General features: G+C 59.8%; 45 protein-coding genes and 2 rRNA genes (2 of these 47 cut by a window edge). 36 read left to right on the plus strand and 11 right to left on the minus strand.

Going from position 1 to position 57,671, the window contains the following annotated elements; all coding sequences use genetic code 11:
- From ACA071_RS03685 to yfiB, 8 genes are all read left to right on the plus strand, one after another.
- Nucleotides 1-2,373 (plus strand): 23S ribosomal RNA (locus ACA071_RS03685); it begins 519 nt to the left of the window's first position.
- 157 nt (nt 2,374-2,530) lie between these two features.
- Nucleotides 2,531-2,646, plus strand: a 5S ribosomal RNA gene (gene rrf, locus ACA071_RS03690).
- 156 nt (nt 2,647-2,802) lie between these two features.
- On the plus strand, nt 2,803-6,255 hold the full coding sequence (gene recC, locus ACA071_RS03695) for an exodeoxyribonuclease V subunit gamma (protein WP_497643178.1): 3,453 nt from the start codon (nt 2,803-2,805) through the stop codon (nt 6,253-6,255).
- Nucleotides 6,252-9,941: an exodeoxyribonuclease V subunit beta gene (recB, locus tag ACA071_RS03700; protein WP_497643179.1), complete on the plus strand. Its 3,690-nt coding sequence runs from the start codon at nt 6,252-6,254 to the stop codon at nt 9,939-9,941. The genes recC and recB overlap by 4 nt, the downstream gene beginning before the upstream one ends.
- On the plus strand, nt 9,938-12,046 hold the full coding sequence (gene recD, locus ACA071_RS03705; RefSeq protein WP_497643180.1) for an exodeoxyribonuclease V subunit alpha: 2,109 nt from the start codon (nt 9,938-9,940) through the stop codon (nt 12,044-12,046). Before recB ends, recD begins: the two co-directional genes overlap by 4 nt.
- A 120-nt stretch (nt 12,047-12,166) precedes the next feature.
- On the plus strand, nt 12,167-12,742 hold the full coding sequence (gene yfiR / locus ACA071_RS03710) for a regulatory sequestration protein YfiR (RefSeq protein ID WP_497643181.1): 576 nt from the start codon (nt 12,167-12,169) through the stop codon (nt 12,740-12,742).
- Nucleotides 12,739-14,007: a diguanylate cyclase DgcN/YfiN gene (dgcN, locus tag ACA071_RS03715; protein ID WP_497643182.1), complete on the plus strand. Its 1,269-nt coding sequence runs from the start codon at nt 12,739-12,741 to the stop codon at nt 14,005-14,007. The genes yfiR and dgcN overlap by 4 nt, the downstream gene beginning before the upstream one ends.
- A 5-nt stretch (nt 14,008-14,012) precedes the next feature.
- Nucleotides 14,013-14,516: an outer membrane lipoprotein YfiB gene (gene yfiB / locus ACA071_RS03720; RefSeq protein WP_497643183.1), complete on the plus strand. Its 504-nt coding sequence runs from the start codon at nt 14,013-14,015 to the stop codon at nt 14,514-14,516.
- Here the strand turns inward: yfiB and ACA071_RS03725 are convergent.
- Nucleotides 14,513-15,460 (minus strand): LysR family transcriptional regulator, encoded by a 948-nt coding sequence (locus tag ACA071_RS03725; RefSeq protein WP_497643184.1) that lies wholly within the window; start codon nt 15,458-15,460, stop codon nt 14,513-14,515. The two genes, yfiB and ACA071_RS03725, sit on opposite strands and share 4 nt — an antisense overlap.
- Nucleotides 15,461-15,609: 149 nt before the next feature.
- Between ACA071_RS03725 and ACA071_RS03730 the strand changes: the two genes are divergently transcribed.
- A complete protein-coding gene (locus ACA071_RS03730; protein ID WP_133838423.1) occupies nt 15,610-17,136 on the plus strand; it encodes a CoA-acylating methylmalonate-semialdehyde dehydrogenase in 1,527 nt (508 codons plus the stop codon).
- Between the two features lie 10 nt (nt 17,137-17,146).
- Nucleotides 17,147-18,034 (plus strand): 3-hydroxyisobutyrate dehydrogenase, encoded by an 888-nt coding sequence (gene mmsB / locus ACA071_RS03735; RefSeq protein ID WP_497643186.1) that lies wholly within the window; start codon nt 17,147-17,149, stop codon nt 18,032-18,034.
- Nucleotides 18,035-18,173: 139 nt separating this feature from the next.
- Here the strand turns inward: mmsB and ACA071_RS03740 are convergent, their stop codons facing one another.
- Nucleotides 18,174-18,518, minus strand: coding sequence for a cupin domain-containing protein (locus tag ACA071_RS03740; protein ID WP_497643187.1), 345 nt, complete (start codon nt 18,516-18,518; stop codon nt 18,174-18,176).
- Nucleotides 18,519-19,087: 569 nt separating this feature from the next.
- Here ACA071_RS03740 and ACA071_RS03745 point away from each other — a divergent pair.
- From ACA071_RS03745 to rfbA, 5 genes are read left to right on the plus strand one after another with little or no spacing between them, the layout of a single operon-like run.
- Complete coding sequence (locus tag ACA071_RS03745) at nt 19,088-20,059, plus strand: acyltransferase (protein ID WP_497643189.1); 972 nt, start codon at nt 19,088-19,090, stop codon at nt 20,057-20,059.
- On the plus strand, nt 20,056-21,303 hold the full coding sequence (locus tag ACA071_RS03750) for a glycosyltransferase family protein (RefSeq protein WP_497643190.1): 1,248 nt from the start codon (nt 20,056-20,058) through the stop codon (nt 21,301-21,303). The genes ACA071_RS03745 and ACA071_RS03750 overlap by 4 nt, the downstream gene beginning before the upstream one ends.
- A gap of 22 nt (nt 21,304-21,325) precedes the next feature.
- Nucleotides 21,326-23,503 (plus strand): prenyltransferase/squalene oxidase repeat-containing protein, encoded by a 2,178-nt coding sequence (locus ACA071_RS03755; RefSeq protein ID WP_497643191.1) that lies wholly within the window; start codon nt 21,326-21,328, stop codon nt 23,501-23,503.
- Between the two features lie 49 nt (nt 23,504-23,552).
- The gene (gene rfbB / locus ACA071_RS03760) at nt 23,553-24,635 is read left to right on the plus strand and encodes a dTDP-glucose 4,6-dehydratase (protein ID WP_497643192.1); all 1,083 of its coding nucleotides are present in this window, start codon (nt 23,553-23,555) and stop codon (nt 24,633-24,635) included.
- Between the two features lie 43 nt (nt 24,636-24,678).
- Complete coding sequence (gene rfbA / locus ACA071_RS03765) at nt 24,679-25,602, plus strand: glucose-1-phosphate thymidylyltransferase RfbA (RefSeq protein ID WP_497643193.1); 924 nt, start codon at nt 24,679-24,681, stop codon at nt 25,600-25,602.
- A gap of 47 nt (nt 25,603-25,649) precedes the next feature.
- On the opposite strand, the gene ACA071_RS03770 is transcribed toward rfbA, so the two are convergent.
- On the minus strand, nt 25,650-26,795 hold the full coding sequence (locus ACA071_RS03770) for an LLM class flavin-dependent oxidoreductase (RefSeq protein WP_497643194.1): 1,146 nt from the start codon (nt 26,793-26,795) through the stop codon (nt 25,650-25,652).
- 157 nt (nt 26,796-26,952) lie between these two features.
- On the opposite strand from ACA071_RS03770, the gene ACA071_RS03775 reads away from it, so the two are divergent.
- The 7 genes from ACA071_RS03775 (at nt 26,953) to ACA071_RS03805 (ending at nt 36,079) form a co-directional block, all read left to right on the plus strand.
- Nucleotides 26,953-27,828: an NAD(P)-dependent oxidoreductase gene (locus ACA071_RS03775; RefSeq protein ID WP_497643195.1), complete on the plus strand. Its 876-nt coding sequence runs from the start codon at nt 26,953-26,955 to the stop codon at nt 27,826-27,828.
- A 219-nt stretch (nt 27,829-28,047) separates the two neighbouring features.
- Entirely contained in the window at nt 28,048-29,205 is a 1,158-nt protein-coding gene (locus tag ACA071_RS03780; RefSeq protein WP_497643196.1) for an acyl-CoA dehydrogenase family protein, read from the plus strand.
- A gap of 133 nt (nt 29,206-29,338) precedes the next feature.
- Entirely contained in the window at nt 29,339-30,439 is a 1,101-nt protein-coding gene (locus ACA071_RS03785; RefSeq protein ID WP_497643197.1) for an efflux RND transporter periplasmic adaptor subunit, read from the plus strand.
- On the plus strand, nt 30,439-33,513 hold the full coding sequence (locus tag ACA071_RS03790; RefSeq protein ID WP_497643198.1) for a MexW/MexI family multidrug efflux RND transporter permease subunit: 3,075 nt from the start codon (nt 30,439-30,441) through the stop codon (nt 33,511-33,513). The genes ACA071_RS03785 and ACA071_RS03790 overlap by 1 nt, the downstream gene beginning before the upstream one ends.
- 9 nt (nt 33,514-33,522) lie before the next feature.
- On the plus strand, nt 33,523-34,974 hold the full coding sequence (locus tag ACA071_RS03795) for an efflux transporter outer membrane subunit (RefSeq protein WP_497643199.1): 1,452 nt from the start codon (nt 33,523-33,525) through the stop codon (nt 34,972-34,974).
- Between the two features lie 129 nt (nt 34,975-35,103).
- The gene (locus tag ACA071_RS03800; RefSeq protein ID WP_133838436.1) at nt 35,104-35,466 is read left to right on the plus strand and encodes an ArsR/SmtB family transcription factor; all 363 of its coding nucleotides are present in this window, start codon (nt 35,104-35,106) and stop codon (nt 35,464-35,466) included.
- Nucleotides 35,467-35,548: 82 nt separating this feature from the next.
- Nucleotides 35,549-36,079, plus strand: a complete 531-nt coding sequence (locus ACA071_RS03805; protein WP_497643200.1) for a chorismate--pyruvate lyase family protein — start codon at nt 35,549-35,551, stop codon at nt 36,077-36,079.
- A 136-nt stretch (nt 36,080-36,215) separates the two neighbouring features.
- Here the strand turns inward: ACA071_RS03805 and ACA071_RS03810 are convergent, their stop codons facing one another.
- The 5 genes from ACA071_RS03810 to ACA071_RS03830 all read right to left on the minus strand — a co-directional run bounded on the left by ACA071_RS03810 (nt 36,216) and on the right by ACA071_RS03830 (nt 39,186).
- Entirely contained in the window at nt 36,216-36,491 is a 276-nt protein-coding gene (locus ACA071_RS03810) for a LysR family transcriptional regulator (RefSeq protein WP_429513626.1), read from the minus strand.
- A gap of 83 nt (nt 36,492-36,574) precedes the next feature.
- Complete coding sequence (locus ACA071_RS03815) at nt 36,575-37,081, minus strand: flavin reductase (RefSeq protein ID WP_497643201.1); 507 nt, start codon at nt 37,079-37,081, stop codon at nt 36,575-36,577.
- Nucleotides 37,082-37,261: 180 nt separating this feature from the next.
- Nucleotides 37,262-37,633, minus strand: coding sequence for a MerR family transcriptional regulator (locus tag ACA071_RS03820; RefSeq protein ID WP_497643202.1), 372 nt, complete (start codon nt 37,631-37,633; stop codon nt 37,262-37,264).
- Nucleotides 37,634-37,680: 47 nt separating this feature from the next.
- Nucleotides 37,681-38,256 (minus strand): NAD(P)H-dependent oxidoreductase, encoded by a 576-nt coding sequence (locus ACA071_RS03825; RefSeq protein ID WP_497643203.1) that lies wholly within the window; start codon nt 38,254-38,256, stop codon nt 37,681-37,683.
- Between the two features lie 45 nt (nt 38,257-38,301).
- Nucleotides 38,302-39,186 (minus strand): LysR family transcriptional regulator, encoded by an 885-nt coding sequence (locus ACA071_RS03830; protein ID WP_497643204.1) that lies wholly within the window; start codon nt 39,184-39,186, stop codon nt 38,302-38,304.
- Nucleotides 39,187-39,387: 201 nt separating this feature from the next.
- Between ACA071_RS03830 and ACA071_RS03835 the strand changes: the two genes are divergently transcribed.
- Complete coding sequence (locus tag ACA071_RS03835; protein WP_497643205.1) at nt 39,388-40,152, plus strand: sulfite exporter TauE/SafE family protein; 765 nt, start codon at nt 39,388-39,390, stop codon at nt 40,150-40,152.
- Here ACA071_RS03835 and ACA071_RS03840 read toward each other — a convergent pair.
- Nucleotides 40,142-40,456 (minus strand): putative quinol monooxygenase, encoded by a 315-nt coding sequence (locus ACA071_RS03840; protein ID WP_497643206.1) that lies wholly within the window; start codon nt 40,454-40,456, stop codon nt 40,142-40,144. The genes ACA071_RS03835 and ACA071_RS03840 overlap by 11 nt on opposite strands.
- 161 nt (nt 40,457-40,617) lie before the next feature.
- On the opposite strand from ACA071_RS03840, the gene mdaB reads away from it, so the two are divergent.
- The 3 genes from mdaB to ACA071_RS03855 all read left to right on the plus strand — a co-directional run bounded on the left by mdaB (nt 40,618) and on the right by ACA071_RS03855 (nt 43,271).
- On the plus strand, nt 40,618-41,208 hold the full coding sequence (gene mdaB, locus ACA071_RS03845; protein ID WP_497643207.1) for an NADPH:quinone oxidoreductase MdaB: 591 nt from the start codon (nt 40,618-40,620) through the stop codon (nt 41,206-41,208).
- Nucleotides 41,209-41,362: 154 nt separating this feature from the next.
- On the plus strand, nt 41,363-42,274 hold the full coding sequence (locus ACA071_RS03850; protein WP_497643208.1) for a LysR substrate-binding domain-containing protein: 912 nt from the start codon (nt 41,363-41,365) through the stop codon (nt 42,272-42,274).
- A gap of 103 nt (nt 42,275-42,377) precedes the next feature.
- Nucleotides 42,378-43,271 (plus strand): NAD-dependent epimerase/dehydratase family protein, encoded by an 894-nt coding sequence (locus tag ACA071_RS03855; protein WP_497643210.1) that lies wholly within the window; start codon nt 42,378-42,380, stop codon nt 43,269-43,271.
- A gap of 343 nt (nt 43,272-43,614) precedes the next feature.
- Here ACA071_RS03855 and ACA071_RS03860 read toward each other — a convergent pair whose 3' ends face one another.
- Nucleotides 43,615-43,854, minus strand: coding sequence for a hypothetical protein (locus tag ACA071_RS03860; RefSeq protein WP_497643211.1), 240 nt, complete (start codon nt 43,852-43,854; stop codon nt 43,615-43,617).
- A gap of 71 nt (nt 43,855-43,925) precedes the next feature.
- Here ACA071_RS03860 and ACA071_RS03865 point away from each other — a divergent pair, with 71 nt between their 5' ends.
- The 4 genes from ACA071_RS03865 (at nt 43,926) to ACA071_RS03880 (ending at nt 46,783) form a co-directional block, all read left to right on the plus strand.
- Nucleotides 43,926-44,189, plus strand: a complete 264-nt coding sequence (locus ACA071_RS03865) for a hypothetical protein (protein ID WP_497643212.1) — start codon at nt 43,926-43,928, stop codon at nt 44,187-44,189.
- Nucleotides 44,186-44,824 carry a YdcF family protein gene (locus ACA071_RS03870; protein ID WP_497643213.1) on the plus strand — a complete coding sequence of 213 codons (639 nt, stop codon included), beginning with the start codon at nt 44,186-44,188 and terminating at the stop codon, nt 44,822-44,824. The genes ACA071_RS03865 and ACA071_RS03870 overlap by 4 nt, the downstream gene beginning before the upstream one ends.
- Before the next feature lie 15 nt (nt 44,825-44,839).
- Nucleotides 44,840-46,297, plus strand: coding sequence for an N-acyl-D-amino-acid deacylase family protein (locus tag ACA071_RS03875; RefSeq protein ID WP_497643214.1), 1,458 nt, complete (start codon nt 44,840-44,842; stop codon nt 46,295-46,297).
- Between the two features lie 117 nt (nt 46,298-46,414).
- A complete protein-coding gene (locus ACA071_RS03880) occupies nt 46,415-46,783 on the plus strand; it encodes a glyoxalase superfamily protein (RefSeq protein ID WP_497643215.1) in 369 nt (122 codons plus the stop codon).
- Nucleotides 46,784-46,786: 3 nt separating this feature from the next.
- Here the strand turns inward: ACA071_RS03880 and gliR are convergent, their stop codons facing one another.
- Nucleotides 46,787-47,815, minus strand: a complete 1,029-nt coding sequence (gene gliR, locus ACA071_RS03885; protein WP_497643216.1) for an AraC family transcriptional regulator GliR — start codon at nt 47,813-47,815, stop codon at nt 46,787-46,789.
- A 210-nt stretch (nt 47,816-48,025) separates the two neighbouring features.
- Between gliR and ACA071_RS03890 the strand changes: the two genes are divergently transcribed.
- From ACA071_RS03890 to ACA071_RS03915, 6 genes are all read left to right on the plus strand, one after another.
- Nucleotides 48,026-49,621, plus strand: coding sequence for an FAD-binding oxidoreductase (locus ACA071_RS03890; protein ID WP_497643217.1), 1,596 nt, complete (start codon nt 48,026-48,028; stop codon nt 49,619-49,621).
- A 5-nt stretch (nt 49,622-49,626) separates the two neighbouring features.
- Nucleotides 49,627-51,210 carry a glycerol-3-phosphate dehydrogenase/oxidase gene (locus tag ACA071_RS03895; RefSeq protein ID WP_497643218.1) on the plus strand — a complete coding sequence of 528 codons (1,584 nt, stop codon included), beginning with the start codon at nt 49,627-49,629 and terminating at the stop codon, nt 51,208-51,210.
- Between the two features lie 206 nt (nt 51,211-51,416).
- Nucleotides 51,417-52,985, plus strand: a complete 1,569-nt coding sequence (locus ACA071_RS03900) for an FGGY-family carbohydrate kinase (RefSeq protein ID WP_497643219.1) — start codon at nt 51,417-51,419, stop codon at nt 52,983-52,985.
- A gap of 256 nt (nt 52,986-53,241) precedes the next feature.
- A complete protein-coding gene (locus tag ACA071_RS03905) occupies nt 53,242-54,531 on the plus strand; it encodes a phospholipase (protein ID WP_497643220.1) in 1,290 nt (429 codons plus the stop codon).
- A 60-nt stretch (nt 54,532-54,591) separates the two neighbouring features.
- Entirely contained in the window at nt 54,592-56,547 is a 1,956-nt protein-coding gene (locus ACA071_RS03910) for a DUF1302 domain-containing protein (RefSeq protein ID WP_497643221.1), read from the plus strand.
- A 50-nt stretch (nt 56,548-56,597) separates the two neighbouring features.
- On the plus strand, nt 56,598-57,671 hold the 5' portion of the coding sequence (locus ACA071_RS03915) for a DUF1329 domain-containing protein (protein ID WP_497643222.1). It continues 300 nt past the right edge of the window; 1,074 of the gene's 1,374 nt are visible here — the first part of the coding sequence; it begins with the start codon at nt 56,598-56,600; its stop codon lies off the right edge, out of view.

Raw genomic sequence — 57,671 nt, forward strand, 5'->3', positions numbered from 1 at the left:
AGCAGTGGGAGCCCACTTTGTTGGGTGACTGCGTACCTTTTGTATAATGGGTCAGCGACTTATTTTCAGTGGCGAGCTTAACCGAATAGGGGAGGCGTAGCGAAAGCGAGTCTTAATAGGGCGTCTAGTCGCTGGGAATAGACCCGAAACCGGGCGATCTATCCATGGGCAGGTTGAAGGTTGGGTAACACTAACTGGAGGACCGAACCGACTACCGTTGAAAAGTTAGCGGATGACCTGTGGATCGGAGTGAAAGGCTAATCAAGCTCGGAGATAGCTGGTTCTCCTCGAAAGCTATTTAGGTAGCGCCTCATGTATCACTGTAGGGGGTAGAGCACTGTTTCGGCTAGGGGGTCATCCCGACTTACCAAACCGATGCAAACTCCGAATACCTACAAGTGCCGAGCATGGGAGACACACGGCGGGTGCTAACGTCCGTCGTGAAAAGGGAAACAACCCAGACCGTCAGCTAAGGTCCCAAAGTTATGGTTAAGTGGGAAACGATGTGGGAAGGCTTAGACAGCTAGGAGGTTGGCTTAGAAGCAGCCACCCTTTAAAGAAAGCGTAATAGCTCACTAGTCGAGTCGGCCTGCGCGGAAGATGTAACGGGGCTCAAACCATACACCGAAGCTACGGGTATCACTTAGGTGATGCGGTAGAGGAGCGTTCTGTAAGCCTGTGAAGGTGAGTTGAGAAGCTTGCTGGAGGTATCAGAAGTGCGAATGCTGACATGAGTAACGACAATGGGTGTGAAAAACACCCACGCCGAAAGACCAAGGTTTCCTGCGCAACGTTAATCGACGCAGGGTTAGTCGGTCCCTAAGGCGAGGCTGAAAAGCGTAGTCGATGGAAAACAGGTTAATATTCCTGTACTTCTGGTTATTGCGATGGAGGGACGGAGAAGGCTAGGCCAGCTTGGCGTTGGTTGTCCAAGTTTAAGGTGGTAGGCTGGAATCTTAGGTAAATCCGGGATTCTAAGGCCGAGAGCTGATGACGAGTGTTCTTTTAGAACACGAAGTGGTTGATGCCATGCTTCCAAGAAAAGCTTCTAAGCTTCAGGTAACCAGGAACCGTACCCCAAACCGACACAGGTGGTTGGGTAGAGAATACCAAGGCGCTTGAGAGAACTCGGGTGAAGGAACTAGGCAAAATGGCACCGTAACTTCGGGAGAAGGTGCGCCGGTGAGGGTGAAGCATTTACTGCGTAAGCCCATGCCGGTCGAAGATACCAGGCCGCTGCGACTGTTTATTAAAAACACAGCACTCTGCAAACACGAAAGTGGACGTATAGGGTGTGACGCCTGCCCGGTGCCGGAAGGTTAATTGATGGGGTTAGCTAACGCGAAGCTCTTGATCGAAGCCCCGGTAAACGGCGGCCGTAACTATAACGGTCCTAAGGTAGCGAAATTCCTTGTCGGGTAAGTTCCGACCTGCACGAATGGCGTAACGATGGCGGCGCTGTCTCCACCCGAGACTCAGTGAAATTGAAATCGCTGTGAAGATGCAGTGTATCCGCGGCTAGACGGAAAGACCCCGTGAACCTTTACTATAGCTTTGCACTGGACTTTGAATTTGCTTGTGTAGGATAGGTGGGAGGCTTTGAAGCGTGGACGCCAGTTCGCGTGGAGCCAACCTTGAAATACCACCCTGGCAACTTTGAGGTTCTAACTCAGGTCCGTTATCCGGATCGAGGACAGTGTATGGTGGGTAGTTTGACTGGGGCGGTCTCCTCCTAAAGAGTAACGGAGGAGTACGAAGGTGCGCTCAGACCGGTCGGAAATCGGTCGTAGAGTATAAAGGCAAAAGCGCGCTTGACTGCGAGACAGACACGTCGAGCAGGTACGAAAGTAGGTCTTAGTGATCCGGTGGTTCTGTATGGAAGGGCCATCGCTCAACGGATAAAAGGTACTCCGGGGATAACAGGCTGATACCGCCCAAGAGTTCATATCGACGGCGGTGTTTGGCACCTCGATGTCGGCTCATCACATCCTGGGGCTGAAGCCGGTCCCAAGGGTATGGCTGTTCGCCATTTAAAGTGGTACGCGAGCTGGGTTTAGAACGTCGTGAGACAGTTCGGTCCCTATCTGCCGTGGACGTTTGAGATTTGAGAGGGGCTGCTCCTAGTACGAGAGGACCGGAGTGGACGAACCTCTGGTGTTCCGGTTGTCACGCCAGTGGCATTGCCGGGTAGCTATGTTCGGAATAGATAACCGCTGAAAGCATCTAAGCGGGAAACTAGCCTCAAGATGAGATCTCACTGGGACCTTGAGTCCCCTGAAGGGCCGTCGAAGACTACGACGTTGATAGGTTGGGTGTGTAAGCGCTGTGAGGCGTTGAGCTAACCAATACTAATTGCCCGTGAGGCTTGACCATATAACACCCAAGCAATTTGACTACTCGAGAGAGCATCAGATTGCGGTGTGTGAAGACGCAATGAACCGAAAGTTCGCAGCAAAAAAACACACAAATCTGTCACATACCCATTCGCTGGAGCGTGAACCGAAAGGTGAACGACCTGGCTACCGAATTTCTTGACGACCATAGAGCATTGGAACCACCTGATCCCATCCCGAACTCAGCAGTGAAACGATGCATCGCCGATGGTAGTGTGGGGTTTCCCCATGTGAGAGTAGGTCATCGTCAAGATTAAATTCCGAAACCCCTATCTGCGTATGCAGGTAGGGGTTTTGTTTTGCCCGCAGGAAAGTTCGTACAGCATTCTCGGACGGCTCCCGGCTGTCACAGTCTCTCGACAGTGCTAAGGTTCGGCCCTAGCTTTTGTATTTTCCCAAGGAAGCCTTTATGCCGGACGCTGCGTCCCTCAATGCTGGTTTTATGGTGGTTCAAAGCAACAGTTTGGATGAACTGCGTAGCTTGGTGATCAGCGTAATGCGGCACTACCCATTGGCTCCCTTGGAAAATGAAATAGCCTTGGTGCAGAGCAACGGCATTGCACAATGGCTGAAGCTCGCACTGGCCGAAGACCCTGAAGACGACGATATGGGTGGTTGTGGCATCGCGGCTGCAATCGATGTTCAGCTGCCGGGTAGCTTCATGTGGCAGCTCTACCGGATGGTCCTGGGCCGTGATGAAATTCCGGTCAAATCCCTGCTCGATAAAGCACCGTTGACCTGGCGTCTGATGCGCCTGCTGCCGCAGTTAATCGACCAACCACATTTCGAACCCTTGCAACGTTTCCTTACCCACGATACCGACTTACGCAAACGCTATCAGTTGTCTGAACGTCTGGCGGATTTGTTCGACCAATACCAGGTGTACCGTGCCGACTGGCTTGAGGATTGGGCTGAAGGCCGGCACCAACTACGAAATGGTCGAGGCGAAGCCAATGCCCTGGCCCTGGCCAATTGCTGGCAGGCAGAGCTGTGGCGTGCGCTGCTACTGGATGTTGGGGAACAAGGCATGGCGCAAAGCCGCGCCGGTGTCCACCAGCGGTTTATCGAACGCATCAACAGTCTTGACGTGGCGCCTAGTGGGTTACCGTCCCGAGTGATCGTTTTCGGGATTTCTTCACTGCCTGCCCAAGCACTGGAAGCGCTCGCCGGCCTGGCTCGATTCAGCCAGGTGCTGCTTTGTGTTCACAACCCATGTCGTCACCATTGGGCAGACATCGTCGCCGATAAAGATCTTTTGCGGCATCAATACAAACGCCAGGCCCGCAAAAGCGGCATGCCGGTTGTCCTCGACCCGCAAACGCTTCACCAGCATGCACATCCCCTATTGGCCGCATGGGGCAAGCAGGGGCGGGACTACATCAGTCTGCTCGACAGCTACGACGATCCCAGCAGCTATCGCTCGGCATTTCGTGACGGTCGCATCGACCTGTTCAGCGACAGCCAGCCGCAAAATATGCTCAATCAGTTGCAGGACGACATTCTGGAGTTGCGTCCTTTAAACGAGACCCGTGAGCATTGGCCTGCCATCGACCTGCAGAGCGATAAATCGATCCGTTTTCACATTGCCCATAGCGCCCAGCGGGAAGTGGAAATCCTTCACGATCAACTGCTCGAACGCTTCAGTGCTGATCCAGACTTAAGACCCCGCGACGTGATCGTGATGGTCCCGGATATCGACAGTTACGCTCCGCATATTCGTGCGGTATTTGGCCAGCTGGAGCGCAATGACCCGCGCTTTATTCCCTTCACCCTGGCGGATCAGGGCCAGCGCGGCCGTGACCCGCTGCTGATCGCTGTCGAACACCTGCTCAAGCTGCCGGACAGTCGCTTCCCGGTCAGCGAGATCCTTGATCTGCTGGATGTACCCGCACTCCGTGCTCGGTTCGGCGTGGAAGAGCCCGACCTGCCAACCCTGCACCGCTGGATCGAAGGCGCCGGCATCCGTTGGGGAATGAATGCCGAACAACGAGCAGCCCTTGGTCTGCCGCAAGAACTGGAGCAAAACAGTTGGCGTTTCGGCCTGCGCCGGATGCTGCTCGGTTATGCGGTCGGCAGCGCCAGTGCCTGCGAAGGTATCGAGCCCTATGACGAGATCGGCGGGTTGGATGCCGCGCTCATTGGTCCTTTGGTTGCACTGTTGGACGCGCTGGAGATCGCGCACCAAGAGCTCACGCAACCGGCTCCGCCAAAACAGTGGGGAGTACGGTTGCAAGGGCTGGTCCAGCTGTTTTTCAAGGCCAGCAACGAGCACGACGACTATTTGCTGGCTCAACTCGAAGAGCTGCGCGAAACCTGGCTCGATACCTGCGAATCAGTGGGGCTGCAGGATGACTTGCCGCTGACTGTCGTGCGCGAGGCGTGGCTGGCAGGGCTTGATCAGGGCCGCCTGTCCCAGCGTTTTCTGGCCGGCGCAGTCAACTTCTGTACCTTGATGCCGATGCGAGCGATCCCGTTCAAATTGGTTTGCCTGCTGGGGATGAATGACGGGGATTATCCTCGCGCACAACCGCCACTGGACTTCGACTTGATGGGCAGTGACTACCGCCCCGGTGATCGTTCCCGGCGTGAAGATGACCGTTATCTACTGCTGGAAGCGCTCCTGTCCGCCCGCAATCAACTCTATATCAGCTGGGTTGGCCGCAGCATTCGAGATAACAGCGAACGCCCGGCTTCGGTACTGATTGGCCAGTTACGCGATCACCTCGCGAGCGGTTGGCGGCTGCATGATGACGCCGATGAGCTGCTTGAAGCGATGACCCAGGAGCACCCCCTGCAACCGTTCAGTGCCCGCTATTTCCACGAAGGCGATGCGTTGTTCAGCTACGCCAGCGAATGGCAGGTGCTTCATCAAGCTAACGAACAAACCACTGATATCGAGGTTCTCGAACCCTACATTCAGGACGAACCACTGGGTCTGGGACAATTGCAGGACTTCCTGCGAAATCCCGTACGACATTTCTTCAGTCAGCGACTCAAGGTGTTCTTTGAAGCGGCCGAGGTCCCTCTGGCCGATGAAGAACCCTTTGTCCTCGACGCGCTGCAACGTTACAGCCTCAGCGACAGTTTGCTTGAGGCGGCACTGAGTCAACTGGATCACTCCGACCAGGCGCTGGAGGCTCAGGCCATCCGCCTGCAAAATAGCGGCCTGCTGCCCATGGCCGGTTTCGGTGAATGCCTTCAACGCGAGTTGATCGAGCCGCTACCGGATCTGCTGCTACGTTATCAACAGCTCCTGGCGCTGTGGCCGACGCCCCTGACCAGTGCTTTGCCGGTGAATCTGGAGTTGCATGACTTGCGCCTCGAAGGCTGGCTCAGTGGCCTGCATCAACGCGCAGATGGAGGCATGCTGTCGGTCACGACGATTCCCAACAGCATCGGCTCGATCAGGACACGCAAGTGGCATCGCCTGACGCGACCGTGGGTCAATCACCTGGTCGCCTGCGCCAGCGGCCTGGCGATGACCACAGCGCTGGTAGCCAGTGATGACACTCTACTGCTGGAACCGCTGGAGAAGCCGGCTGCGTTGCAGATCCTCGGTAATTTGCTGTTGGCCTGGCAAACGGGCATGCGCCAACCGCTGCCGATTGCGGTGAAAACCGCCTTCGCCTGGCTTGGCCAAACTGACCCTGTCAAAGCTGAAGCCGTAGCGCGCAAAGCCTACGAAGGCGATGGCCAGACCACCGATGGCGAGCGACGCGAAAGCCCGGCACTCGCCCGGCAATTCGCCGACTACGACGACCTGATTGTCGACGAGACCTTCCCCGATTGGTGCGACGCTTTGTACAGGCCACTGCTTGAAGCCCCTTGGCGTTCACTGACCAGCGAGGGCGCGCGCTCATGACCACCAAGACGCCGTTGGCCCTGGCTTTCCCCCTGCGTGGCAGTCAGTTGATCGAAGCCAGTGCGGGGACCGGCAAGACCTTCACCATCTCTGCACTTTATTTGCGTCTGGTGCTGGGTCATGGCGGCGAGTCGACTGGTTTTGGACGCGAACTGTTGCCGCCGCAAATCCTCGTTGTAACCTTCACCGATGCCGCCACCAAAGAGCTGCGCGAACGAATTCGTACACGCCTGGCTGAAGCTGCACGGTTTTTTCGCGATGAGATCCCTGCACCCGATGGCCTGATTGCAGAGTTGCGAGACCAATTCCTTCCGCCGCAATGGTCCGGTTGCGCAAACCGCCTGGACATCGCCGCTCAATGGATGGACGAAGCGGCCGTCTCGACCATCCACAGTTGGTGTCAGCGCATGCTGCGAGAGCATGCTTTCGACAGTGGCAGTCTGTTTACCCAGACCCTGGAAACCGATCACAGCGACCTGCTGGGCGAAGTGCTGCGCGACTACTGGCGGCTGTTCTGCTACCCGATGCAAGGCGATGCGCTGAATTGGGTTCGTGGCAATTGGGGCGGTCCTGCGGCTTTGTTGCCGCGAGTGCGAGGGTTATTCGCCAGCGAGCGCGATAGTGTTGAGGGCAAAGAGCCTGCCGAGCTCATTGCCGAGTGCCTGCTCGAACGACGCACAGCATTGCTCGAACTCAAGATGCCCTGGCGCCAATGGGCAGACGAATTGCTAGCGATCTGTCACCAGGGCGTGGCGAGCAAAACCGTCGACGGGCGAAAGATGCAGGCGCGCTACTTCGAACCGTGGTTCGAGAAGATCAAGGCCTGGGCTGAAGATGAGGCCCTCGAACAACTGGACATAGGCACCGGCTTCACTCGCCTGACCCCCGATGGTATGGCTGAAGCCTGGAAGGGTGAAGCACCCCGTCATCCCGGTTTGGAGGCGATGCCTGGCCTCAAGACCCGTCTCGATGGTTTGCCGACACCTGATGCTGCCGTTCTGCAACACGCGGCTCAATGGGTCGGCGCACGGTTCGAAGAGGAAAAACGTCGCCGCGCGGAAATGGGTTTCGACGACATGTTGCTGCGCCTCGACGCAGCCTTGCAGTCCGATGGCGGCGAGCGCCTGGCGACCCTGATTCGCGAACAGTTCCCGGTGGCGTTGATCGACGAATTCCAAGACACCGACCCGGTGCAGTACCGCATCTTCGAAAGCATTTATCGCATCGAAGACAACAACCCCGAGTGCGGTCTGTTCCTGATCGGTGACCCGAAGCAGGCGATCTACGCCTTCCGCGGCGCCGATATCTACACCTACCTGCGCGCCCGTCAGGCCACTACCGGCCGCTTGCATACGCTGGGCACCAACTTCCGTTCCAGCCATGGCATGGTCAATGCGGTGAACCATGTCTTTGAGCGTGCCGAGTCTCGTGAAACCGGGCGTGGTGCATTCCTTTTTCGCGAAAAAAACGGCGATAACCCGGTACCGTTCCTACCCGTCGAATCCCAGGGGCGCAAAGAGGTCCTGAGCGTTGATGGTCAAAGTGTTCCGGCCCTGAACATCTGGCATCTGTCCGCCGATCAGCCACTGTCCGGCGTGGTGTACCGACAACAACTGGCCGCTGCCTGCGCCAGTGAAATCACCGCGTTGCTCAATGGCGGGCAACAAGGCCGGGCCGGGTTCACACAGGACGACAAGGACTTCAGAGGCCTGCTGCCAGCGGATATCGCAATTCTGGTGCGTGACGGCAAAGAGGCCCAGGCCGTGCGTGGCGAACTCTCCGCTCGCGGTGTACGCAGCGTTTATCTCTCGGACAAGGATTCGGTGTTTGCCGCCCAGGAAGCGCATGACCTGCTGACCTGGCTCAAGGCCTGCGCCGAACCGGATGTCGAGCGTCCGCTGCGTGCCGCACTGGCCTGCATCACGCTGAACCTCTCGCTGGCTGAACTCGAGCAACTGAATCAGGACGAATTGGCCTGGGAAGCTAGGGTCATGCAGTTCCGCAAGTACCGCGAGATCTGGCGCAAACACGGCGTGCTGCCGATGCTCCGGCGATTGCTGCATGACTTCCAATTGCCGCAGGCATTGATCACCCGCAGTGATGGCGAGCGTGTATTGACCAACCTGCTGCACCTGTCCGAGTTGCTGCAACAGGCGGCCGCCGAACTCGACGGCGAGCAAGCCCTGATCCGGCATTTGTCCGAGCACCTGGCATTGTCCGGGCAGGCCGGCGAAGAACAAATCCTGCGTCTGGAAAGCGACGAACAACTGGTCAAGGTCGTGACCATTCACAAGTCCAAAGGGCTTGAGTACCCGTTGGTATTTCTGCCATTCATTTGTTCGGCGAAACCGGTGGATGGCAGTCGTTTACCGCTTCATTACCACGACGCTTCGGGCAAGGCCCAAGTGACCTTGAGGCCGACGCCCGAGTTGATCGCCCAAGCCGACGATGAGCGGCTAGCCGAGGATTTGCGCTTGCTCTACGTGGCGCTGACCCGCGCGCAACATGCCTGCTGGCTCGGTGTCACGGACCTTAAACGCGGCAATAACAACAGCTCGGTGCTGCACTTGTCGGCATTGGGTTATCTGTTGGGCGGCGGTGCGATGTTGGCCGAGTCCGCCGGACTGAAACGTTGGCTTGAAGATCTGCAACAGGATTGTCCGGCGCTGAGCTACGCAGAGATGCCTGAAGCAACCACCGAGCATTACCATCCACCGCGCAACGAAGCGACCTTGCTCGCACCGTTGGTGCCCAAGCGCAAGGCCAGTGAAAACTGGTGGATTGCCTCCTACAGCGCCTTGCGCATCGGCGACAGCATGAGCGTGGGCACAGACGAGGCGCCGGAAAGCCCGCAAGCGCAAAAGCTCTTCGACGATGAACGTCTCGACCCTGAAGCACCACGGGAAGTGGTCACCGGCGGCGCGGATATCCACCGGTTTCCCCGCGGCCCGAACCCAGGCACCTTTCTCCATGGTTTGCTGGAATGGGCCGGTGACGAAGGCTTCAGCGCAACGCCGAAAGCGCTGGAAGACGCCGTCGCCCGTCGCTGCAATCGACGCGGCTGGGAAGGCTGGATTATCACGTTGAGCGACTGGCTGCAGCACCTGCTCAAATCACCGTTGCACATCGGCGGCGGTCAGCCACCGGTGGTCTTCGAGCAACTGACCCAATACCGGGTCGAAATGGAGTTCTGGTTCGCCAGCCATAAGGTCGATGTGCTCAAACTCGATGAACTGGTGCGCCAATACACCCACAACGGCGTGGCCCGAGTGGCCGCCGAACCGGTGATGCTCAATGGTATGTTCAAGGGCTTCATCGACTTGACCTTCGAGCACGACGGCCGCTATTACGTCGCTGACTACAAATCCAACTGGCTCGGGGTCGATGACTTGGCCTACACCGAGCAGGCGATGGAGCAGTCGATCCTCGATAACCGCTACGACCTGCAATACGTGTTGTATCTGTTGGCATTGCATCGCCAGCTCAAGGCGCGATTGCCTGACTACGATTACGACCGGCATGTCGGTGGCGCCCTGTACCTGTTCCTGCGCGGCACGCGAGCGGCTAGCCAAGGCGTGTACTTCGCCCGTCCGCCACGGGAGTTGATCGAGCGCCTGGATCGTCTATTCCAGGGCAAGCCGGAACCCAAGGCCGAGCCCGCCTGGGAACAGGGAGTACTGCTATGAGCCGCACCTTCGCCGATTTGCTGCCCACGCCTCTGGCGGCTGAAAGCCTGACGGACCTGGCGCCGCTGACTCGCGCTGATGATCTTTTGCTGCTGCTCACCCGTTGGGTAGAGCGTGGCTGGCTGCGTGCGCTGGACAAGGCATTCGTCGCCTTTCTTCACGAACTCGCCCCCGATGATGATCCGTTGGTGTTGCTGGCGGCGGCGTTGACCAGTCACCAGCTCGGTCACGGTCATGTGTGCCTGGATCTGTTCGAGACGCTCAAGGCACCGGACTTCGCTTTGTCACTGCCACCAGAAGGTGATGTGCAAAGTGGCGCGATGCTGCTGCCATCGCAGTTACTTGAAGCGCTGGACGGCGCTCACTGGTGCAAAGTGCTGGCCTCCAGCAGTCTGGTAGCGCTGGCGGTCGATGGTCGTGAGGCCGCGCGGCATCGGCCTCTGGTGTTGTCCGGAAAGCGCCTGTACCTGCGCCGCTATTGGGCTTACGAGCGACGCATAGATAATGCTTTGCGCCAACGCCTGTCGGAGCACGAGGTAACACCTGCTGATTTGCTCCAACGCCTGACCGGTTTGTTCGGCCCCGCCAAACCTGACGAAGTGATCGACTGGCAAAAACTTGCCTGCGCCCTGGCCACCCGCAGTGCGTTCAGCATCGTTACCGGCGGCCCGGGTACGGGCAAGACCACCACGGTAGTGCGGTTGTTGGCGCTGCTCCAGGCCCCGGCCGTGGAGGCCGGCAAACCACTGCGTATTCGCCTGGCCGCGCCCACCGGCAAGGCCGCCGCAAGGCTGACAGAGTCCATCAGCCAGCAAGTACAAACCCTGACTGTTGCCGAAGCGGTGCGGGCAAAGATTCCGTCCGACGTCACCACCGTGCACCGTCTGCTGGGCAGCCGCCCCGGCACCCGACATTTTCGCCACCACGCCGGTAACCGTTTGCCTCTGGATGTGTTGGTGGTCGACGAAGCATCGATGATCGACCTGGAAATGATGGCCAATCTGCTCGACGCGTTGCCGGCCCACGCACGTCTAGTGCTACTCGGTGACAAGGATCAGTTGGCCTCCGTGGAAGCGGGCGCCGTGCTCGGTGATCTATGCCGCGACGCCGAGGCCGGTTGGTACAGTCCGCAGACCCGTCAGTGGCTGGAGGCTGTCAGCGGTGAAAGCCTTCAGGCCAGCGGTTTGCACGAGGATACTGAGGGTACTCATCCATTGGCCCAGCAAGTGGTGATGCTGCGTCACTCACGTCGATTCGGCGAGGGCAGCGGTATTGGCCAATTGGCCCGTTGGGTTAATCAACAACACTCCGAAGAAGCTCGCGAGTTGTTGACCGAGCGTAGTTATAAAGACGTGTTTTCCCTGCCCCTCAAAGGTGAGCAGGACAAAGCGCTGGAACGTTTACTGCTCGACGGTCACAACGGCGGCCCACAAGGTTATCGGCATTATCTGAGTCTGCTGCGTAACCAGCGGCCGCCCCTCGATAGTGCCCTCGATGATCCTCGCTGGACCGAGTGGGCGCGACAGGTGCTGAATGCTTTCGACACCTTCCAGTTGTTGTGCGCCGTACGCAAAGGGCCGTGGGGCGTGGAGGGCTTGAATCAGCGAGTAACCGACGCCTTGCTCAAGGCCCGGCTGATAGACAGCGATCAGCTGTGGTACGAAGGCCGGCCGGTGTTGATGACCCGCAACGACTACGGCCTGGGTTTGATGAACGGCGACATCGGTATTGCGCTCAGGCTCCCGGAACGCGATGGCCCCGAGGCCGGCAAGCACGTGTTGCGTGTCGCCTTCCCGCGCAACGACGGTCAGGGCGGCGTGCGTTTTGTTCTGCCGAGCCGGCTCAACGATGTCGAGACGGTCTACGCGATGACCGTGCATAAATCCCAGGGCTCGGAATTTGCCCACACGGCGCTGATCCTGCCGGACGCCCTGAACCCGGTTTTAACCAAGGAATTGATCTACACCGGAATCACCCGGGCCAAGGACTGGTTCACCCTGATCGAGCCCCGTGCCGGCGTGTTCGAAGAGGCGGTGCAACGCAAAGTGAAGCGCTTGAGCGGGTTGATGCTGGAGCTGGAGGAGGGTGTTGAGTTTAGCCCTTAAAATGCCAATCGGTTGACGACGTAAATCTGTCCGAAGTGCCCTGTTCCGCGGCCTCGCTGGGGGTTCGGCGCTGTGCTATCGTTGCGGCATCATTCCGTTAAGATCGAAGAGAATCCCTGCATGAAGTTGGCTGTCCGGGCGACAGAGAGCGTTACTGGCTGCAAGCGAATATTGCTTGTCGGCCTGCTCTGTTTGCTGACCGGCATCGCGTTCGCTCAACCTGAAACCGCCGTTGGCATGGCCGATCAACGGGCCAAAGCGGTTACCCAGGTGGTGCTCGGGATCCTCAGTTATGCCCGCTGGCCAGTGGAGCCTGCGCAGTTGCGCCTGTGTGTGGTCGGACCGACTGAATACACCGACGATTTGGTCAAGGGTTCTACCCAGGCCACCGGCCGTCCTGTCACCGTACGGAGACTGCTGGCTGACAACCCGACGATTGCCGGTGAGTGCGATGCGGTCTACATCGGCAAGTTGACCGCCGATGAGCGCGGCCGCTTGTTTGCCTCGTTGATCGGCCAACCCGTATTGAGCATCAGCGAAGGCAGCGATCAGTGCACCGTTGGCAGCCTTTTCTGCCTGCGGGTCAGCGACGATCAAGTGTCGTTCGAGGTCAATCTCGACTCCGTCGCCCGCAGTGGCGTGCGCATTCACCCCAGCGTGCTGCAACTGTCGCGCCGCAAGCCGGCGGCACCATGAGTCTATTCAAATCGAGTAATCGCCCCACATTGCATTCGGTTATCGGTCGCGGTCATTTGATCGTCGCACTGGTGGGCGTGGCCATGGCCAGCGTGTCGCTGACCTTGCTCGGGGTTCTCGCGTTGCGGGTGTATGCCGACCACAACCTGCACCTGATCGCGCGCTCGATCAACTACACCGTGGAAGCCGCGGTGGTGTTCAACGACAAGGCTGCCGCCACCGAAGCGTTGGCCTTGATCGCATCCACCGAAGAAGTCGCCGATGCCCAGGTCCTCGACGAGCAGGGGGTATTGCTCGCCCGTTGGCAGCGACCGGAAACCGGGTTGTTCTCCGAGCTCGAAATGCAGATCGCCAAGGCCTTCTTGGAAAAACCCATCAGCATGCCAATTCTCCATCAGGGCCAGGAGATCGGCAGCATCCAGCTCACCGGTCATGGTGGCAGCCTGATGCGCTTCCTGCTCAGCGGTCTGATGGGGATCGTGGTGTGTGTGGCCGTCAGTGCTTGGGTCGCGCTCTATTTGGCGCGCCGGCAGCTTCGTGGAATCACCGGTCCATTGCAAAGTCTGGCGTTCGTGGCTCACGCCGCCCGCAGCGAGCGATCCTTCGACCAGCGCGTGCCACCCGCTGATATCGCCGAACTGGACAACCTGGGCAACGACTTCAATGCCTTGCTCGATGAACTCGAATCCTGGCAAACCCACCTGCAAAGCGAGAACGAAACCCTGGCCCACCAGGCGAGCCATGACAGCCTTACCGGGTTGCCGAATCGGGCGTTTTTCGAAGGTCGACTGATTCGCGCGCTGCGCAATGCCCACAAGCTCAACGAGCGAGTGGCGGTGTTGTTTCTCGACAGCGACCGGTTCAAGGAAATCAACGACAACTTCGGTCATGCCGCAGGCGATGCGGTGCTGGTGGCGGTGGCGACACGGGTTCGTGCGCAGTTGCGCGAAGAGGATCTGGTGGCGCGCCTGGGCGGCGATGAGTTTGCTGTCCTGCTGACGCCGCTGCACAAGACCGAAGACGCCGAGCGGATTGCCGACAAAATCATTGCCAGCATGGAAGTGCCGATCACATTGCCGGGCAACACGACGGTATTGACATCACTCAGTATCGGCATCGCCGTCTATCCCGATCATGGCGCCACTCCCGGCGCACTGCTCAACGCCGCCGACGCGGCGATGTACCAAGCCAAGCGCCTGTCCCGAGGCGCACAGCACACGGCCGGGTCGGAGCACCCGGTCGCCCACATTCAAACCAGGAGCTAATTTCTGTGTTCTCAATCCCCCAACGTTCCCTGCGATTTTTCACCGTTACCCTGTTCATGGCTTTATTGGCATTGACCGGGTGCCAGACCGTGCCGCAAAAAGGTCTGACCCCGGCGCAGATCACCGTGCTCAAGCAACAAGGTTTCGAGTTGACCGACGAGGGCTGGGCCTTTGGTTTGTCCGGGAAAGTGTTGTTTGGCAGCGATGTCGAAAGCCTGAATGCGCAAAGCACCGAGATCGTCCAGCGCATCGGCAAGGCCTTGACGGGTGTCGGGATCGAGCGGGTGCGAGTTGATGGTCACACCGATGGTTCGGGTAAGGAGTCCTACAACCAACAACTGTCCCTGCGTCGGGCGAAAAGCGTTGGCAAGGTACTGACCGCGGTCGGGATGAAAGAGGAAAACATAAAGCTTCAGGGCCTCGGCAGCAGCGAGCCGGTGGCTTCCAACGACACACCGGCCGGGCGCACCGAGAATCGCCGGGTGTCGATTGTGGTGATCGCCGACTAATCGGCGAACAACATCTCCCGACTTTCCCCCATCAACAGGCTCTGATTCTGCTCGGTCACTTCGCGGATGTAATCCCACAACAGGGTAATCCGCTTGAGCTTGCGCAGATCCTCCCGGCAGTACATCCAGAACTGCCGGGTGATGTTTATCTCGGCCGGCAACACAGGCAACAAACGCGGATCCTGCGCTGCCAGGAAGCACGGCAGGATCGCCAGCGACCGCCCCTGCTGCGCCGCGACGAACTGCGCGATCACGCTGGTACTGCGCAAATTGGCGCTGGCACCGGGCAATACGTTCGCCAGGTACAGCAGCTCCGAGCTGAACGCCAGGTCATCGACATAACTAATGAATGAATGTTTAGCCAAGTCTGCCGGGCGGCGGATCGGTGGGTGCTTGTCCAGATAGTCCTGGGTCGCGTACAGCTGCAGTTTGTAGTCGCAGAGTTTGCAGCAGACGTACGGCCCGTGTTCCGGGCGTTCCAGGGCGATGACGATATCCGCCTCGCGCTTGGACAGGCTGATGAAGTGCGGCAGCGGCAGGATGTCTACCGAGATTGCCGGGTAGGCATCAACGAAGTGGCTCAGCTGCGGGGTGATGAAAAAACTGCCGAAGCCTTCGGTGCAGCCCATGCGCACATGCCCGGACAGCGCCACGCCGGAGCCGGAAACCTGCTCGCAGGCCATGTGCAGCGTGCTTTCAATCGACTCCGCGTAACCGAGCAAACGCTGGCCTTCGGCGGTCAAGACGAAACCGCTGGTCCGGGATTTCTCGAACAGCAACGTGCCCAATGCCGCTTCCAGCGAACTGATGCGCCGCGACACGGTGGTGTAGTCCACCGCCAGGCGCTTGGCCGCGGTGCTGGCCTTGCGGGTGCGGGCGACTTCGAGGAAAAACTTGAGGTCGTCCCAGTTCAGCGAACCTAAAGACGTGATGTTTTTTTGCATGTTGGACCGGCTTTTATGTGCGTTCTTATTAGAAGTTTGCACATCTATACTCCAAAAACAGTCCGACAACCAATTCGCGACACACGCCTCATCTCAAGGCGACTTATCCGCCTTGGCTCCCTGCATAACAATAAGTACTGGAGACCAGCATGAACGCATCGCTCACGCCCAACGAAACCACCGTCCAGACCGTCAAGCTGTTGATCAACGGCGAGTGGGTCGAGTCCCAGACCACCGAATGGCACGACATCGTCAACCCGGCGACCCAGCAAGTGCTGGCCAAGGTTCCCTTTGCGACCGCGCAAGAAGTCGACGCCGCCATCAGTGCCGCCCATCGCGCCTTCCAGACCTGGAAGCTGACGCCGATCGGCGCGCGGATGCGCATCATGCTCAAGCTCCAGGCGCTGATTCGCGAACACTCTAAACGCATCGCCGTGGTCCTGAGCGCCGAGCAAGGCAAAACCATTGCCGACGCTGAAGGCGATATTTTCCGTGGCCTGGAAGTGGTCGAGCACGCTTGCTCCATCGGCACGCTGCAGATGGGTGAGTTCGCCGAGAACGTCGCTGGCGGTGTGGACACTTACACGCTGCGTCAGCCGATCGGTGTCTGCGCCGGCATCACCCCGTTCAACTTCCCGGCGATGATTCCGCTGTGGATGTTCCCGATGGCCATCGCCTGCGGCAACACCTTCGTGCTCAAGCCGTCCGAACAGGATCCGCTGTCGACCATGCTGCTGGTGGAACTGGCGATTGAGGCCGGCGTTCCGGCGGGCGTGCTTAACGTGGTTCACGGCGGCAAGGACGTGGTTGATGCACTGTGCACGCACAAAGACATCAAGGCAGTTTCCTTCGTCGGTTCGACCGCCGTCGGCACTCACGTCTACGACCTGGCAGGCAAACACGGCAAACGCGTCCAATCGATGATGGGCGCCAAGAACCACGCCGTGGTGCTGCCGGATGCCAATCGTGAGCAAACCCTCAACGCCTTGGTCGGCGCCGGTTTCGGTGCGGCCGGTCAGCGTTGCATGGCGACGTCGGTGGTGGTGTTGGTGGGTGCGTCCAAGCAATGGCTGCCGGACCTCAAGGCCCTGGCGCAGAAACTCAAAGTGAACGCCGGCAGCGAGGCGGGCACTGACGTTGGTCCGGTAATTTCCAAAAAGGCCAAGGCGCGGATTCTCGATCTGATCGAAAGCGGCATCAAGGAAGGCGCCAAGCTGGAACTCGATGGTCGCGAGATCAGCGTTCCGGGTTTCGAGAAGGGCAACTTTGTCGGCCCGACCCTGTTCTCCGGTGTGACCACCGAGATGCAGATCTACACCCAGGAAATCTTCGGCCCGGTGCTGGTGGTGCTGGAAGTCGACACCCTCGATCAGGCGATTGCCCTGGTCAACGCCAACCCGTTCGGCAACGGCACGGGCCTGTTCACCCAGAGCGGTGCGGCGGCGCGTAAATTCCAGAATGAAATCGATGTTGGCCAGGTCGGTATCAACATCCCGATTCCGGTGCCGGTCCCGTTCTTCAGCTTCACCGGTTCCCGTGGCTCGAAACTCGGCGACCTCGGCCCGTATGGCAAGCAAGTGGTGCAGTTCTACACTCAGACCAAGACTGTCACCAGTCGCTGGTTCGATGACGACAGCGTCAACGACGGTGTGAACACCACCATCAACTTGCGTTAAGGAGCCAGGCATGAAAATCGCTTTTATCGGTCTCGGCAACATGGGCGCGCCGATGGCGCGCAACCTGATCAAGGCTGGCCATTCGCTGAACCTGGTCGATCTGAACACAACCGTGCTGGCCGAGCTGGAGCAACTGGGCGGCAGCATTTGCGCTTCGGCTCGGGAAGCGGCGCAAGGTGCAGAGCTGGTGATCACCATGCTGCCAGCGGCGGTGCATGTGCGCAGCGTCTGGCTCGGTGAGGACGGCGTGCTCGCCGGTATCGGCAAAGGCGTGCCTGCGGTGGATTGCAGCACCATTGATCCACAGACTGCGCGTGATGTCGCTGCGGCCGCCGCCAAACAAGGCGTGGCCGTGGCTGATGCACCGGTATCCGGCGGTACAGGCGGTGCGACGGCAGGGACGTTGACCTTTATGGTCGGCGCCACGCCAGAGCTGTTTGCTACCCTGCAACCGGTGTTGGCGCAGATGGGTCGCAACATCGTGCATTGCGGCGAAGTCGGCACCGGGCAAATCGCCAAGATCTGCAACAACCTGTTGTTGGCGATTTCGATGGTTGGCGTCAGCGAAGCCATGGCGTTGGGTGATGCGTTGGGGATCGACACGGGCGTGTTGGCCGGGATCATCAACAGCTCGACCGGGCGTTGCTGGAGTTCGGAAATGTACAACCCATGGCCGGGCATCGTCGAAACGGCGCCGGCCTCGCGCGGCTATACCGGCGGTTTCGGCGCCGAGCTGATGCTCAAGGATCTTGGGCTGGCAACGGAAGCGGCTCGTCAGGCGCACCAACCGGTGGTGCTCGGCGCGGTGGCCCAGCAGTTGTATCAGGCGATGAGCCAGCGTGGGGAAGGCGGCAAGGACTTCTCGGCGATCATCAATAGCTATCGCAAACCTCAATAAGAGGTTTTTCCGGGGGCTGCGTCGGGCAGATCCCCGGTTTTTTATTTGCTGAAAAGAAAAGATCGCAGCCTTCGGCAGCTCCTACATGGGAATGTGAACACCCTGTAGGAGCTGCCGAAGGCTGCGATCTTTTGCTTTATCAGGCAAACACAAAATACTTACGCACTGTCTCCACCACTTCCCACGTGCCTTTCATCCCCGGCTCGATGACGAAGATATCCCCGGCGCGCAGGTGGATCGGCTCCTTCCCCTCAGGGGTGATGATGCAGTAGCCCTCGCGGAAATCGCAGTATTCCCACTTCACGTATTCCACATACCACTTGCCCGGCGTGCAGATCCAGGTGCCCATGATCTTGCTGCCGTCATCGCTGGTGTAGGCGTTGAGGTTGACGGTGTGCGGGTCGCCTTCGAGTTTTTCCCATTTGCAGGCGTCGAGGATTGGCAAAGGGTGGGTATCGCGAAGGACGGTGATAGGTGCAGACATGACAGCTCCAGGCGAATGGCAGGTTTGAACAACCACCCTATCGTTCGGCGGCAGCGGCCGGATGTCTGGCGTCGACATCCAGTTACCTGTTAGCGCTGGGTACATTCAATACCGCAGGAACAGCCAGTTGCACCAGTTTTGTGCATATATGACGGAGTTACTACAGCAATGCACCGTAAAAGTTCAATATTTTTTTAGACTCATACGAGATAACCAGTCGGACACCTATTGCAAAACAAAATCGTCTGTACTATAACATTCGTACTAAAGGACATTCCCCTTCAATGGAGTTACATCGCAGTCACGGACCGACTTAATTCAGCAAGCTCTCGTTAATTTCTGACTTGGCCCCTGGTACAAGCGTGGACATTTATCTGTCGTTTATGGAAAGCGATCAGTGAATGGAACAGTCAGTTAATAAAGCGGCGCAGACGCAACGTCATGCGTGCTTAGAGAAGTTTGATTAATCACTAACTAGTTAACAGTTGCGCATAGGCTGACTCCGTCAGCGGGGTTTTGTGCGCGCCGAATTTACTATGTTCCCGGCATCAATGGAATGAGGCTTTATTGTGGACGATATTAATCTGATCGAAGTTTTAACGACGATTGATTCCGCCAGCGACTTGGGTCGACATGTCTGGATTCGGGCGGCCTGCCGCCTGGAAAGTGCGGAATTGGGCGATGACATTTTTGTCGGGTTCAAGTCGGATTTGCGGCATGTCAGCATCGGCAAGTCGAGCATGCTGGCGACCGGTGTGCAGTGCCTGGGCACCTCGGAGTCCCCGGTTCTGGTCGGCGAAAATGCCTGGCTCGGCGCCAAGGTCACGGTGAGTTCCGGCGTCACCATCGGTGCCGGGGCCGTGATTGCGGCGGGTGCTCTGGTGACCTCGGATATTGCGCCGGACGCCATTGCCGTGGGCCGCCCGGCACGGGTGATCGGCTATCGCAAAGTGATCGAGGACGGCACGCCGAGCCCGGCTCATGTGCTGGCCAAAGTGCGGGATAGAGCCCGTCAGGGCTTGCCCTCGCTGATCGACAAAGCGTCGCTGTCCGTGGCCCGACTCAAGGCGTTGAATCCGGACACCATCACCTGGGACATCAGCGAAGACGCATTGATTGACGCCGAATTGCGTGGCGGTGCGTCGGTGGAAATCGCCCGCGACTGCATCCTTATCGGGCGCAGTCAACGTCAGGGCGGCATGTCCCAACAGGGCGGTATTGAGTTGGGCACCGGTGCCACGCTGGGTGAAGGCGTGGTGATCGAAGCTGCCGGTGGCGTCACGATCGGCGACTTCACCGAGGTCGGTGCCGGGGTGACGATTGTCGCTTCAACTCATGATTATTCGTTTCGTTCACTGCCTTGGGAGGAAGCTCCGGTAAGAATTGGAAGTCGTTGCATTATTGGCGAAGGTGCCATCTTGGTAGGTCCGCTGAATATTGGTGAAGGTGCGGTTATAAAGCCCTATTCAGTGGTTATAAGGGATGTATTGGAAAACACTGTGGTTCATGGCGTTGTTCAACTAATGGAGATTCAAGAATGATTTTATTTGCCCCTAATCCAACCGGTTCCGGCCATAACATGCGTGCACTGTCCATCGCTCAGGCGATAAAAAAGCAAACCCCGGACATGCCGCTGACTGTTGCGCTGGCTTCCTTGCAGCCGACGTTTACACCGTTGTTTGAAAAGGCCGGTGTCGAGGTTGTGGATATTGCCGGCCGGTTGGTCGATTACTCGAAAAAGAGCAACTTGTCGAAAGAACTGGACTGGGCCAATTACATTGGCGGTTATATCGCCAATACGTTCTTGTCCGGCGAGCGAATTCTGTCTTACCTGGCGCTGATCGCCGAGTACAAACCTTCGGTACTGGTATCGGACTACAACATGGCCGCCTGCCTGGCTGCCATTTTCAGCGGCACGCCGCTGGTGTTTGTCACCGAGCGCTATGACTTCACCCTCTGCCAACTGGAAGACCATGACCTGGCCGACGGTGGCTTCGAGGTCAATGCGCTTGAAATGGCCCGGGCTCGCACCGCACTGCACAGCCAGTTCAGCTGGATGATCAATCAAAGCCAATTGGTCTTGACCGATAAACCTTATGTGGCGGCGCTTGATCAGGGCACGCCGGTCGCCGAAGCCCTAAGCAGCGGCAAGGCTCACTTTGTCGGGCCGATGATTCGCGAGTACGTGCAAAGCGGCCTGGATGTACGCGCCGAACTGAACATCGGCGATTCGCCGTTTATCGTCGCGTCCATCAGCGGCACGACGATGTTCTCGCAAAACAAGGATGCGCTGCTCGCCGCCTACCTGGACAGTTTCAAGACCCTGCGCGAACGCAATCCCGAGCTGAAAATGGTGTTGCTGGGACGTCAGGACATCGCGGCCCAGGACAGCGTGATTTGTGTGCCGTACTACCCGGACTGGATGGGTTTGCTGCATGAGGCCAGCCTGCTGATTTCGGCGCCGGGCTGGATCACCGTGACAGAAATTGCCGCGTTAAAGATTCCGACCTTGTTTGTGTTGCCGTCCAAATCGGAATACCACGAACTCGAAGCCTTGCGTCGTCTGGAGATGCTCGGTTTTGCGACGCACCTGGGCCACGACCAGCACCGCATCGTTGAATTGGTCCAGGCCGAGCTCGATAAAGACGCCCAGGCCCTGAACTATTTCGCCCCGCATCAGCAAGTCGCCGCTCCGGATGGTGAAGGCGCCGCGCGCGCCGCCAGCCGTATTATCGAGTTGTGCCAGGGCGTCGTGATGCCGCTGACCGAAAGCCAGGCCGCTTAACCTCAAGGAAGAGGGATACACCATGTCGCTTCATCCGCAGTTCTTTTTTGATCAAGGCCTCGCCGACCTCGAGCACGGTGGTTATTTTGCAATCACCGATGCCAGTGGGCAGGTCGCCATTTCCAGTGACAAGCAGTTGCAGGATCAAGTTGAGGCGACGCTCTACCAGGCCGAGCATGGCGATGAAACGCAATTGCGCTTCGCCCACGACGGGTTGATGGGTTTGTACGATGCCCAGCACGCCGGGTTCCATGAACTGGCCGATCAGTTCTGGACGCCCCACGGCTCGGGGCGCTGCCGAACCCTGGCGCTGCAACTGGATGCGCTGAATGCCTTGATGGCCTATCAGCGCAGGGCGCCACAGAACGCGGCGAACCTGGAAATCATTACCGCGATGCTGGAAAAGATCGAAGCGCTCTACGCCCGGTCCACCGTCGCGGGCGTCTATAGCAGCGATTGGTCGACGCCACTGGAAGTGGCGACCTTCATTGAGCTGGATATCAGCGCGGCCAACCTGCTGACCCGGATCGGCAACGATCCGCTGGGTCAGGGGCTGGTCGGGCACCTGCAGGTGCATACCGAGAACCTGATCGCTCGCATCGCCGGCGGTGACAGCGAATCGTGCGTCGACGTGGACTTGAGCCGCTGCGCTGTGCGTGCCCACATCAGTCTTGCACTGGCGCGACTGGCGAGCGTTCGCGACGACAATGCGCTGTCGAATCTGGCGCGCTCGTTTTTGCTGCAAACCCTGGCGCTGTTCCGCGATCCAGCCTATGGCGGGTATTGGGACAGGGTGTGTATCAACGGCAAAGTGCGGGTCGACTGGCACACCTCATACAAAAAACACGAGTCGCCTTTCCCGATCAAAACCGCCTACGACGTCGCGTTACTGTTGCAGGCAATGCAGGCATTCCCGAACGGTTTCGAAGGGACTGATCGAACATCGGTGACAGCGGCGTTGCTGGAGTTTCATGACCGCAGCAATGGCGGGCTGTTCTTGGGCAAGGGCTACTTCTGGTCTACACCCGATGATCCGACCGTGCCGTTTATCCGGCAGTTCTGGGCGCCACCGCGTCAACCGGGGATCTTCAGCATCGGCAACCTGACCTATCTGCCGTTGCACCTGAAAAGTTTGAAAACCCAGTTGGCCGCGGCCCACGCCCTGCAGAACCTTGCGCCACCGGCCACCGTCCATCATCACGACGATGCGGCTTTGGTTGCGCAGGAACTGATCGCGATCGATGGCAGCGGCGATGTGCAAGACATCCATCCCGCGGCCGTACCCGCCATCAATGTTGATTTGAAGCGCTATCTGGCCTGGCTGTCCAAGGCCCGCGCCTCAAGCGATACGCCTTACGGGCTGACCGCCGAAACCGCGCCGCTGGGCTTTCGGGCGGACAAGACCTGGCAGGTGTTTTCCGGTTTGCACGTGATCTCGGACTTGCACGCGCTGGGCATTCAGATTGAAAACAAGGCGAGCCTGATCGCCTGCATTAAGTCTTCGCAAAACACCGACGGCGGTTTCGCCGAGCAGCCGGGGCACCTGAGCGATGTGTTCGCCAGTTACTGCGCGGTGTTGTCGTTGCGCGTGCTGGGCGCTTTGCCGAACGACATCGAAGGCTGCGTGCGTTACTTGCAAGCGTGCCAGAACCCGGACGGCGGTTTCGGCGATGTGCCGGGTTTTGCGTCCGATATCTGGCACACCAACCTGGCGGTACTGTCGCTGCATGCGCTCGGCGCCAAGGCCCCGGACGAGCAAGCGGTCCTCGCGTTCGCCTTGCGCTGCCGCACCGCCGACGGTGGTTTTGCCAACAAACCGGGCTATCCGCCGGACGCGTTTTCGGTGTACCGCGTGGTGTCGACGCTGTTCATCCTCAACAAGCGCATCGTCGACGCCGGGCAAACCGTGGCCTGGCTGCAAAAGCTGCAATTGGCCAATGGCTCGTTCCATTACCGGCCGGGCAAAGCCGTGAGCCTGGTGGGCACGTACATGGCCATTGCGGCGATGTACCTGCTCGATGCCCAACCGGTTTATCTGCAGGAAGCGAAGGACTGGGTTGCCGCCCATCAAAAACAGGACGGCGGATTCGGCCCGCTCAACTCGACGTCGGCGACCACCGATGAAAGTTTTGTCTGCATCCAGACACTGCTGATTCTGGAGCAGGGCTTGAGCCAGTACTGGGTGGCTTTGCTCAACTAAGCGAACGTTCAAGGATTTTTCAATCATCAATTGGCCAAGGGAGGCGCTGATGAAAATTTTAGTGACGGGAGGCGCGGGTTTTATTGGCTCGGCCGTCGTGCGATATCTGATCAATGAAACCGACTGTGAAGTCATCAACGTGGACAAGTTGACCTACGCCGGCAACCCGGATTCGTTGGCCGACGTCGCCGACTCACCGCGGTACTCGTTTTACCAAGTGGATATCCGCAGCAAGAACGCGCTGGACGAGATCTTTGCACGCCAGCAACCCGATGCCGTGATGCACCTGGCCGCCGAGTCCCACGTGGACCGCTCGATTGAAGGCCCGCAGGCGTTCATCGAAACCAATATCGTCGGCACCTACACCTTGCTCGAAGCGGCACGAAGCTACTGGAACCGACTTGATGCGCCGCGCCAGGCCGCGTTTCGCTTCCACCACATTTCCACCGATGAAGTGTATGGCGACCTTGAACCACAGGACCCGGCCTTCACCGAAACCACAGCTTACGCGCCGAGTTCGCCGTATTCCGCCAGCAAGGCCAGCTCCGATCACCTGGTGCGCGCCTGGCACCGCACCTTCGGTTTGCCGGTGGTGCTGAGCAATTGTTCGAACAATTACGGGCCGTTCCATTTCCCGGAAAAGCTGATTCCCCACGTCATTCTCAACGCGCTGCAAGGCCAACCGTTGCCGGTGTACGGCGATGGCGCGCAGATCCGTGATTGGCTGTTTGTCGAGGATCACGCCCGGGCCTTGTATGCCGTGGTTAGTCGCGGTGAGGTTGGACAGACCTACAACATCGGTGGCCACAACGAGAAAACCAACCTGCAAGTGGTGCATACCTTGTGCGATTTGCTGGAGGAGCGCGGCGCGGTCAAACCGGAGGGCGTCACGCACTTTCGCAACCTGATCACCTTCGTCAAGGACCGCCCCGGCCACGACAAGCGTTATGCCGTCGACGCCGGGAAAATCCATGCCCACCTGGGGTGGACGCCGCAGGAAACTTTCGAGACCGGGATGCGTAAAACCGTCGACTGGTACCTGGAAAACAGTCCTTGGTGGGCGCGGGTCCTGTCGGGCGACTACGCCCTGGAACGCATCGGCGAACACGCCACCGAATCGGTTGAAGCCTGAACATTACCCACTTCAAAAATCTCTGCTTAAAAGGAAAAAAAGCATGGCCAAGTACAAAGGAATTCTGTTGGCGGGCGGCGCCGGTTCGCGTCTTCATCCGATCACCCTGGGCGTGTCCAAACAGTCGCTGCCGGTGTATGACAAACCAATGATCTACTACCCGCTGTCAGTGTTGATGCTGGCGGAAATTCGCGAAATCCTGATCATTTCCACCCCGGAAGATTTGCCTGGTTTCCAGCGCATGCTCGGCGACGGCAGCCAGTTGGGTTTGAGCCTGAGCTACGCCGTGCAGCCAAGCCCGGATGGCCTGGCGCAGGCCTTCATCATCGGCCGTGAATTTGTCGGCGAAGACAATGTGTGCCTGGTCCTGGGCGACAACATTTTCTACGGCGCCGGCTTTGGCGAAACCCTGGTGCAAGCGGCCAGCCGCGACGAGGGCGCGACGGTGTTCGGCTATTACGTGGCCGACCCCGAGCGCTTTGGTGTGGTCGAGTTCGACGCGACCGGCAAGGCCTTGAGCATCTGTGAAAAACCGACCGATCCGAAATCCAATTTCGCCGTCACCGGTCTGTATTTCTACGATAACGAAGTGCTGCAGATCGCGGCTGATATCAAGCCGTCGCCACGGGGCGAGCTGGAGATTACCGACGTCAACAATGTCTACCTGCAACGGGGCAAATTGAATGTCTCGGTGATGGGGCGCGGCATGGCCTGGCTCGACACCGGCACCCACGATGCGTTGCTGGAAGCGGGCAATTTTGTACACGCCATCGAGAAGCGTCAGGGCTTGAAAATCGCCTGCCTGGAAGAGATTGCCTACAACAAGGGCTGGATCGACGATGCGCAGTTGCTGGTGCTGGCCGGCGCCATGAGCAAGACCGGTTACGGTCAATACCTCGCCCGGCTGATTACCGATGATGTGTTGACGGTGATGGGCGCGCATCCACCTCTGCGGGGCGCGGCCTGATCGTCGGCAATGGCCCTCGATTGATCGAGGGCCATTGCCGGGTGGGTTTATCGGCCGGTGACGGTGTCGTGGGACGTGGTTTTCAAACCGGTTCTCGGGTCAAGTTCAAGCATCTGTGTCGAATGCAAATGGGCCAGGCGATTGGCGTGGGTGGGGGCTTCGGCCGCCAGCGGCGAACGGCGTTTGCGGGTTTCTTCGCGCAGCACCGGCAGCACTTCGGCGCCGAACATGTCGAGCTGTTCCAGCACGGTTTTCAATGGAATACCGCCATGGTCGAACAGGAACAATTGGCGCTGGTAGTCGCCGAAATGCTCGCTAAAGGTCAGGGTCTTGTCGATGATTTCCTGGGGGCTGCCCACCGACAACGGGGTCATCTCCATGAACTCTTCGAGGGACGGTCCATGTCCGTAGACCGGGGCGTTGTCGAAGTAGGGACGGAACTCGCGTCGGGCATCCTGGGAGTTGCGGCGCATGAAGATATGCCCGCCCAGGCCGACGATGGCTTGCTCGCGCGTGCCATGGCCGTAAAAGGCAAAGCGTTCCCGGTAAAACTCGACGAGGGCAATGAAGTGTTCGCGGGGCCAGAGAATATGGCTGGCGAAAAAACCGTCGCCGTAATACGCCGCTTGTTCGGCGATTTCCGGGGTGCGGATCGAGCCGTGCCAGACGAAGGGCGGCAAGTCATCCAGCGGCCGGGGAATCGAGGTGAAGTTCTTCAGCGGTGTGCGAAAACGACCGCTCCAGTTAATGTCTTCTTCGCGCCACAGTTGGTGCAGCAGCCGATAGTTTTCCATCGCCAGCGGCAGGCCGTCGGCGATGTTTTTGCCGAACCAGGGGTAGACCGGCGCGGTGTTGCCGCGACCGAGCATCAGGTCCATGCGCCCGCCACAGAGGTTTTGCAGCAGCGAGTACTCTTCGGCCAGGCGCACCGGGTCGTTGGTGCTGATGAGGGTTGTGGAGGTCGAGAGGATGATGCGTTGGGTCTTCGCCGCGATGTACGCCAGCAGCGTGGTCGGGGAAGAGGTGATGAACGGCGGATTGTGGTGCTCGCCGGTCGCGAACACATCAAGACCAATGTCCTCGGCTTTTTGCGCGATTTGCAGTGTGGCCTGAATGCGCTGAGATTCGCTTGGGGTACTGGCGTTGGTCGGGTCTTGCGTGACGTCGCCAACGGTGTAGATCCCGAATTGCATAAAGCCTCCTTGCCTTGCGTATAGGTATGTTTGAAACCGGTGCTCCGAAGGTTAAATAATCGAGGCACTTGAAATGTACGCCTGTACACGTACAATCGCAATTCTGATTCGCCGTGCAACGGACATTCCGGGCACCTGACACAGACAGGAGCAAGACATGGAACTGGGTTTTATTGGTTTGGGCACGATGGGCGCACCGATGGTGCTGAACCTGCTGAAGGCCGGTCATCAGGTCCGCGTGTGGAATCGCTCGCCGGCTCCGCTGGAGGAGTTGGTCCGCGCCGGCGCTCAAGCGGTCGACAGTCCGGCACTGGCGGCGAACGCCGAGGTGTTGATCTCGATGCTCGGCGACGATACCGCCATCCGATCAGTGTTCATCGATGCCAAAGCGCTGGACGGCCTGGCGCCGGGCAGCGTCCATGTGAACATGTCCACGGTGTCTGTGGCGCTGGCTAAAGAAATGGCGGCACTGCACGCCGAGCGCGGGGTAGCTTATGTGTCGGCCCCGGTGCTGGGGCGGGTGGATGTCGCGGCGGCCGGCAATCTGAATATTCTCGTGTCCGGGCCTGCCGATGCGTTGGCACGGGTTCAGCCGTTGTTCGATGTATTGGGGCGCAAGACCTGGCCGTTCGGCGAGTGTGCAGAACTGGCGTGCGTTGCCAAGCTGTCGGCCAACCTGATGATTGCCGCGGCGATCGAGTCCACGGCCGAGGCGTCGACTCTGGCCAGCGGCTACGGCATCAGCCGCGCAGCGTTCATCGAGATGATCACCTCGACGCTGTTTGCGGTGCCGGTCTATCAGGGCTACGGAAAACTGATGGTCGACAAACAGTTCGAGCCGGCAGGGTTCAAATTGTCCCTGGGCTTGAAGGACATCCGCCTGGCGCTGGAGGCGGGTGAAGCGGCGCAGGTGCCGTTGCCGTTTGCCAGTGTGTTGAAGGACAACCTGCTGGACGGAATGGCCCACGGCCAGGGCGATCAGGATTGGGCATCGCTGTCGGAGGTGAGTGCACGACGCGCTGGCGCACGCTAATACCGTAGTGTTTAAAAGCCGTAACTTCTCTGCAAGTTCGGGTGTTTCTTTTCGCCTTTAATAAATATCAGTGCTTTCTAGAAAATATGTATTGCTCCCGATAATAACGCTTGCCAATGTACGACTGTAGACGTACATTTTTCACGGGGTTTAATAACAATAAATAGTTGTCTGTTTTTTCGTCTGCTGAATGTTAATAAATAATAGCTAGGAGCCGTTATGAAAAATCTAATGCAATGGAATAACCTTCCCACCGAATCCAATGAATGGCTTGAGAAGGTACGTGCACTGAACCCTTTGATCCTTAAACACCGGGATTACAGCGAGCAGACGAATGCGACTCACAAGGATGTGATGTCTGAGCTTTTCAAGGAAGGCTTTGCCCGGACCTCCGTGTCCAGGGCGTTTGGCGGTTCCCAGGTTGATATCCAGACCACCTCGGCCATGCTGCTGGAGTTTGCCGGGCATGACGCTTCCGTCTCCTGGCAGTTGGCTGTGCAAGTGGCGATGGGGCGCCTCTCCGACTATTTGCCGGAGCACACCTCCGAAGCCATCTACAGCACCTGCAACGGTTTTGTGATTGGTGCGATTCACTCCGGCGGCGAAGCGTTGCCCGTGGGCGACGACTACCTGTTGAGCGGCAAATGGGCCTTCGCCAGTGGCTCGGCCCACGCCGACTGGCTGGTGTGCACCGCCACCGTCAAAGGCCCGGCCGACGGCTCGGCACCTGAGGTGCGAATGTTTTTCGTCCCGGCCAGCCAGTGCAAGATCAACCACACCTGGGACACCCTGGGCATGCGCGGCACCGGCAGCAACCACTTCGAATGTTCACAGGTGCTGGTCAACAAGGCGTTCTCCCTGGACGTCGAAACACTGAAAAAATCCCCTGAAATCCGCAGCTCCCGCGCTTATGCCACGGGCTACTACGAGTTCGGCACGTTGGCGGCGATGTCCACCGTACTGGGCGTGGCCCGGGCGGCGGTCGATCACTTTCGCAATGACCGCGCGGTGAATACCGACCCGGGCCTGGAAGGGGTGATTTTCGAGAAGACCGGGCGCGCCATCTCGTCGGTGCACACCGCGCAGCTGTTGCTCGAAGACGCCATCTGCCAAGTGATCAACCGCGGTGAAACCATCGGTGAGCCGGTGGGCGCACGCGTCGGCCTGGCCGCTTCGGTCCTCACTGAAAACTCGGTGAATGCGGTCAACCAGATTTACGCACTGGCCGGTTCCAAAGCGGTTTACAAAACCAGCTTTCTGGAACGTTGCTTCCGCGATATTCATACCGGTTCAAAGCACTTCACCTTGTCGCCTTTGAACTTGCACGGTATTGGCAAACTGTACCTGGATAAAACCAACGTACTGATTGCGGCCTAATACGCTATTAAACAAGTTCGGCGGGTTATGAGTGATTGATCACAGGGATTAATAACTCGCCGGGTTTGTGTCGCATCTTTTTTCTTAATTCTTCAACTTTTGTGCTCGCAGTAAAGAGTCAAGGGAGTGCCACATGCTTGCTCGAAATATAGTTAAAACGCTGGTCTTTATTATCTTCGTTGTGATCATTTCCAGCGCGTTGGGCTGGCGTTTCTGGTCACCGGCTCCGGCGGCTGCCGATCAACGAATCCCCAGTACCCGGGTCGGTCTGGCCCAGGTCAAAAAACAACCGTACACCTACTACCTCGAAGCGATCGGCAAGCTCGAAGCGCAGCGTCAGGTATTGGTGTCGGCTGAAGTCAGCGGCAAGGTGGTTGATATCGATTTCGAGTCCGGTGATGAAGTGAAGGCCGGGCAAGTGTTGCTGACCCTTAACGATGCTCCCGAACAGGGTGAGTTGGTGCGCCTGAAGGGCGAGTTCGAATCGGCCCGGGCGCAATTCGCTCGTGTGCAGGAACTGGCCAAGACCGGTGCCGAAAGCCGCCGTGCCTTCGACAGTGCCCGCGCTCAACTGGATGCCGCCAAAGGTGATATGGAACGCATGCAGGCGCAGATTGCCCAGCGTCATATCCGTGCACCGTTCGCCGGCACCCTGGGCATTCGCCAGGCGCATCTGGGGCAATACCTTGAAGCTGGCGGCGCTGTCGCGACGCTGACTGATCCGGGTGTGCTGCGTGTCAACTTCACCCTGGCCGAGCGTGATGGTTCCCGCGTGGAACTGGGCCAGACCGTGCAGGCCAAGGTCGATGCCTGGGCCGATGTGAAGTTTCAGGGAAAGATCGTGGCGGTCGATCCGCAGATCAACCAGTCCCACACCATTAACGTCCAGGCGGTGATTACCGACACCAAAAAACTGCTGCGTCCAGGCATGTACGCCCGGGTTTCGGTGACGCTGCCGCAGACCGCGGAACTGCTCATCCCGGAAACCGCCATCACCTACAACGCCTACGGCGAAAGCGTGTTCTCGGTGTACCTCGACGAGGCCGGCGTGACCAAGGTCAAGCGTGAAAGCATCAAGGTCGGTGAGCGTCGCGATGGCTGGGCGGTCGTCAACAAAGGCTTGAACGAAGGCGTGCAAGTGGTGACCTCCGGGCAGTTGAAACTCCATGACGGCGTGGCGGTGGAAGGTGTTCCGGACACGATTGGTCTTAACCTCGCAACCGGGTCGAAATAATGAAATTTACCGACATCTTTTTACGCCGCCCCGTGCTGGCAGTGGTGGTCAGTACGCTGATCCTGCTGTTCGGTGTGCGTGCGTTGCTGAACTTGCCGATCCGCCAGTACCCGATGCTGGAGACGTCGACTATCACGGTCACCACCCAGTACCCCGGTGCCTCGTCGGAGCTGATGCAAGGCTTTGTCACCCAGCCGATCAGCCAGGCCGTGGCCTCGGTCGAGGGCATTGACTACCTGTCGTCGTCATCGACCCAGGGGCGCAGCCTGGTCACGATCCGCATGGCCCTCAACAGTGACTCCATCTCGGCGTTGACCGAGGTGATGGCCAAGGTCAACCAGATCAAGTATCGCTTGCCCAAGGATGCCTATGACCCGGTGGTGGAACGCACCTCGGGTGGCTTCACCAGCGTGGCCTACGTGGCGTTCGCCAGTTCCAACCTGACCATCCCGGAGATGTCCGATTACATCTCCCGGGTCGTCGAACCGATGTTCGCCGGTATCGAAGGTGTGGCGAAAATCAACATCATGGGCGAGCAAAAACTCTCCATGCGCCTGTGGCTCGATCCGCAACGCCTGGCCGGTTACGGCATGACCGGGCAAGACGTTTCGAAAGCCATCGAAGGCAACAACTTCCAGGCGGCACCCGGTCAGGTCAAAGGCCTGTATGTGGTCAGCAACCTGCGGGTCAACACCGACCTCAACAGCGTCGAAGATTTCCGCGACATGGTGCTGCGCAACGACAACGGTCGGATCATTCGAGTCCGCGATGTGGGCACGGTCGAGCTGAATGCGGCTGCGACCGATACCAGTGGTTCGATGAGCGATGTCCCGGCGCTGTTCCTCGGCCTCGATGCCGCACCGACCGGCAACCCGTTGGTGATCGTCAAGCGTGTGCGGGAACTGATCCCGCAGATTCAGGAAACCCTGCCACCGGGTGTGACCGTACAAATTCCGTTCGAAGTGGCGCACTTCATTCAGTCCTCGATTGACGAAGTGTCTTACACGCTGCTCGAAGCGCTGGTGATTGTGGTGCTGGTGATTTACCTGTGCCTGGGGACGTTCCGCACGGTACTGATTCCGTTGGTGACCATTCCGCTGTCGATGCTCGGCGCGGCGATGTTGATGCAAATGTTCGGCTTCAGTCTCAACCTGCTGACCTTGTTGGCGATGGTGTTGGCCATCGGATTGGTGGTGGACGATGCGATCGTGGTGGTGGAGAACGTCCACCGGCACATCGAGGAAGGCAAGACCCCGTTCGATGCGGCGTTGATCGGTGCCCGTGAAGTGGCGGGGCCGGTGGTGGCGATGACGTTTACCCTGGCGGCGGTGTACGCGCCGATCGGCTTGATGGGCGGCCTGACCGGCACGCTGTTCAAGGAATTTGCGCTGACCCTGGCCGGCGCGGTAGTGATTTCCGGCATCGTCGCGCTGACGTTGTCGCCGATCATGAGTACTCGCCTGCTGGATGCCAAAAGCAGCGAAGGCTTCATGGCCGTCAAAGCCGACCGCTTCTTCCAGTACCTGGCCCGGCGTTACGGCGCGTTGCTCGGCGGTTCGCTGGCTCGACGCTGGATCAGCCTGAGTGTGGCGCTGGTGATCTTTTTCAGCCTGCCGTTCCTGTACCGCTCGGCGCAGACCGAACTGGCACCGCTGGAAGACCAGAACATCCTGCTGACCGCCATCAAGGCGCCGCAACATGCCAACCTCAACTACCTGGAAGCCTACGCCCACAAACTCTACGAGACATTCAACGAAATCCCCGAGGGTTACAGCAACTGGGTGGCCAACGGTTCCGACGGGCTGTCCAACAGCGTCGGCGGGATCAACCTGGTGGACTGGGAAAAACGCGGGCGTGACGCCAACACCATCCAGCCCGACTTGCAGGCGAAGGTGAACCAGATCGAAGGCACCAGCATCTTTGTGTTCCAGATGCCGCCATTGCCAGGTTCCACTGGCGGGTTGCCGGTGCAAATGGTCATTCGCAGCGATCAGGAATACCTGGCGTTGTTCAACGTGATGGATCAACTCAAGCAAGCGGCCCAGGCCAGTGGCTTGTTTGCGGTGGTGGACAGCGACCTGGACTTCAACAACCCGGTGGTGGAAATCCAGATCGACCGCGCCAAGGCCAACGCTTTGGGCATTCGCATGCAGGACATCGGCGAGACCCTCAACAGCCTGATCGGCGAGAAATACGTCAACCGGTTCTCCTTTCACGGGCGTTCCTATGACGTGATTCCGCAGTCGATTTCTGCCGACCGACTGACCCCGGAAACTCTCAAGCTGTATTACGTGAAGGACCAGAAGGGCAATCCGGTGCCGCTGTCGACGCTGGCCACCCTGAGCATGAAAGTCGAGCCTAACCGCCTGACCCAGTTCAACCAGCAGAACTCCGCCACGTTCCAGGCTATTCCGGCACCGGGCGTGACCCTGGGCGATGCCGTGGGCTTCCTGCAAAAACAATCGGAAAACTTCCCGGCCGGGTTCAGTTTCGACTGGCAGTCCGACGCCCGTCAGTACGTGCAGGAAGGCAACAGCCTGGTGTTCACCTTCGGCCTGGCCCTGGTGATCATTTACCTGGTGCTAAGCGTGCAGTACGAAAGCTTCCGCGACCCGTTCATCATTCTGATCAGCGTGCCGTTGTCGATCTGCGGGGCCTTGGTGCCGCTGGCGCTGGGCATGACTTCGCTGAACATCTACACCCAGATCGGCCTGATCACCTTGATCGGATTGATCAGTAAGCACGGGATCCTGATGGTCGCGTTCGCCAATGAATTGCAGCGCAAGCAAGGCATGGACCGTGTGCAAGCGATTCAACATGCCGCGCAAGTGCGTCTGCGGCCGATTCTGATGACCACCGCTGCGATGGTGGTGGGCCTGGCGCCGCTGTTGTTCGCCAGCGGAGCGGGCGCCAACAGCCGCTTCGGCCTGGGTCTGGTGATTGTGGTGGGGATGCTGATCGGGACGCTATTCACGCTGTTCATTCTGCCGTCGGTCTACACCCTGCTGAGCTCGATCAAGCAGCCGGTGCGTGCCGCTGAAATTCACCCGGTCAGTGCGCCGCAACCCATCTGAGGAAGTTGTATGTATCGGATTACACGCTTCATGCTGGCGCCGCTGGCCGCTTCGATCCTGTTGACGGCAGGTTGTGTGAACTACGCCGGGATCGATCATCAGGGCCAGTTGCTGTCGATTGACCAGGCGTCCTCGAACAGCCTGAAAGACACGCTGCCACCCGCCAATTGGCCCCGTGCCGATTGGTGGTCGTCCCTCGGCGATCCACGCCTGGGGGCCCTGATCGAAGAGGCTTACGCGAGCAACCCGGACTTGCAGGAAGTCTCGGCGCGGGTCGCCAAGGCCAACGCTTTCCTGGACTTGCGCGATGCCGAACGCTACCCGGAAATGGACGCCTCGGCGGGTGTCACCCGTGGGCGTCTGTCGAAGTTCGAGGACTACAGTGGCGAAGGCCACAAGTACTTCACGGCCCGCAACCTGGCGGTCAATTTCAACTACACCTTTGACCTGTGGGGCGGGCAACGCGCGGCCTGGGAATCGGCGCTCAACAGCGCCATGGCGGCGGAAGTCGACCTGCAATCGTCGAAGCTGATTCTGACGGTCAACGTGGTCAAGGCCTACAACCAGTTGGCGTATGCCTGGCAGGTGTCGGAACTCAATCGCCGTGATCTGGCGCGCTTGAGCAAACTGGTGGAGTTGTCGGACTCGCGCTACAACTCGGGGCTGGACAACCTGTCGCAGTTGAAACAGGTGCAAAGCCTCAAGGCGCGTTCGGAATCGACTCTGATCGGCGCGCTGGACGATATTGAAATTGCGCGGCTGCAATTGTCCGTCCTGGTGGGCAAGGGCGTTGATCGTGCGCAGGGCATCGAGCGTCCTTCGACCCTGCAAGCCAGTGTGGTGGCGCTGCCCGCGCAACTGCCGGCGCAGTTGCTCGGGCGCCGGCCGGACATCGTCGCGGCGCGCTGGCGCGTGGAGGCCGAGAACAAGAATATCGACGCGGTCAAAACCACGTTTTATCCCAACATCAACCTGGTCGCTGCCGCGGGTACGCATGCCTTGTCCGGTGACGCGATTTTCGCCAGCGTCAGCAAGTTCTGGAACATCGCGCCGACCATATCCTTGCCGATTTTCGATGCCGGGCGCTTGCGCTCCGACCTCAAGGCCGGCAATGCCGAGCTGGATGTTTCCATTGCGCACTACAACCAGGTGCTGACGTCAGCGCTGCACGAAGTCGCGATTTCGGTGACGCAATTGCGCTCCTTCGAACAGCAGATTGTGGTGCAACAGGATGCGTGTGCGATTGCCCAGTCCTCCTATGACCTTTCGCAATCGCGCTACAAGGCCGGGGAAGATACGTTCCTCGACGCGCTAAACATCGAGCAACAATTGATTCAGGACGAGATGCGCCTGGCTTACCTCAACAGCAAGCACGTCGACAGTTCGATTTCATTGATGGCGGCGTTGGGCGGCGGCTTCCAGGAGCGCGAATCGCCCTTGGCGAAAAACACCGAACAGTAGCGTTCAACGGGCTGTAGCGCCCGGGGCGTTTATCGCGGGAAAAGGGATCTTTGTGTATAGTCTTACTGTTCTCGTATAGACGAATTCACGCAGGGCTTTTCCCGCCTATATCATCAAAGGTACCTACCTATGAACGTCCCGAATCACCCCAACCAGGACCAGATCTTGTTAGAGAATGTTCTGTCCGCGCTGGGGAGCCCGTTGCGCCTGACCGTGTTGAAGGTGTTGGCCGATGGCCAGGAACACCCCTGTGGCCGGATTCTCAAGGGCGCATCGAAGTCGACCATGACCCACCACTGGCGGGTTTTGCGCGACAGCGGTCTGATTTGGCAACGGCCGTACGGTCGGGAAAACCTCTTGTCCCTGCGCCGCGAGGACATGGACCTGCGGTTTCCCGGGCTGCTCGATTCGCTGCTCACCGCGGTCAAGTTCGATGAACAGACCGTTGATGTGATCAGCAAGCATGAAGTGACCGAAGACGCCGACGCTTGAATGAAGTTGATCCACCGCACGTGAAGGGCTGGCCCCTTCACGGCAACCAACCGATTCACGATCACCAGGGAGGTGTGTGAGCATGGGAACCAATCATTATTGGTCATCTCGACCGTTGTCGGAGTTGACCGCGCCCGAGCATCATTGGCTGTTTTTGCCCGGCGCGTTAACCCCTCGCTTGAAAGCCATGGGCGACTATTCTATTGAAGTACTCGAGCAGTCGCATACGCTGCTCAACCATGACGAAGCCGAAGCGCTTGATGTACCGCCGGCATCCACCGGCTGGGTGCGCGAAGTGGTGATGAAGATCGACGGCGAGGCTTGCGTCACGGCGCGCAGCCTGACCAGTGTGCCGGCCCTGAGCGCCGATTGGGCCGAGTTGAACGAGTACGGTGGCCGACCGCTGGCCGAGATTCTCTACCGCTCGGAACAGACCCTGCGCGAACCGTTCCAGTGTGCCTTGCTGACCCCCGGCGCCCCGTTGGCGGCGCTGTCCTATCGTTACGCGCCACACGCCAAACGGCTGCTGGCCAGACGCTCGCGCTTTACGCGCAATGGCTCGGCCTTGTTGGTCAGCGAGTGCTTTCTACCGGCGTTCTGGGCGCGGGTCTAGTTCGACATCAGGCTCGGCAATCGAGCTTGAAAAAACACCAAAACATATCCCCAAAAGATCAGTTCTTCGGCCGCTATTCATCGGGCGGCGAACCCTTGGCCGTTTGCCGGCCAAAGGGCTGTCTGCCTGAAGAGTCTTAAAGGCTGATTACCGCTTCAATCTGGCTGATGGCCGGGGTGAGGGCCAGGGCCAGCTTTTCCGCTTTCGAGGTCGGGCGCATCGTGTTGCACGAGCGCAGGAACAGCGGGTCATCAAACTTCTTGCGCAAGCGCGCCAACGAGCCACTGATTGCCGGTTGTTTGACGTGCAGGCGTTCGGCGGTGCGCGAAACACTTCGCTCGCGAAACAACACCAGGAAAATGATGATCAGGTTCAGGTCGAGATCCGCGAAGTTGTCTTCATTGAATAACATGGTTTCTTCCCTGTCATGACCCGGTTGCGGACGAGCTGCCGGTCAGCGAAAACCGGCGGCAGTCACGTAGGTCGGGGCATCGGTTACTGATCGGGGGCCAAGCGCATTTCGTCGTTGAGACGGTAGTAATTGCGATTGAAATAGACCAGGCCTTCCTTGGCTTCGCTGTGTTTGAGTTCGAGGATTTCACAGTAAAAAATGCTGTGGGTACCGACCTCGTCAATCTTGCTGACACGGCAGTCGAGGTTGACCAGCGCTTCTTCGATGGCCGGCGAGCCGGTGATCAGGGTCTGGCAGTTAACGCTGGAGAAGCGTTCCTGCATGGTCAGCTGACGGTTGGCGAAGGCGCCGGAGGTGGATTGGTGGCCCCCGGTCAGCACGTTCACACAGAGCACCCCGTTGGTTTTGAAATGCTCGTGGTTGGCCGAGGCGCGATTGACGCAAACCAGCAGCGTCGGCGGTGAATCCGTCACGCTGCACACGGCAGAAGCGGTGAAGCCGAAACGGCCCGCAGGGCCATCCGTTGTGACGATGGTGACGGCGCTGCCCAGCATCGCCATTGCGTTACGAAACTCCGATGAATCAACCATAGCGTCCCCTCATTCCTTGTAGGTTATTGGAGCTGATCCGTTCTTCCTTGACCGTTGTCACTGTGCGAAAACGGCTATCGGACAACACGTTCGCTCCGGAGCTATAGTACGTATGTAGCCGTACCTTGCAAGTTATTCCTTGTGCTTATTTTGCTTTGATTAATGCGCGGGCAGTGGCGCTCAAACTCGCTCTAAAGGGCAGTGTTTCCAGGCGTTTTGCAGGCTGTCTTCAAACTCGACCAATTGCGCGTGCCGCTGGGTCAGCATCGTGATCTGGTCGTGGACCTCGCGCTTCTTGTCAGTGATCGCCTGCTGCGCGTCGTCCCATGACAGCGGTTGGCCGGTTTGGCCGGCGAAAATCGCCTGCAACTCCTTGAGCTTGAAGCCCAGCTGTTGGGCGCACTTGATGATGCTCAGCAGATCGACGCTCTGTTGGTCATAAACCCGGTAGCTACCCTGACGCCTGGCGGGCGGCAACAGGCCGATGGCCTCGTAGTGACGGATGCTTTTGATGGTGGTTCCCGAACGCTGCGCAGCCTGGCCGATGTACATGGAAAGTCCTTTTTTACCCGTGAGTACTCGGCCCATTATCGGCAGACTTAGTGGCTGGCGATAGCCTGGGCTCGCAGCAGCCAGGCTTCGCGCTGACCGGCGCTGGAGCCCAGGATCGGGCCAAAGGTGAGCGTGCGCCGGGGTTCTATGCCACAAAACGCCAGGGTGGTTTTGCGGATCTGGTGCAGCCCCGGCATGCGATAGACCCAGCGGTAATACCAGGGCGGTGTGTCCATGGTCACCAGCAAGTGCGCGCTGCGACCGTGCAGGAGTTTGTCGGGAAACGCCTTGCCTTCGCGGTACTTGAAGGCAAACCCGGGCAGGAACACCCGGTCGAAAAAGCCCTTGAGCAACGCCGGAATCCCGCCCCACCAGATCGGATACACCAGCGTCAGGTGTTCGGCCCACAGAATGTCGGCCTGAGCCCGGCGCAGATCGGCTTCCAGCGGCTGGACCTGTTGATAGCCTTCACGCAGCACCGGGTCGAAATCCAGTTGGCCGAGAAACAACTGCCGCACCTCGTGTCCGGCGCGTAACGCCGACTGCGCATACCGCTCAGCGAGTGCGCCGCAAAAGCTATTGCTCGAAGGATGACCGAGAATCACCAGAATCTTCTTGCCCATCGTCTGCGTCCTTGAAGATCAAACCTCAAGGGTAAAGTCTGCCCCTCAGGGGAGAGTCAAGGCTTGCAGCAAGGCGTTGGCATAACCGGGCAGCGCGGTGAAATCCCGGGCGCACAGCAGCAGTTTGCGTTGGGCCCAGGGCTCGGTGAGGGCGAGGCTTTTGAACGGCTGATGCGCCGCCCCGCGTTCAACGGCGGCCAAGGGCACGATCGCCAGTCCGGCACCTCGGGCGACCATGCGCATCACGCCATCGAAGCCGTCGGCGCGGATGCGGATTTGCAGGCGTGAACCGGCATGCAACGCCTGTTCTTCCAAGTACACCGCCAACGCGCTGTTGGCACTCAGTCCTACGTAGTCGTGGCGCAAGGTGTCGCTGAAACTGACTTCGCCGACGTCGGCCAAAGGATGATCACGGGGCAGGATCAAGACCAGCGGGTCGTCGCGAAAGGGCCGGGTCTGTAGGTCGCCGGTGTCTATGGCGTCGGAAACGATGCCCAGATCCGCCGCGCCTTGGCGCAAGGCGTGGGTGATGCGCGCGCTGGGCAGTTCTTGCAGGTCGATGTCGAGATTGGGATGGTCGCGCAAGAAGTCCGCGAGCAACTCCGGCAGGTATTCGGTGATCGCCGTTGTGTTGCACAACAACCGCACCTGGCCTTTGACCCCTTTGGCGTAGTCGGCGAGGTCTTGCTGCATGCGCTCGGCCTGTTGCAGCAGTACCCTGGCGTGTTGTGCCAGTGCCTTGCCGGCGGGCGTTGGCGTGACGCCGCGGCGATTCCTTTGTAGAAACTCGATACCCAGCGAGGCTTCCATGGCGCGAATACGCGCGCTGGCGGCGGCCAGGGACAGATGCGTGCGGCCGGCGCCAGCGGTGATGTTGCCGGTGTCGAGGATGTTCAGGTAGAGGCGCAGGTCGGTCAGGTCGAAGTGCATAGGGTTTCCGCAAGATCGTTCCCACGCTCTGCGTGGGAATGCCTCACTGGACGCTCTGCGTCCGCTTTGGCAGGTGACGCGGAGCGTCACGGGCTGCATTCCCACGCAGAGCGTGGGAATGATCGAGCCTCTGTCATATCAAGAGGCACCCTCAGTATATGGCAGATTTCCAAGCCCACTGTTCAGGCGCAGGATTGCCCCATGAATACACTCGTCGCGTTCTACCAAAACCTTGGCTTGGCCTTGACTGTGTTGGTCATCGCCACCTTCCTGCTGGCCGGCATGATCAAGGGTGTGATCGGCCTCGGCCTGCCAACCATCGCCATGGGTCTGCTCGGCCTGGTTATGGCGCCGCCGCAGGCTGCTGCGCTGTTGCTCATTCCGGCGACCCTGACCAACGTCTGGCAACTGGCATTCGGTGGGCATCTGCAAGGGCTGGTCAAACGCTTATGGCCAATGCTGCTGGCGATCTTCATCGGCACCGGCGCCGGCACGTTGTGGATCGGCATGGCGGGTGGGCATTGGGTGGTGCGGGGATTGGGCGCGGCGTTGTTGATGTACGCCTTGAGCGGTCTATTTCTGCCGACCTTAAGAGTGGGCAGTTGCACCGAGCGTTGGCTCGGGCCGCTGTGCGGTCTGGTGACGGGTGTTATCACCTCGGCCACCGGCGTGTTCGTGATTCCGGCGGTTCCTTATCTGCAAGCACTGGGCTTGAACAAGGATGAATTGGTGCAGGCGTTGGGGTTGTCGTTCACCGTCTCGACCCTGGCGCTGGCCGCCGGACTGTTCTGGCGCGGCGCCTTGGGCGGTGGCGAACTAAGCGCCTCGCTGTTGGCGCTGATCCCGGCGGTGCTCGGCATGTTGCTCGGGCAATGGTTGCGTCAGCGGATCAGCGCCGTGCTGTTCAAGCGGGTGTTCTTTATCGGGCTCGGTCTACTCGGCGGCCACCTGCTGATCAGCGGCTAGCCGACGACGGGCTGAGCATGTCGATGGCACGGATGTCGAAATCGCGCTCCAGGTAGTCCATGCGCTGATCCCGGAACTGCTGCATGTGCGGCAGGTTCGAGTGCACGTCCAGGTGAGCCTGGGACTGCCAGATCTCGTAGAAGATAAACAGCGTCGGGTCCTGTTGGTCGCGCAGCATGTGGTACTCGATGCAACCGGGTTCGGCGCGGCTCGGCTCGACATAGGCGCGAAACAACGCTTCGAAGGCCTCGGCTTTTTCCGGGCGGGTCTTGGCGTGCAGGATGAAGCCTTGTACATCACTCATCGAAACCTCCTTCGAATTAAGAATCGGCGAAAGTCTATGGCAACAATCGCCTGTCGATTCGTGCGTTTTGGTCAAATGATTATTGTGAAATTCAGCGCTTATTGCGCGCGAGGCGGATCGTTACTCTGCCGCCATCGAATTCCAACCTTCTGAGACCTCTCATGAAAAAAGTCCTCTTGCTCAATGGCGGCAAAAAGTTCGCCCACTCCGACGGCCGCTACAACGCCACCCTGCACGACACCGCGCTCAGCGTGCTGGATCGCGGCGGCCTGGATGTGAAGACCACGTTCATCGACGAGGGCTACGACCTCGCTGAAGAAGTCGCCAAGTTTGTCTGGGCCGACGTGATCATTTATCAGATGCCCGGCTGGTGGATGGGCGCGCCGTGGACCGTGAAGAAGTACATCGACGAAGTCTTCACCGAAGGCCACGGCAGCCTGTACGCCAGTGATGGTCGCACCCGTTCCGATGCGTCGCAAAAGTACGGCAGCGGTGGTCTGTTGCAGGGCAAGCAATACATGTTGTCCCTGACCTGGAACGCACCGCAGCAAGCCTTCGACGACCCGACCGACTTCTTCGAAGCCAAAGGCGTGGACGCGGTGTACTTCCCGTTCCACAAGGCCAACACCTTCCTTGGCATGACCGGTTTGCCGACGTTTTTGTGCGTGGACGTGATGAAACGCCCGGACATCGAAGGTGATGTGAAGCGGTATGAGCAGCATTTGACTGAGGTGTTTGGTCTGTCTGTTTAAGTTTTCCGGCTACTATCCGTCGCAACGGCGGGAAAGATCGCAGCCTGCGGCAGCTCCTACAGGTGGTGTACACCCGGTGGTTCCTCCTTGTAGGAGCTGCCGAAGGCTGCGATCTTGGCGATTCATGCCACGCCGATTCGCAAAGAGGACCCACGTGAAAGCCAGATCCGATGAATTGCAGATTTTCGTCTGCGTGATTGAATGCGGGTCGATTTCCGCTGCGGCCGAGCAGGTCGGGCAAACGCCGTCGGCGGTCAGTCGCACGTTGTCGCGCCTGGAAGCCAAGCTCGACACCACGCTGATCAACCGCACCACCCGGCGCATGGACCTGACCGAGGAGGGCAAATATTTCTTCGAACACGCCAAGCTGATTCTCGATCAGATGGACGAGCTCGAAGAACGCCTCAACTCCCGCCAGCAAACGCCGTCCGGCCGCCTGCGCATTAATGCGGCATCACCGTTCATGCTGCACGCCATCGTGCCGTACATCGATGAGTTCCGCCGTCTCTACCCGGACATCCAGCTGGAACTCAACAGCAACGACCTGATCATTGACCTGCTGGAACAAAGCACCGACATCGCCATACGCATCGGCACGCTGGCCGACTCGACTTTGCATGCGCGCTCGTTGGGTTGCAGTCCGCTGCACATCGTCGCCAGCCCGGCGTACCTCGAGCAACGCGGCACCCCCGTTGCCGTCGCCGATCTCAACGACCACACGCTGCTCGGCTTTACCCAGAACGACGGCCTGAACCAGTGGCCGCTGCGCCATGTGCACGGTGATCGCTGGCCAATCAACGCGGCGATCAACGCCTCCAGTGGCGAGACCGTGCGCCAGCTGGCGCTGGAAGGCCAGGGCATCGCCTGCCTGTCGGATTTCATGACCTACGCGGATATCCGCGCCGGACGCCTGAAGGAAGTGCTGGCGGATTTCAACAGTGGTTACCGCCAGCCGATCAACGCCGTGTACTACCGCAACTCGCAACTGGCCCTACGCATCCAGTGCTTCCTGGACTTCATCCAGGGCAAATTGGCGGTGTACGCGAATTCCGATTTCAAAGGCTGATTCGTGACCCCTGCGCAAGAGTGAATTGGGCCAGCGGCTATGTTTCGACACGGATCGGTCGTTGATACTCGTTGCATCACTTATTAACGCAGGGAGTTTCTCCATGAACGTATTCGTTACCGGCGCTGCCGGTTTTATCGGCGGCTCCATCGCCACGGGTCTGGTCCAGGCCGGCCATAAAGTGACCGGTTTGGTGCGCAGCGCCGAACAAGCCAATGAACTGACCGCGCTGGGCATTACGCCAGTGATCGGCACCCTCGATGACAGCGCTCTGCTGGCCGCACAAGCCCGCGCCGCCGACGCCGTGATCAACGCCGCCAGCAGCGACCATCGCGCGGCGGTGGAAGCCTTGCTCGATGCGCTGCGTGGTTCCAACAAAGTGTTCCTGCACACCAGCGGTTCGAGCATCGTCGGTGATGCGTCGGGCGGTAAATCCAGCGACGTCATCTATTACGAAGACAACCTGCCAGCGCCGACCGTCGATAAAGCCGCCCGCGTGGCCATCGACAACCTGATCCTCGCCGCCGCGAAGGACGGGGTGAACTCGGCCGTCATCTGCAACACCCTGATCTACGGCAACAGCCTGGGCGTCAAGCGCGACAGCGTGCAGTTGCCGCGCCTGCTGAAACAAGCGCGCAAAAGTGGTGTGGTGCGCCACGTCGGCACCGGTCAGAACATCTGGTCCAACGTGCACATCGAAGATGTGGTGGCCCTGTACCTGCTGGCGCTGACCAAAAACGTACCGGGTACCTTCTACTTCGTTGAAAGTGGTGAATCTTCGTTCGTCGACATGACCACGGCGATGGCACAAGCGCTGAATCTGGGCGAGCCGCAAGACTGGCCGCTCAAGGATGCCGAAGCCGAGTGGGGTTATGAAATGGCCAACTATGGCCTGGGTTCGAACAGCCGGGTGCGCGGCAAACATGCCCGTGAACAACTGGGCTGGGCGCCGAAACGTACTTCGGTGACCGAGTGGATCCTGCACGAAATGGTGTGATCTAACGGCTGGCTAATACAGGGCCCGCCGACGAGCAATACGCTTGTCGGCGGGTTTTTTGTGTCTGGCGAATCCAATTATTTTTCTGCGGCTGACGTCCCCGAAAACAGGGGGCTCATGAGGGTATTTAATTTTTAGTTTATATCGCATGAGGTCATTCAGATATTTCCTACTAGGCTGTCACCCTGATAAACATAATTAAAACTCATGGCAATAAATAACCGCTGTGTCTTCTCGTAAAGGCATATCCCGAGCGAACCGTATGACTTCGCCTCTTCAGTATTTATGACGGTCGGCATTGATGCCTTAGACCCGCTAATAAGCCAAGGCTAGAGCGCTGGATTCACTGGGTTTCAGCGCCAGTCAGATCGGCCTGCTGATTGCGGCGGCTTATTGGCTCCAGGTGTTTACCGGGGTGTTGATTACTTACGTGGCCGACTGGCGCGTCGACCAACTGCGTCTCGCGGCTTTTCTCGGTTTCTCGGCGGCGTTCTGTACGCTGCTGTTTTATTTCATGCCCCCGCACTTGTGGATCTTTGTGTGCCTGAGCATGTTGTTCACCGCGCTGGCGTTTATTGCTCATCAGAGGATGCGAAGTTCAACTCATGACACAACGAACGTTTACAGCCGTCTGCTTTGATATGGATGGCGTGCTTGGCGACGGCGCAACTGGAGCGGCACAGCGATGAATGCCTGGTGTTCGAAGACTCGGTCAGCGGTGTGCAGTCGGCGATCAGCAGCGGCGCGCTGTGTGTCGGCATCGGCGATGACCCGACGTTGACCCATCATGGCGCGGCGCGAGTGTATGCGGACTTCACGGCGCTGCCGGTCTCGCTGACGGATTTTGGACCCCATGTCCTGGGGGGTGGCGGTCTATTCATCAGTGGGCGCGTTGTCCAGAGGTTCGCCCGCTCATGACGCCGACGCTGCAACACGCCACGGTCTTGTGGGACTTCCTCGGGTCAGGGCGCCAGCACCCGGCTTGCGAACTGATCGTCGTCTGCGGGTCCTATGATTTGCGGGTCTGCGATTACGCCTGCGAACTGTTGAAAAAAGGCGTCGCCCCGCATCTGCTGTTTACCGGCAATACCGGCAACTGGACGAAGCATTTGTGGGAACGCACCGAAGCCGATATTTTTGCGCAACGGGCCCTGGCGCTGGGCGTGACGGCGGATCAATTCACCCTGGAACCGCGCGCTACCAATTTTGCCGAGAACATCGCGTTTGCCAAGGCGTTGTTTCCTTACGTACGTCAAGCGACGTTCCTGACCAAGCCGAACTCGATCCGCCGTGTGGCCTTGACCTTGCCCGTGCAGTGGCCCGAACTGGAGGCTTGGGTGGATGCGCCGTCGTTCAGTTTTCCCGGTGAGATCAGCAACCTTATCGGCGTCCTGGGACTGATCGACGAAATGGTCGGGGATGTGCACCGCATCATGGTTTACCCTTCGCTGGGCTTCCAGACCGAGCAGGTGATTCCCGACGAGGTCCAGATCGCCTGGCGCTACCTGGTGGAGCAAGGGTTCGATCACCATTTGATCAAGGGCAGGAGCTGAGGCCTGGAGACTGACATGTTGTACGACACACTGATTCGCAACGCCCTGATCATCGACGGCAGCAACACGCCCGGTTATCCCGCTGATGTAGCGATTCTGAACGGCCGCATCGAGCGTATCGGCGACTTGCGCGATGCCCGCGCCAGCGAAGAAATCGACGCTGCCGGTCGGGTACTGGCGCCGGGTTTTATCGACGTGCACACCCACGACGACACGGTGGTCATCCGCCAACCGCAGATGCTGCCCAAGCTCAGCCAGGGCGTGACCACGGTGATCGTCGGCAACTGCGGAATCAGCGCCTCGCCGGTCAGTTTGCGCGGCGATCCGCCGGACCCTATGAACCTGCTCGGCACGCGCGCTGCGTTTGTTTATCCGACGTTCCGCGACTACCGCGCCGCCGTCGAAGCGGCGAACACCACGCTGAACGTGGCGGCGCTGGTCGGTCACACCGCGCTGCGCAGCAATCACCTCGATGACCTGTTTCGCACGGCCACCGCCGATGAAATCACTGCGATGCGCGAGCAATTGCGCGAAAGCCTGGCGGCGGGCGCGTTGGGGTTATCCACAGGCCTGGCGTATGCCAGTGCGTTCTCGGCGTCCACCGATGAAGTCATGCAACTGACCGAAGAGCTGACAGCCTTCGGCGCGGTCTACACCACCCATTTGCGCAGCGAATTTGAACCGGTGCTGGAGGCGATGGACGAAGCGTTCCAGATCGGCCGTCATGCGAAAGCCCCAGTGATCGTTTCCCACCTCAAGTGTGCCGGCGTCGGTAACTGGGGCCGCAGTCCGCAGCTATTAGCCTCCCTTGAGCACGCCGCGAAAACCCACCCGGTGGGCTGCGATTGTTATCCCTACGCGGCGAGTTCCTCGACCCTGGACCTCAAACAAGTCACCGATGCCCATCGCATCACCATTACCTGGTCGACGCCGCATCCAGAAGTGAGCGGCCGCGACCTGCTCGACATCGCCGCCGAGTGGGGCATGCCGTTGCTCGACGCCGCCCGCCGCCTGCAACCGGCCGGTGCGGTGTATTACGGGATGGACGAAGCGGATGTGCGGCGAATCCTTGCGCATCCGTTGTCGATGGTTGGCTCCGACGGTTTGCCGGAAGACCCGTTTCCCCATCCACGTTTGTGGGGCGCATTCCCTCGGGTACTCGGACATTTCAGTCGTGACGTCGGGCTTTTCCCGCTGCACACCGCCGTGCACAAGATGACCGGATTGTCGGCGGCGCGCTTCGGCTTGAAGGAACGTGGTGAAATTCGTGCAGGGCATTGGGCGGACCTGGTGCTGTTTGATCCGCTGACCATTCGCGACGTGGCGGACTTCCATGATCCGCAGCGGGCGGCGGAAGGGATTGATGGGGTTTGGGTCAATGGCGTGTTGAGTTACAGCGAAGGCCAGGCGAACGGCAAAAGGGAAGGACGGTTTTTGGCGCGGGAAGGGGATTTGCGCGACGGTTTCCAGTAAACATTCCGAGAGCTGCATCACAGTGATGGCACTCTGCAATTAAAGAAAGCCATCGCCAAGCCGAAGCGCTGACATCCAGCCCAACTACACTGGGTCTTTTCAACCAGGGAGCACCCCATGAGCTTCGGCAAAACCACCCCGATCCTGCGGATTTTCGACGAGCGCAAAGCCGTGGAGTTCTACGTCGATTTCCTGGGCTTCAAGATCGACTGGCAGCATCGCTTCGAAGCCAATTTCCCGTTGTACCTGCAAGTCTCCCGGGGCGAATGCGTGCTGCATCTGTCCGAACACCACGGCGATGCCACACCGGGCTCGGCACTGCGCATCGAAACCGATGAGCTGGAAGCCTTCCAGCAACAACTGAGCGACAAGGATTACACCTACGCCAAACCGCAGATCCAGGCCACGCCATGGGGCAGCCAGGACCTGACCGTGACCGACCCGTTCGGCAATCGGCTGGTGTTTACCAATGCAATTTGTGTTTGAGTTTCAGCCTTCGTCAGGCGCGCGGTGGGTCTGGCGAAACTCGCCGGGCGGCATCCCGCGCCGGCTCTTGAACGTACGGTGAAACGAGCGAGGTTCGGTGAAACCCAGGTACTGGGCGATGTCCTGAATCGGCAAGGTGCTGTTCAGCAAGTAATGCTCGGCCAGCTCCTGGCGCAGGTCATCGAGGATCTGCTGGTACGACGTGCCAGCCTGATGCAACTGGCGTTGCAGCGTGCGCACCGACACGGCGCACTGCTCGGCCACCTGTTCTTTGCGCGGCAGCCCTTCCTTGAGCAACTGGCGCAGGATGTTTTTGACCCGCTGCTCCAGCGACGCGTCCTCCAGCGTGGCCATTAATCCCAGGGCATGTTCTTCCAGGGTGCGCAGCAATTGCGGATCGGCCTGGCGCAAAGGCAACTGCAAATACGGCAACGGCACAATCAGTGCCGAATAAGGCTGGTCGAACAGCACCGGGCAGTCGAAGAACTGTTCGTACTGCGCCTGCGCCGTATCGGCCGGTCGCGCATGTTCGAGCCAGACGGCGGCCGGTGACAGTTGGGTATCGGCGATCCAGCGCGCGTATTGCAGCCAGGAACCGAGCACGTTTTCCACCAGGTGCCGGCGGATTCGCGGCCGTTGATGACGGCACGTCCAGATCAGGTGCACGTGACTGTCCTGCACCTCGGCGCGGCTGACCCCCATGTCGCCCACCAGTTTTTCGAACGGCATGATGCGACTCATGGCATCGCCCAAGGTCGCGCAGTTCATGGTGATGTAACCCAGCACGCTCCAGGAGTTGGGCAACACAAAACGCGCGGCATTGAGGCCAAACAACGGGTCCCCCGAATGCTCGCAAAAATAATCGAGCAACCGCTCATGAGCTTCGCCCGGCAATCGCAGGCTGTTGTCGCTCAATTGCTGCGCCTGCAAGCCGGCCGCCGCCAACGCCGGCTCGATGGCCATGCCCAGTTGTTCGGCATGGCGCACGTATTTAAGCAGCGGAGGGACCGAGGTGAAGCCCAGGGATTGCATGATCGTAGTCCTTTGATCAAAGCCCGCGTGCGCGGATCAATGCGCTGAAAGGTAAGTTGAAACCACAGCTAAAGTAAATGGCTGAGGTTTACGCGACGTTTGACTCAATTGGCTACTCGAACTGGCCGGATGCGACCGTGACACTTTTCGGCAGCTGACTAGTATGGGCTCCTGAAATATCACTGATCAGAACCGCAAAAGGACACACGCATGCGACGCTGGAACGGCTGGGGAGATGCAACCACGGTGGTCGAACTGCCGGCCCAGGGCGCGGGATTTCTCAATGAGCGGCTAGGTGCCGGTCGAGCGCTGCCCGATGCAACGCTCGAAACGGCATTGGCCCGCGTGCCCGTCTCGCGGTTGCCGGAACATCCCTCGTACAGCGTGACGGCGCAGGATCGTCTGCTGCATGCGCGGGGTCAGAGCCTGCCCGACTGGCTGGCGCTGCGCGAAGGGGCGCCGGGGATTTATCCCGATGCCGTGGCCTTCCCCGAGAGCGCCGAACAGATCCGCCAGCTCCTGGCGCTCGCCCAGGCGCAGGACCTGTGCCTGATTCCTTATGGCGGCGGCACTTCGGTGGCGGGGCACATCAATCCGCCGAGTTCCACGCGGCCGGTGGTGACGGTGTCCCTGGCCCGCATGAATCGCCTGACGGACCTTGACGAACAGAGTTTGCTAGCGACCTTCGGTCCCGGCGCGACAGGGCCGCAGGTGGAAAGTCAATTGCGCGCCCGTGGTTACACGTTGGGGCATTTCCCGCAGTCGTGGGAACTGTCGACCCTGGGCGGTTGGGTTGCCAGCCGCTCCAGTGGCCAGCAATCGCTGCGCTACGGGCGAATCGAGCAATTGTTCGCCGGTGGCACCCTGGAAACATTTGCCGGACCTTTGGAAATTGCCACCTTCCCGGCCTCGGCCGCCGGTCCCGATCTGCGCGAGGTGGTGCTGGGTTGTGAAGGCCGATTCGGGATCATTTCCGAGGTCAAGGTGCGGGTCAGCGCACTGCCGGCCGATGAGCGTTTCTATGGGGTTTTTCTGCCCGATTGGCCGCAAGCGCTGCAAGCCATCCGCCAGTTGGCCCAGGCCCGCGTGCCGCTGTCGATGCTGCGCTTGTCCAACGCCGTGGAAACCGAAACCCAGTTGGCGCTGGCCGGTCATCCGCAGCAAATTGCCTGGCTGGAAAAGTACCTGGCCCTGCGTGGCGCCGGTGTTGGCAAATGCCTGCTGACGTTCGGCGTGACCGGCAATCGCCGGCAAAATGCGCTGTCCCTGAGTCAGGCCCGACAGCACCTGAAGGCCTTCGGCGGTGTGTTCACCGGCACCTTGCTCGGCAAAAAGTGGGCGCAGAACCGCTTCCGTTTTCCCTACCTGCGCGAGAACCTGTGGAACGCCGGTTACGTGGTCGATACCCTGGAAACCGCCACCGACTGGAGCAACGTCGACAACCTGCTCAGCCTGGTCGAAAACAGCCTGCGCGACGCCTTGGCCGCGGAAGGCGAGCGGGTGCATGTGTTCACGCACCTGTCCCATGTCTATGGCGAAGGGTCGAGCATCTACACCACGTACGTGTTTCGCCCGGCAGCGGACTACGCCGCCACCCTGGCGCGCTGGCAGGCGCTCAAGCAGGCCGCCAGCCAGACCATCGTCGACAACCACGGCACCATCAGTCACCAGCATGGCGTGGGCAAGGATCATGCGCCGTACCTGCTGCGGGAAAAGGGCGCGCTGGCGATGGACACCTTGCAGGCGCTGAGCCGGCATTTCGATCCGGCCGGGCGCCTGAACCCCGGCACGCTGTTGCAGGAGTGACGGCCATGAGCCTCGACTGGAACGCGGCGTGGCGCCAGCTCGTGCTGCCGACACTGGCGGATGAAACCTGGGACCTGATTGTCATCGGCGGCGGCATCAGCGGCGCCGGCATCCTGCGTGAAGCGGCACGCCGTGGCTGGCGTTGCCTGCTGCTGGAGCAGCGCGATTTCGCCTGGGGCACATCCAGTCGTTCCTCGAAAATGGTCCATGGTGGCTTGCGTTACATCGCCAAGGGCCAGTGGCGCCTGACCCGCGATTCGGTCCGCGAACGCCAGCGCCTGCTCGACGAAGCGCCGGGGCTGGTGGAGCCGATGAGTTTCCTGATGCCGCATTACCGTGGCGGCTTTCCCGGCCCGCGAGTATTGGGTGGTTTGTTGAGCGTCTATGACGCACTGGCCGGGCGGCGCAGTCATCACTTTCATGACGCGCAGCAGCTGGGATATCTCGCGCCGGGAGTGAAGCAAAAAGACCTGCTGGGCGGCACCTGTTTTGTCGATGCGCTGACCGATGATGCGCGCCTGGTGATGCGGGTTTTGGGCGAGGCGCGGGCCGACGGCGCCGTGGTGCTCAACGGGATGCGCGTGCAGCAATTGCTGCGTGAAGAGGGGCGGGTGTGCGGGGTTCAGGTCGAGGACGAGGAGGGTGGTTCGTCGCTGCGGTTGCGTTGTGCGGTGTTGGCCGTGGCCACCGGCGCCTGGGCTGAACGCTTGCGGCCAACCGATGCTCCCCGCCAATTGCGCCCTTTGCGCGGCAGTCATTTGTTGCTGCCGGGCTGGCGCCTTCCCGTAGCGCAAGCCTTCACCTTCCTGCACGAGCGCGACCGTCGACCGGTGTTTGTTTTTCCTTGGGAAGGCGCCACGGTGGTCGGCACCACGGACCTCGATCATCAGGAAGATCTGGACCAGAGCGCGAGCATCAGCGCCGAGGAACTCGACTATCTGCTGGCCGCCTGCGCCCAACAGTTCCCCGATGCCTGCGTAGTTGCCGCCGATGTGTTGTCGACGTGGTCGGGCGTGCGCCCGGTGGTGGGCGGTGCGGCGGGTGAGTACCAGGGCAAACCGTCCAGTGAAACCCGCGAGCATGTGCTGTGGCTGGAACCCGGTTGCGTAACCCTGGCCGGCGGCAAACTGACCACCTTTCGCCCGCAGGCCATCGAAGTGCTCAAGGCTTGCGCGACGATGCTCGGGCGCGCCTTCAGTGATGACGGCGGCCCGGTGTTTGCCGCGGTGCCGCCGCTGGCGATTGAGGGGCTCAGTGGCAATCAATGGCGGCGCCTGGCCGGACGGCATGGCCGTGACCTGCCGAGGCTGGCGCAACTGATCGCCGAATTGGGCCATGGCAGCGTCGGCGCCACGGACACCTTGTGGGCGGAACTGGCCTTTGCCTGCGACACGGAAATGGTCCTGCACCTGGACGACCTGCTGCTGCGTCGCACCCGTCTGGGCTTGTTATTGCCAAGCGGCGGCGAGGATTACTTTGCGGCCATTCGCCGACTCTGCCAGCCACGGCTGGGTTGGGACGATGAGCGCTGGCAGCAGGAGCAGCAGCGTTACCAAGCGTTGTGGCAACGCCATCACGGATTGCCCTAATTCTCGCTTTGTAGCCGTTGTAGCAGCTGTAGCAGCTGTCGAGTGAAACGAGGCTGCGTCCGAGGACGAAGTCCTCGCAATCACGAATTCACGAATTCACGACTGCTTCGCAGTCGAACGCTGCCTCGCTCCGCTCGACAGCTGCTACAGGTTTTTAGTGTGTTTTTGAGATTGAAGATAAGCGCCGTCCCATCGAAGAGAGCTCCATGGATAACCACCCGAACAAGCGTTACCTGCTAGCGATCGACAATGGAACTCAGAGCGTGCGCGCGCTGCTCTTCGACTTGCAGGGCAATCTGCTGGGCAAAGGCAAGGTCGAGTTGCAGGCCTATTACTCGACACAACCTGGCTGGGCCGAGCAGGACCCGGACTATTACTGGGCGAAACTGGGCGAGGCCTGCCAACAGTTATGGCAGCAAACCGGCATCGACCGTGCACAGATTGCCGGCGTCTCCCTGACCACCCAGCGCGGCACCGTGATCAACGTCGATGCCCAAGGCAAGCCCCTGCGCCCGGCGATCCTGTGGCTCGATCAACGCCAGGCCGAAGTCGAAGGCCGGATCAAGGGACCGTGGGGCTGGCTGTTCAAACTGGTCGGCGCGCAAGCCACCGTGGACTATTTTCGCGCTCAGGCCGAGGCCAACTGGATCGCGCGCCATCAGCCGGAAGTGTGGGCGGCGACCGACAAGTTTTTGCTGCTCTCGGGGTTTCTGACCCATCGCCTGTGCGGGCGCTTTGTCGACTCGGTGGGTTGTTGCGTCGGCTACCTGCCGTTCGACTTCAAGCGCCTGCGCTGGGCCGCTCCCTCCGACTGGAAATGGCAGGCGTTGGCGGTGCGGCCCGAGCAATTACCCACGCTGCACAAACCCGGTGAAACCCTGGGTCACATCAGCGCCGAAGCCAGCCGCCACACTGGCATTCCCGAGGGCCTGCCCCTGATCGCCGCCGGTGCCGACAAGGCTTGTGAAGTCCTGGGCTCCGGCGTGGTCGACGCGGACACGGTGTGCCTGTCCTACGGCACCACGGCGACGATCACCAGCACCCGGTCGCGCTATCTGGAAATCGTCCCATTGATTCCGCCTTACCCGTCTGCGCTGCCGGATCAATACAACTGCGAGGTGATGATTTATCGCGGCTACTGGATGGTCAGCTGGTTCAAGAACGAGTTCGGCCTGCGGGAGATGCAGCAGGCCAAAGCGCAGGGAGTTGAACCCGAGCAATTGTTTGATGCACTGGTCAACGCCGTGCCGCCGGGCTCCATGGGCCTGATGCTGCAACCCTACTGGTCGCCTGGCATTCGCGAGCCGGGGGTGGAAGCCAAGGGCGCGATGATCGGCTTCGGCGACGTGCATACCCGCGCGCATATCTATCGGGCGATCCTCGAAGGTTTGGCGTATGCCTTGCGTCAGGGCCTGCAGAGCATCGAGAAGCGTTCGAAGGTCTCGATCAAGCGCTTGCGAGTCGCTGGCGGTGGTTCCCAGAGTGATGCGGCGATGCAGCTTACGGCGGACATTTTCGGCCTGCCGGCCGAGCGTCCGCATGTCTACGAAGCGTCCGGTCTGGGCGCGGCCATTTGCTGCGCGGTCGGGCTTGGGTTGCACGCGGATTTTCCCACGGCGATAGCGGCCATGACCCGGGTCGGCGCGGTCTTCATGCCACAGCCCGAGGCGCAGCAGGTCTACGAGCGACTGTACAAGGAGGTCTACCTGCGCATGTACCGCCAGCTCAAGCCGCTGTACCAAAGTATTCGCAAAATCACCGGCTATCCGGCCTGACGTTTGCTTCGCGTACAACGCAACCTTTTCGCATACGGCACACCCCCGTAGGAGCTGCCGAAGGCTGCGATCTTTTGATCCTGGCGGCCTCGAAGATCAAAAGCTCGCAGCCTTCGGCAGCTCTTACGGGTGTCGTGTAGACCGTGGGTGAACGTGGCGCTATCGGAGAACTTTTCTGGTGAGATTGGACAGTGTCAGCGGCGGGGTCGGTTGTTAGGCTCAACCCCCACTGCACCTCCAATAAGAACTAAAAGCAATGAAGCTGACATTCCTCCTGCTGCTGTTGTGTGGAACGGTCCCGACAGCTTGGGGCTGGTCCAACCATACGGTGGGCAGCTACCTGGCGTTGCAGGATTTGCCGATTTTGCGCGACGCCTCCCAGGTCGAAGTCGAACCGCTGGAGCAGTTTCTCGCGCAGCAATACGACGCCGTGACCGCGCTGCTGGAAGAGCAGGAACGCTTCGCCCGTCAGCACTTCGCCCAATACCCGGCGCGCCCCGACAACCTGCAACTGCCAGCCGTGCCCGGGGACAATCTGCGCCACGATTTCCTCACCGCGTTGCGCATCAATCCCCTGATTCATCTGGCCATGGTCATCCAGCCACTGCCGGGCAAGGACTTGCCTGAGCGTGAACACCTCAAGGCCGAGCAGGTGATGGTCGAACAGACCCTCTCACCGTGGAATCGCCAGCGGTTCATCCGCGTGGTCGACGGCGAAAAAGTAGCGCCCCTGGCCGTGCTCGCCAGCGCCGCCGATGAGCCCGATTACGGCCACGACATCAACCTGTTCAGCGACAACCCGGGCGAGGTCGGCGCGTTGTACGGCTTCGGTCCGCAACCGTTCGGCGATGCGCGGTTTCAGTACAGCTCCCAGGCGCCATTCCACATGGGCTTCTTCCATGAAAGCGCGGTGGTATACGCCGCCGCCGGATTTCTTCAGCGCAGTTGGCCGGACTGGCGCGCCTACCAGTACATGGGCTTGGCGCGACTGGCGTTTGCCAGTGGCCATCCCTACTGGGGCTATCGTTTTCTCGGCTGGGGCCTGCACCACATTCAGGACCTGACCCAGCCTTATCACGCCAAACCGCTGCCCGGCGTCGACCTTGCCAACCTGCTGCTGCTCGAAGGCAAGGCACTGGCCGGGTATGAGGCCGACAAGCACGCAGCCATCGAGCGGGTCGCCACCCGGCACATGGAAGTGGAGAAATATCAGGCGACCTGGCTGCGTCGTCTGCTGCGCACCGGTCAACCCCATCCGATGCTCGAGGCCTACGCCGATCTTGCACAAGACGCGAGCTATCCGCCGTACTCGGTGGACTACCTGCGCGACGTCGTAAGCGCCGAGTCCGCCGACGCATCCGCAGCGTTCGATGAAGCGATCGGGCAGTGGCTGGAGACGGCGCCGATCACCAGCGATTTCAGCACCGGCAACCAGGTGCAGCGTGAACATTACGACCCTCCGGCCTTGAACCAACAGCTGTTCAAGCTGCTGGGGCATTTCGGCGCGCACAGCCGGATTTATGTTAGTGCGGGCCTGGCGCCCTAGCCACCGCGACAACGTTGTCCGGACACAAAAACAAGAAAAATAGGGAAGGAGAAACAGACCATGAGGATTCGATTGCGCCTGTCTGGCGCGGCGCTACCCGGAGTCGGCCTGGTCGGGCTGCTGCAACTGTGTGCGGTCGACGGGGTGCAGGCGGTGGAGTTCAGCGTGCTGGACAAACAGGTGACCGGCTCGTTCGACAGCACCTTGTCCTATGGCCGCTTGTGGCGGGTTCAGGGCCGGGACAAGAGCAACGATGACGTCAACACCAACGACGGCAATCGCAACTTCGACACCGGGCTGGTTTCCGAGGTGTACAAAATCACCTCGGAGCTGGAGGCCAACTATCAGAACTACGGACTGTTCATGCGCGGCACCGCGTTCTATGACACCCAGCTGATGGACAAGCGCAACGATTACTACCGCAACAACAGCCCGTCGCAACCGAGCCAGAGTTACCCACAGGACGACCGTTTTACCGGCCAGACCCGCGACATCGCCGGCAGCCGGATCGAGATGCTCGACGCCTACGTCCATGGGAGTTGGGACGTCGCCCAGATGCCGGTCACGGCTCGTCTCGGGCGCCAGGTGTTCAACTGGGGCGAGGGGATTTTCTACCGTGGCGGGATCAACACCACCAACCCGGTGGACGCCGCCAAGTACCGATTGCCCGGGGCCGAGGTCAAGGAAGTGCTGGTGCCGGTGGAAGCGCTGAGCTTCAACGTCGGCCTGACCGATACCCTGACCATGGAAAGTTTCTACCAGATGAACTGGAAGGAAACCCGTATCGATCCGGTCGGCACGTTCTACTCGCAGACGGACCTGTTCGCCGACGGCGGCAACACCGCCTACAACGACTTCACCGGCACCGCGCTGGACACGCCGGTGCCCGGCTTCGGCAACGTGATCGATCTGTACAGTGCGCTGGGCAACAACCCGCTGCTCAAACAGGCCCTCGGCAGCACCGGCCTGTACGCTAACGGCGTGACCCCGGCCTTCGGCAACACGCTCAAGGTGGCCTCGGTCGGCAAGGATTACAACGCGCGCAACGACGGCCAGTTCGGCTTCGCCTTTCGTTACATCGCCGAAGAACTCAACAGCACTGAGTTCGGGTTGTACATGGTCAATTACCACGCCAAGGAGCCGACCGTCTCCGCTGACCTGGGGGGTTACAAGGGCATCGACATGAACGCCCTGACCAACCTGCTGACCAGTGTCGCCGGCAGTCAGGCGGGGCAACTGGCCAACGGTCTGGCGACCGCGGATGTGCTGGGCAACATTCAGGCGCATCGGCGCTACGCCGAAGACATCCGCATGTACGGTTTCAGCTTCAACACCACCCTGGGCCAGGCCTCGGTGTTCGGTGAAGTGGCCTATCGGCCGAACCTGCCCATCGGGGTCGCCGCCACCAACGATCTGATTGGCGACCTGGCCAATGGCGCTGCCGCCGCAGCGGCCGGCAAGACCATCAACATCGGTGGGCAGAGCGTCACGCTCGATAGCCAGATCAACAACGGCGAACGGGTGGAAGCGTTCAACACGTCCCTGGGCAGCATCTACAACTTTGGCCCGAGCCTGTCGTTCGACTCGATGTTCGGCGTGTTCGAACTGGCGTCCGAGCACCTGCGCGGCAGCAGCCTGCAATACACCGCGTATGACGGCAGCACCCGTTATTACGCCGGCACCGGTAACTATTCCTATGTGTCTGGCGGTGAACGGGGCGACCAGGTCGACCGCAATTCCTACAGCTACACCGCGATGTTCAATGGCACCTGGAACGATGTGTATGCCGGGGTCAACGTCTCGCCCTACGTCGTCTACAAGGATGACTTCAAGGGCAACAGCTACCAGGCGGGCAACACCATCGAGGGTCGCAAGGCCTACACCCTGGGGATCAAGGCCAACTACCAGAACAAGCTGGAGGCCGAACTGCAATACACCAATTTCTACGGCGGTGGGCAGGACAACGGTCTTCGCGATCGTGACAACGTCGGCTTCAACCTCAAGTACTTCTTGTGAGTGTCCAGACCCCACGGCCTGAGGCGCGGTTTCTATTTCGGAGAACGTCCATGTTTGACACACCTCGACTGACCAAGACCACGCTGGCGCTGGTCCTGAGCCTGGCGGCCGGCAGCGCGCTGGCCGCCATTACGCCCCAGCAAGCCCAGCAATTGAAAACCACACTGACGCCGCTGGGCGCTGAACGTGCAGGCAACGCGGCCGGTACCATTCCCGCGTGGGACGGCGGCATCACCCAGGCTCCGGCGGGCTACAAGCCAGGTCAACATCACCCGGACCCATACGCGGCGGACAAGCCGCAGTTCACCATCACCAAGGCCAACCTTGAGCAGTACAAGGCCCACCTAAGCCCGGGTCAGATTGCGCTGTTCAACAGCTACCCCGACACGTTCCAGATGCCGGTCTATCCGTCTCGCCGCTCGGGCTCGGCGCCGCAATGGCTGTATGACAACACCTTCAAAAATGCGACCTCGGCCAAGCTGCTCGACGGCGGCACCGGATTTTCCGACGCCTATGGCGGTGTGCCGTTCCCGGTGCCCAAGGATGGGATCGAGGCACTGTGGAACCACATCACCCGCTATCGCGGCACCTATGTGGTCCGTCGTGCGTCCGAAGCGCCGGTACAGCGCAATGGCAGCTTCGCGCTGGTGACCTCGCAGCAGGAAGGACTCTTCAACTATTACCGGCCGGGCGGGCAGTTTGCCGACCTGAAAAACATCCTGTTCTACTACTTGGCGTTCGTGAAAAGCCCGGCCCGGCTGGCTGGCGGTGCGGCGTTGATCCACGAGACTCTCGACCAGCTCAAGGACCCGCGTCAGGCCTGGATCTACGACGCCGGCCAACGCCGGGTGCGCCGCGCGCCGAACCTGGCGTATGACACGCCAATCGCCTCGTCCGACGGCCTGCGCACGGCGGACGATACTGACCTGTTCAACGGCTCACCGGATCGTTACGACTGGAAGCTCAAGGGCAAGCAGGAAATCTACATTCCCTACAACAGCTACAAAGTCGGCAGCCCCGACGTGAAGTATGCGCAATTACTCACACCGGGCCACCTCAACCCGCAATACACCCGTTATGAGCTGCATCGGGTCTGGGTCGTGGAGGGCACGCTCAAACCAGGC

It is taken from the genome of Pseudomonas sp. LBUM1646 (assembly GCF_059716165.1).

Coding starts and splice junctions, on each gene's coding strand:
- ACA071_RS03770 (WP_497643194.1), bottom strand. CDS start 26,795: ATGCAATTCGGGATCTACACCGTTGGCGACGTCACGCAAGACCCGACC.
- ACA071_RS03830 (WP_497643204.1), bottom strand. CDS start 39,186: ATGCACTTCGACCTGACCGACCTGCGCCTCTACCTGAACATCCTCGAC.
- ACA071_RS03870 (WP_497643213.1), top strand. CDS start 44,186: ATGACGCCGACGCTGCAACACGCCACGGTCTTGTGGGACTTCCTCGGG.
- rfbA (WP_497643193.1), top strand. CDS start 24,679: ATGGCCAAGTACAAAGGAATTCTGTTGGCGGGCGGCGCCGGTTCGCGT.
- ACA071_RS03910 (WP_497643221.1), top strand. CDS start 54,592: ATGAGGATTCGATTGCGCCTGTCTGGCGCGGCGCTACCCGGAGTCGGC.
- ACA071_RS03730 (WP_133838423.1), top strand. CDS start 15,610: ATGAACGCATCGCTCACGCCCAACGAAACCACCGTCCAGACCGTCAAG.
- ACA071_RS03750 (WP_497643190.1), top strand. CDS start 20,056: ATGATTTTATTTGCCCCTAATCCAACCGGTTCCGGCCATAACATGCGT.
- ACA071_RS03895 (WP_497643218.1), top strand. CDS start 49,627: ATGAGCCTCGACTGGAACGCGGCGTGGCGCCAGCTCGTGCTGCCGACA.
- ACA071_RS03820 (WP_497643202.1), bottom strand. CDS start 37,633: ATGTACATCGGCCAGGCTGCGCAGCGTTCGGGAACCACCATCAAAAGC.
- ACA071_RS03835 (WP_497643205.1), top strand. CDS start 39,388: ATGAATACACTCGTCGCGTTCTACCAAAACCTTGGCTTGGCCTTGACT.
- ACA071_RS03875 (WP_497643214.1), top strand. CDS start 44,840: ATGTTGTACGACACACTGATTCGCAACGCCCTGATCATCGACGGCAGC.
- ACA071_RS03815 (WP_497643201.1), bottom strand. CDS start 37,081: ATGGTTGATTCATCGGAGTTTCGTAACGCAATGGCGATGCTGGGCAGC.
- ACA071_RS03855 (WP_497643210.1), top strand. CDS start 42,378: ATGAACGTATTCGTTACCGGCGCTGCCGGTTTTATCGGCGGCTCCATC.
- mmsB (WP_497643186.1), top strand. CDS start 17,147: ATGAAAATCGCTTTTATCGGTCTCGGCAACATGGGCGCGCCGATGGCG.
- ACA071_RS03795 (WP_497643199.1), top strand. CDS start 33,523: ATGTATCGGATTACACGCTTCATGCTGGCGCCGCTGGCCGCTTCGATC.
- gliR (WP_497643216.1), bottom strand. CDS start 47,815: ATGCAATCCCTGGGCTTCACCTCGGTCCCTCCGCTGCTTAAATACGTG.
- ACA071_RS03725 (WP_497643184.1), bottom strand. CDS start 15,460: ATGCAAAAAAACATCACGTCTTTAGGTTCGCTGAACTGGGACGACCTC.
- ACA071_RS03905 (WP_497643220.1), top strand. CDS start 53,242: ATGAAGCTGACATTCCTCCTGCTGCTGTTGTGTGGAACGGTCCCGACA.
- ACA071_RS03780 (WP_497643196.1), top strand. CDS start 28,048: ATGAAAAATCTAATGCAATGGAATAACCTTCCCACCGAATCCAATGAA.
- ACA071_RS03755 (WP_497643191.1), top strand. CDS start 21,326: ATGTCGCTTCATCCGCAGTTCTTTTTTGATCAAGGCCTCGCCGACCTC.
- dgcN (WP_497643182.1), top strand. CDS start 12,739: ATGAGTCTATTCAAATCGAGTAATCGCCCCACATTGCATTCGGTTATC.
- recB (WP_497643179.1), top strand. CDS start 6,252: ATGACCACCAAGACGCCGTTGGCCCTGGCTTTCCCCCTGCGTGGCAGT.
- ACA071_RS03880 (WP_497643215.1), top strand. CDS start 46,415: ATGAGCTTCGGCAAAACCACCCCGATCCTGCGGATTTTCGACGAGCGC.
- recC (WP_497643178.1), top strand. CDS start 2,803: ATGCCGGACGCTGCGTCCCTCAATGCTGGTTTTATGGTGGTTCAAAGC.
- ACA071_RS03790 (WP_497643198.1), top strand. CDS start 30,439: ATGAAATTTACCGACATCTTTTTACGCCGCCCCGTGCTGGCAGTGGTG.
- ACA071_RS03775 (WP_497643195.1), top strand. CDS start 26,953: ATGGAACTGGGTTTTATTGGTTTGGGCACGATGGGCGCACCGATGGTG.
- ACA071_RS03825 (WP_497643203.1), bottom strand. CDS start 38,256: ATGGGCAAGAAGATTCTGGTGATTCTCGGTCATCCTTCGAGCAATAGC.
- ACA071_RS03900 (WP_497643219.1), top strand. CDS start 51,417: ATGGATAACCACCCGAACAAGCGTTACCTGCTAGCGATCGACAATGGA.
- ACA071_RS03800 (WP_133838436.1), top strand. CDS start 35,104: ATGAACGTCCCGAATCACCCCAACCAGGACCAGATCTTGTTAGAGAAT.
- yfiR (WP_497643181.1), top strand. CDS start 12,167: ATGAAGTTGGCTGTCCGGGCGACAGAGAGCGTTACTGGCTGCAAGCGA.
- ACA071_RS03740 (WP_497643187.1), bottom strand. CDS start 18,518: ATGTCTGCACCTATCACCGTCCTTCGCGATACCCACCCTTTGCCAATC.
- ACA071_RS03805 (WP_497643200.1), top strand. CDS start 35,549: ATGGGAACCAATCATTATTGGTCATCTCGACCGTTGTCGGAGTTGACC.
- mdaB (WP_497643207.1), top strand. CDS start 40,618: ATGAAAAAAGTCCTCTTGCTCAATGGCGGCAAAAAGTTCGCCCACTCC.
- ACA071_RS03810 (WP_429513626.1), bottom strand. CDS start 36,491: ATGTTATTCAATGAAGACAACTTCGCGGATCTCGACCTGAACCTGATC.
- ACA071_RS03785 (WP_497643197.1), top strand. CDS start 29,339: ATGCTTGCTCGAAATATAGTTAAAACGCTGGTCTTTATTATCTTCGTT.
- ACA071_RS03860 (WP_497643211.1), bottom strand. CDS start 43,854: ATGAGCAATAAACGCCAGCGCGGTGAACAACATGCTCAGGCACACAAA.
- ACA071_RS03840 (WP_497643206.1), bottom strand. CDS start 40,456: ATGAGTGATGTACAAGGCTTCATCCTGCACGCCAAGACCCGCCCGGAA.
- rfbB (WP_497643192.1), top strand. CDS start 23,553: ATGAAAATTTTAGTGACGGGAGGCGCGGGTTTTATTGGCTCGGCCGTC.
- ACA071_RS03890 (WP_497643217.1), top strand. CDS start 48,026: ATGCGACGCTGGAACGGCTGGGGAGATGCAACCACGGTGGTCGAACTG.
- recD (WP_497643180.1), top strand. CDS start 9,938: ATGAGCCGCACCTTCGCCGATTTGCTGCCCACGCCTCTGGCGGCTGAA.